Origin of the sequence: Pseudoalteromonas arctica, from assembly GCF_012927645.1 — a bacterium.
Lineage (GTDB): Bacteria > Pseudomonadota > Gammaproteobacteria > Enterobacterales > Alteromonadaceae > Pseudoalteromonas > Pseudoalteromonas arctica_A.
This window is the reverse complement of sequence record NZ_JABBMT010000032.1, coordinates 1-41,755: the sequence shown is the minus strand read 5'-3', so window position 1 is coordinate 41,755 and position 41,755 is coordinate 1. Positions and strand designations below refer to the sequence as shown.

32 protein-coding genes are annotated in these 41,755 nt (G+C 38.7%); 15 read left to right on the top strand and 17 right to left on the bottom strand.

The window, feature by feature from the left end:
- The 8 genes from tnpA to HHO47_RS15835 all read right to left on the bottom strand — a co-directional run.
- The coding region (gene tnpA, locus HHO47_RS19815) for an IS66 family insertion sequence element accessory protein TnpA (protein ID WP_432651941.1) at positions 1-163 on the bottom strand (163 nt) is incomplete at its 3' end.
- 76 nt (positions 164-239) lie between these two features.
- Positions 240-1,496, bottom strand: a complete 1,257-nt coding sequence (locus HHO47_RS15865; protein WP_169021183.1) for an ATP-binding protein — start codon at positions 1,494-1,496, stop codon at positions 240-242.
- A gap of 62 nt (positions 1,497-1,558) precedes the next feature.
- Positions 1,559-2,878, bottom strand: a complete 1,320-nt coding sequence (locus HHO47_RS15860) for a site-specific DNA-methyltransferase (protein WP_169021182.1) — start codon at positions 2,876-2,878, stop codon at positions 1,559-1,561.
- A 161-nt stretch (positions 2,879-3,039) separates the two neighbouring features.
- Positions 3,040-4,653 (bottom strand): Tn7-like element transposition protein TnsE, encoded by a 1,614-nt coding sequence (locus HHO47_RS15855; protein ID WP_169021181.1) that lies wholly within the window; start codon positions 4,651-4,653, stop codon positions 3,040-3,042.
- Complete coding sequence (locus HHO47_RS15850; RefSeq protein WP_169021180.1) at positions 4,640-6,157, bottom strand: TnsD family Tn7-like transposition protein; 1,518 nt, start codon at positions 6,155-6,157, stop codon at positions 4,640-4,642. Before HHO47_RS15850 ends, HHO47_RS15855 begins: the two co-directional genes overlap by 14 nt.
- A gap of 1 nt (position 6,158) precedes the next feature.
- Positions 6,159-7,829, bottom strand: a complete 1,671-nt coding sequence (locus tag HHO47_RS15845) for an AAA family ATPase (RefSeq protein WP_169021179.1) — start codon at positions 7,827-7,829, stop codon at positions 6,159-6,161.
- A complete protein-coding gene (locus HHO47_RS15840) occupies positions 7,826-9,910 on the bottom strand; it encodes a Mu transposase C-terminal domain-containing protein (RefSeq protein WP_169021178.1) in 2,085 nt (694 codons plus the stop codon). Before HHO47_RS15840 ends, HHO47_RS15845 begins: the two co-directional genes overlap by 4 nt.
- Entirely contained in the window at positions 9,894-10,721 is an 828-nt protein-coding gene (locus HHO47_RS15835; RefSeq protein WP_169021177.1) for a TnsA endonuclease C-terminal domain-containing protein, read from the bottom strand. The genes HHO47_RS15840 and HHO47_RS15835 overlap by 17 nt, the downstream gene beginning before the upstream one ends.
- Positions 10,722-10,957: 236 nt before the next feature.
- Between HHO47_RS15835 and HHO47_RS15830 the strand changes: the two genes are divergently transcribed.
- Entirely contained in the window at positions 10,958-11,173 is a 216-nt protein-coding gene (locus HHO47_RS15830) for a hypothetical protein (protein WP_169021176.1), read from the top strand.
- A gap of 183 nt (positions 11,174-11,356) precedes the next feature.
- Here the strand turns inward: HHO47_RS15830 and glmS are convergent, their stop codons facing one another.
- The 4 genes from glmS to HHO47_RS15810 form a co-directional block, all read right to left on the bottom strand.
- The gene (gene glmS, locus HHO47_RS15825; RefSeq protein ID WP_169021175.1) at positions 11,357-13,177 is read right to left on the bottom strand and encodes a glutamine--fructose-6-phosphate transaminase (isomerizing); all 1,821 of its coding nucleotides are present in this window, start codon (positions 13,175-13,177) and stop codon (positions 11,357-11,359) included.
- A gap of 113 nt (positions 13,178-13,290) precedes the next feature.
- Positions 13,291-14,049: a DeoR/GlpR family DNA-binding transcription regulator gene (locus HHO47_RS15820; RefSeq protein ID WP_145240141.1), complete on the bottom strand. Its 759-nt coding sequence runs from the start codon at positions 14,047-14,049 to the stop codon at positions 13,291-13,293.
- 117 nt (positions 14,050-14,166) lie between these two features.
- Positions 14,167-14,808 carry a helix-turn-helix domain-containing protein gene (locus HHO47_RS15815; protein ID WP_248291025.1) on the bottom strand — a complete coding sequence of 214 codons (642 nt, stop codon included), beginning with the start codon at positions 14,806-14,808 and terminating at the stop codon, positions 14,167-14,169.
- 312 nt (positions 14,809-15,120) lie between these two features.
- Entirely contained in the window at positions 15,121-17,184 is a 2,064-nt protein-coding gene (locus HHO47_RS15810) for a winged helix-turn-helix domain-containing protein (RefSeq protein ID WP_169021173.1), read from the bottom strand.
- Between the two features lie 188 nt (positions 17,185-17,372).
- Here HHO47_RS15810 and HHO47_RS15805 point away from each other — a divergent pair, with 188 nt between their 5' ends.
- From HHO47_RS15805 to HHO47_RS15755, 11 genes are all read left to right on the top strand, one after another.
- Positions 17,373-17,567: a hypothetical protein gene (locus HHO47_RS15805; RefSeq protein WP_169021172.1), complete on the top strand. Its 195-nt coding sequence runs from the start codon at positions 17,373-17,375 to the stop codon at positions 17,565-17,567.
- A complete protein-coding gene (locus HHO47_RS15800; protein WP_169021171.1) occupies positions 17,567-18,427 on the top strand; it encodes a hypothetical protein in 861 nt (286 codons plus the stop codon). Before HHO47_RS15805 ends, HHO47_RS15800 begins: the two co-directional genes overlap by 1 nt.
- 342 nt (positions 18,428-18,769) lie before the next feature.
- Complete coding sequence (locus HHO47_RS15795) at positions 18,770-18,958, top strand: hypothetical protein (RefSeq protein WP_169021170.1); 189 nt, start codon at positions 18,770-18,772, stop codon at positions 18,956-18,958.
- 61 nt (positions 18,959-19,019) lie between these two features.
- Entirely contained in the window at positions 19,020-20,054 is a 1,035-nt protein-coding gene (locus tag HHO47_RS15790; RefSeq protein ID WP_169021169.1) for a radical SAM protein, read from the top strand.
- 3 nt (positions 20,055-20,057) lie between these two features.
- Positions 20,058-20,753 (top strand): hypothetical protein, encoded by a 696-nt coding sequence (locus HHO47_RS15785; protein ID WP_169021168.1) that lies wholly within the window; start codon positions 20,058-20,060, stop codon positions 20,751-20,753.
- Between the two features lie 10 nt (positions 20,754-20,763).
- On the top strand, positions 20,764-22,878 hold the full coding sequence (locus tag HHO47_RS15780; RefSeq protein ID WP_149982300.1) for a peptidase domain-containing ABC transporter: 2,115 nt from the start codon (positions 20,764-20,766) through the stop codon (positions 22,876-22,878).
- A gap of 36 nt (positions 22,879-22,914) precedes the next feature.
- On the top strand, positions 22,915-24,141 hold the full coding sequence (locus HHO47_RS15775) for an efflux RND transporter periplasmic adaptor subunit (RefSeq protein WP_169021167.1): 1,227 nt from the start codon (positions 22,915-22,917) through the stop codon (positions 24,139-24,141).
- A gap of 11 nt (positions 24,142-24,152) precedes the next feature.
- Complete coding sequence (locus HHO47_RS15770; RefSeq protein WP_169021166.1) at positions 24,153-24,887, top strand: ABC transporter ATP-binding protein; 735 nt, start codon at positions 24,153-24,155, stop codon at positions 24,885-24,887.
- On the top strand, positions 24,881-27,274 hold the full coding sequence (locus HHO47_RS15765; RefSeq protein WP_169021165.1) for an ABC transporter permease: 2,394 nt from the start codon (positions 24,881-24,883) through the stop codon (positions 27,272-27,274). Before HHO47_RS15770 ends, HHO47_RS15765 begins: the two co-directional genes overlap by 7 nt.
- Positions 27,267-29,633, top strand: coding sequence for an alpha/beta hydrolase family protein (locus tag HHO47_RS15760; protein WP_169021164.1), 2,367 nt, complete (start codon positions 27,267-27,269; stop codon positions 29,631-29,633). The genes HHO47_RS15765 and HHO47_RS15760 overlap by 8 nt, the downstream gene beginning before the upstream one ends.
- 1 nt (position 29,634) lies before the next feature.
- Complete coding sequence (locus tag HHO47_RS15755) at positions 29,635-30,165, top strand: sugar O-acetyltransferase (RefSeq protein WP_169021163.1); 531 nt, start codon at positions 29,635-29,637, stop codon at positions 30,163-30,165.
- A 51-nt stretch (positions 30,166-30,216) separates the two neighbouring features.
- Here HHO47_RS15755 and HHO47_RS15750 read toward each other — a convergent pair whose 3' ends face one another.
- From HHO47_RS15750 to HHO47_RS15730, 5 genes are all read right to left on the bottom strand, one after another.
- A complete protein-coding gene (locus HHO47_RS15750) occupies positions 30,217-30,663 on the bottom strand; it encodes an REP-associated tyrosine transposase (protein ID WP_099295089.1) in 447 nt (148 codons plus the stop codon).
- Positions 30,664-30,868: 205 nt separating this feature from the next.
- Entirely contained in the window at positions 30,869-33,220 is a 2,352-nt protein-coding gene (locus HHO47_RS15745) for an ABC transporter permease (RefSeq protein WP_169021162.1), read from the bottom strand.
- 147 nt (positions 33,221-33,367) lie between these two features.
- Positions 33,368-35,764 (bottom strand): ABC transporter permease, encoded by a 2,397-nt coding sequence (locus HHO47_RS15740; protein ID WP_099295087.1) that lies wholly within the window; start codon positions 35,762-35,764, stop codon positions 33,368-33,370.
- 1 nt (position 35,765) lies between these two features.
- Complete coding sequence (locus HHO47_RS15735; RefSeq protein WP_169021161.1) at positions 35,766-36,470, bottom strand: ABC transporter ATP-binding protein; 705 nt, start codon at positions 36,468-36,470, stop codon at positions 35,766-35,768.
- A gap of 11 nt (positions 36,471-36,481) precedes the next feature.
- A complete protein-coding gene (locus HHO47_RS15730) occupies positions 36,482-37,735 on the bottom strand; it encodes an efflux RND transporter periplasmic adaptor subunit (RefSeq protein WP_169021160.1) in 1,254 nt (417 codons plus the stop codon).
- A 224-nt stretch (positions 37,736-37,959) separates the two neighbouring features.
- On the opposite strand from HHO47_RS15730, the gene HHO47_RS15725 reads away from it, so the two are divergent.
- The 3 genes from HHO47_RS15725 to HHO47_RS15715 all read left to right on the top strand — a co-directional run bounded on the left by HHO47_RS15725 (position 37,960) and on the right by HHO47_RS15715 (position 41,549).
- A complete protein-coding gene (locus tag HHO47_RS15725) occupies positions 37,960-39,378 on the top strand; it encodes a sigma-54-dependent transcriptional regulator (protein ID WP_169021159.1) in 1,419 nt (472 codons plus the stop codon).
- Between the two features lie 2 nt (positions 39,379-39,380).
- Positions 39,381-40,697 (top strand): sensor histidine kinase, encoded by a 1,317-nt coding sequence (locus HHO47_RS15720; protein WP_169021158.1) that lies wholly within the window; start codon positions 39,381-39,383, stop codon positions 40,695-40,697.
- A gap of 81 nt (positions 40,698-40,778) precedes the next feature.
- Entirely contained in the window at positions 40,779-41,549 is a 771-nt protein-coding gene (locus tag HHO47_RS15715) for a LytR/AlgR family response regulator transcription factor (RefSeq protein WP_169021157.1), read from the top strand.
- Positions 41,550-41,755: the final 206 nt, after the last annotated feature.

Sequence of the window (41,755 nt, the reverse complement as noted above, 5' to 3'; positions counted from 1 at the left end):
CTCGAACAAAGCTGCCTGATGAGGCATTAAGCTTACTTCGTGCCGCATAAAAGCTTGTTTTTGATAAAGCATGTTGTTGGCAAAACTCAGTAATAGTTAAATCGCTGGCTTGTTGTTCTTCGATAATACTGCGCCATTGTTCAAGGCTGCGTGTTTTTCTCATGGCTATCTCCTCATTGAAATTCAGAAATAGCTTAATCGGTTTGACGAGTTACTGGCAGGTGCACTTTGCTAGACGCTTACATTTGTTCAGAAGGAACATAGAATTGGTTTGGCTTACTTCTATCAAAGAAGATTGAAGCAACTCCACTTTTTTCCGCTCTCTGTTCACTTTCAGGAACGGCTTTCCCTGTTGGTGTTTTTTGGCCCTTTTTCAGACCTTTTTTTAACTCTGCGCCTTCTGTTTGAATTAATCTATTTAACTGTTCTAGATCTTTTAGTAACCCCCTAGTTACGTTGTTTTCAACAAAGTTCGTTCTATCTGAATTAAATTCCATTTCGCTACTTTTGCTTACAACACCAACTCTACCAATCATCTGAGGCAAAGTCTCTCCAGACTTTTTCTTCCTCAATAACTCAGGATTAAAAATAATTGTATTGTTAAAAAGGTTATTATTCATATATATCAATGGATAAAGAGCATCATCATGTACTCTTCTGTTTAAAGCTGAAACTGATTTTGAATTTTTCCCTTTCTGGAAATGAAAAATTATTAGCTCAATATTGATCGAGTAATCGGTTCTCATGAGAGCGTGTGAAATAGACTTTAAATGTTCGCCCTTGTGATAAAATTCAATCTCATTCTTTGATGAGTCATAATTCACATAGAATAATTGGCTGTCTTCATTTTCTTTTGTGAACGGCTTCAGGCTTCTCGTCGAAACAACTTCCTGCTTATGCTCAATTTCAATTTTGATATCAAAGGAATCATCAATTATAGTTGCAGCTAGCTTTTCTATGACTCTATTATCACCACCATTCAAGTCATTTAATAACTCATCTATCTGAGCCTTGTCTGAATGGACAGTAATTGTAGTTCCACATTTTGAATCCGGTTCAGTTGTTATCGTAATTGCTGTCCCAGCTACATCTTCTTTAGCTACCAGTTCAGATTTACATACAGTGAAGTTGCTTCGGGTACCACCTTTACTTGTTGCCCACTCAACTTTATCGCCAAACTTAAATGCAGAAAGAAATCCAAGCCCCTTTGAACCTTGAGTTAACCTTTTAATACCATTGTGCTCAACTTCATGGCCATAACGCTTGGTACTTTTCGAAATATGGAAAAGAGATTTGATTTCTTCTTCCCCCATTCCATAACCTTGATCTATGATAGATATAGTTTGATTTGATGGCGTGATTCTAATAACAACATCAGGGGAAAAAGCATCGTAAGCATTTTTAATGAGTTCATTCAAAGCAAAGAGTGATGACGGTATCTTTTGAGAAAGTTCCTCAATTAAGTTTCCACTAAATTTGATTGATGCCGATGACATGAAAAATTTCCTTATATATTAAAATAAATGCATAAAAGTAACTATGTTTTATAAATTTTGTCTTATTTTCGCATAATCAAAATAGACTCTTTTCCCATAGTCGAAGCTATTTTGTTTCTCTTCGCCATCCTCTTGGATGGAATTTCCCGCTCTAATTCATGGACAAAATGACACCCATGAAACTCTAAGAGTTCTCTCATTATTTTGTCTAATGGTACCTCAATATTAGAAATTCTGCGATTTCCTAATGTCCATATCATATAAGCATTTTCTCTCAGAAACCTTAATGAATTAGTCAATGATTTATCTAAATCATGGATAAATGAAATCAATTTTTTAATATTTTCAGGGTTGACCACACGTATTTTTTCAACGCACTCAACAAATGATTCCGATCGACCTTTAACTTCCTCATATTTTATTTTTGAATCTTTTATAGAACCACCCAAGCTCATAGAATCAATAGCACTTTTATGAGCAAGTAACCCTTTATGAGTTAAGTTATCAATATCTTTGAGGTCTATCCACATTAAAGGAAGGTATGAAAATTGCCCATATGTAACAGTCGTTTGATTGTCACCATAAGGAGGGGAACTAACGAGTAAATCACACAACATTGTGTTTTTAATAGTTCCTGCTGTATCTACATTTTTTATTACTACATCACTTAAAGAGGTAGATGTTTTTAGAACATTGTTTTCTGCAAGCACGCTTTTTTGAGCAGCTATGCTTTGAACATTTTTTCTAAGTTTTTTCTCAAATGCCTGAAAGGCAGAAGGAGTACTTTCCATCTGCTCGTCAGACTTAATATGAAGTTTATAAGTTGAACTTCGAGAGTTACAAACAGAACGAACAGTACTTGCCATCGATAACCAAAATATTTTTCTGGCCCACTTAGATGGCTCAGCCTTGATCGCACGATAAATTACGCTTAACTCAATTTGAACTTCATTTAGGAACCATTTATTGATCCCATCAAATTGAGTAGCTATTTCATTAGAAGTATCAGACTTTATAACTTCTAAAAGGTGTTCAAACTTTTCATTTAGCTTTTTAGTGTATAAAGGGCCACTTTTAACCTCACAAGCAAGAATTGCTAACGGGTTAATATCTACCCCCAGGAAATCTAGACCTCTACATAAAGCTTCCCCCAAGGTTGTTCCAGACCCCACAAAAGGATCAAAAACTCTATGAATATTCTTATCTTCAGCTAATACAGCATCAATTAACTCCCCTTGCATTTCAGGAACCATCATTGCGGGATACTGTAATAAACTATGACAATGATGCCTCTTTGAGCGCCCTCTAAAAGACCAGTAAGTATCATCTTCTAGCGAGTATGCTTCAATCCTTTTGAGTAGCTCTCTATCATTGTCTAACATTTTCTCTATTCCAATTTATAAAACATTATAATTAAACTAATCATATCAGTTTTTTTAACTGTACTCCAGGTTCTTAAAAAAATCCCGAAGAAAATAACTACCTGTTTTGTTTTGCTTTTTTAATATTTAGTTTTTTCCTCTGATTCAATAATTTAAGTTTACTATAATACTAATTTGAATCTAATTGCCCAACGACTCACTTCAGAATTATTTAATTGACCATCTTTCATTGACTGTTGATGCGACACGCTTTTATGATTACCTTCACCAACTAATTCATCAAAATACTTTTTAGGCCAACTAAATTGATTGCTTAGTAATCGCCTTTCTATTTCTGGTATAAAATCTCTTAGTAAACCTATTGGTTGTAATGCTCTAGCTGAAATTACTTTTGTAGCGATTGATGCTCGACCATCAGAGGTATCTACCTCCAACAAAAGATAGCCCTCACCTTGATGTTCAATTCGCACAATAGCCATACATCTTGGTGACCAGTCAGTCATTAGATGGCTTTTACTGCGGCCTATTTCTGGCAACTTGCGAACAACTGGCTTGCTTTGCTTTACACAGTGCTCTTTTTCTAATATTTCCAGCATTTTAAAGAAACTATCAAACTTATTAAGGTATAAATTGGCGTTATCAGCTTGATCATCTAAGCCATCAACGGTGGCTCTAGGTATGTCGCCACGAGAGTTTGAATCATCTGTGCTTACCTCTGGTGATAATGTACTAGGTTTTTCTTCGTCTTCTTTACCACCTGATTTAGCTTTGGCTTTAGCATAAACTTTTCGGGTGCGGGGAGAGTTATTGAAATTAATTAGTGTAGCATCACAAAATATCAATGCTGATTCGTTATCTGAGCTGCCATCGCTTTCTTCGTCTATTTCTCGCTGTGTAGGTAATTGAGGATAAGTGCCACCTGTGCCTTTGCTAGAACTAGGCTTGTTCTCAGTAAAGTTTGGATGAAAGTAACCAATATCTGCAATGTCTGGAAACGACAAGTTTTCTAGCGCTTCAATACGATTAATAAACCAAATATTTTCATCCGGTGATTTCCAGCCTCGTGCGGCGATTTTTACGCCCTTCAATTGAGGTGGATCAAACCTAAATGTCCAGCGCTCAAACCTGTCTGTTTTTATAAGCTCTTGTGAGAAATTCCTATAAATACTTTCAAACGAATCCTTTACATCACTGTCTAGCAATATCCAAGCAAGCAGATATCTAAACCCTTCATTATCAAATAATACTTTTGGGCAATTTGTTGTAGGCAAAGCGTTGATTAATACATCAAGTGGAAACTCTTCATCATCACTTGATGGATTGTGTTCAACGTCAAATTCAAAATCGAGAGCATTGTTAACCAGCGCTGCGTTAGCAAAATAGTTATTAGTAAAAAATAGTGCACGGGCGAGCTCCAATTGTGGGAGATAAATAGTTTTATCTTCACTTTCAAACATAAAGCAATTTTGAGATTGCTCATCACCAGCTTTGAATTTAACTAAACCACAATCTTTAACAGTAGCCATTTGCCAAAGTGCATTATCAGGTAAGGTAAATTCAAGTGGGAAGCCAGGAGGAATGGCTGCAGTAGTCTGATTTAATACGACTTGCCTGCTTAAATATGGGAGTTGGCTAAATTTAAGAGCTTGACGGGTGGAATTCTCAATACGAACACCAATATCCCATGTTAGACGGTCGCTGTATTTAAACAGGTTACCCATAGCCTGTATTCTGGCATTGTCTGGTAGTTTTTTAAATCGATCAACTTGCTTCATACTTTACTGCATATCCTAACAGTTGCGACACAATTGGTCGGGTTCTTTCCTTGCTTAATCCTGCTATACGCTCAATTCGCCATGCTTTCAATTGCTCGTATTTTTTTAAACTATCAATGCAAGCTAATGCAATTCTACGACATTGATACTCTTCTATACTTTCACAATATTTTTCAAAAAACAATTTACATAACGGTAACTTTTCTAAATGTTTGATCTGAGACAAAGGGATACTTGCATGGGTAACCAACCAGGTTACTGTATGGCGGTCTGAATCAAGCTGAGTTTCTACTTCATTTATCAATGAAATAAGTTGTTTTACATACTTTTTGTCTCTGCAGGGCCAATCAACTTTGTTTATTTTAACAATACTTGGGCGCACTGAGTCTTGATTAAATTGCATTAGCCATTGCTTATCATGCCGATATAACCATATGTATAATCCTGCAAACCCTTGGTTTCTCGCACCTTTAACGCCAAATTTAGCGACAACGTGTTGCCATTCTGTGCGACGTACTTGATCTACTATTACCGGCTCAATATGCGCAGGTACATCATCGTAATGTGATTGTGGTAATTGTGAGACTTCAAAGAGTATTTCCGCTAGATCCAGTTGTTGCTCATAGCACGCTTGCCATACAATCAAGTGCTGAAGATAGCTAAACGATTTTCTGTGTTTTCTAAACAAACACCTTAACCAATTGTTCTCATCTACTTTACTAATACTGAGCGAAAAACTAGCTAAGGTATGAGCTCCCCAGTAACCTAAAACCAAGTTTGCAATTAGATTATGCTCAACACGCTTTCTCCTAACAAAGCCTAACTGCTTAGCTAATTGATAATAAAAACAACTCCATTGCAACGAGTGAATACGCTGCTCAGGCAAGTTCAGTAATTGCTGAGCATACGCTGCAAGCATTGCAACTTTTTTGGTTGTAAGCCGTGGGCTTGAGTGTAAAAGCACATGAGGACTAAGTGCGATAAATTGATGCCTGTGTACTTCGCTAATCAACACAGGGCTTCCTATAAGATACATTCCGTGCTCTGCACAAACTGATAAGCCAGGAAGCTGCCATCGCCTTGCCCAAAATGCCTCTCCATATTGTTTTACTTGTGCCCCTACGCATAACGGGCAATATCGCAAGTAGTAAGGACTTTTAACTTTGGATGCCGCCTTGCCTAGCTGTACTTCTGCAGAATGTCTGCAATCAGAGAGTAACTCATGCTTAGCGTGTTCGGTAATGTCTGGATGAACAAAAGATGAATATAATGGAAATAGTGTGTGAGCTTGTAATAGCTTGCATGGCGTTAAATCAGCATTACCTTGATAATGTATAGAGATCTGCGATAAATGTCCTTGAAACGCAACTGAGGCGATTATTTTACGGTTTTGAAATACATCATCAAGTAATTGTTTGGGAGAGGTTATACCTGAATGTACACCGTATCTTGCAATAACGCTATAAAGCAGCTCATCTGGATAAGGCACAGGTAAGCACGCCATGCTACACGCTTTGCTTAAGCCAAGCGGTTATATCAAAAATATTTCCTTGTTGCTTGTAGCGCTGATAAAGCTCAGTTGACTGCTTTTTGTGTTGAGAGTAACCAAACCGTAAATCGTTGCTTGATAGTGTATGCCAATCTTTAAGTTTGATTAGCTTTGGTTTTTCTTTGGACTGTTCAATTTCGTCTGGCGTTTGCTCATACCACTCAAGTACGAGTGGAATAAGCCCTCTTATCTGTAAGTTTGGGTGGTCTTTAACTGCTTTTTTAACTAATGGTACCAATAACTCCGAGTCGCACCCCATCCCGAGCAGGAGATTGTAAAGCCTCATAGCCTCTGAATCACTGGCGAAAGGTAGTGAGTCTAACTTAGTAGCTTCAACTTCAGAGATCTGCTTACTGAGCTCTAACAATCGTTTATCTATTTCTCTAAATTGTAAGTCTGAGTATTTTGCAATACTACCTGCTTTACCAGATTTAAGCGCCTCAATCATCGGATGAATAGGCTGTAATTCTGATTCATACACTTTCACAAATAGTTTTGAAGATAACCGTTCAACGCCTGTAATAATGGCGCGTAATTGTGCGAGTACAAATAACTTAACTACAATGTCCAACACACCTTGGGATAATTCAAACCACGTATTTCGGATCTCTTCGGTGAGCGGTTCATCGCGGTGAATAAGCCACTGGTACTGCCAAAGCTTATCAGTCAATAATCTCCACTCTGTAGGCTTTGGCTTCCCCGTTTCCTTATCAATTCTATTTTTGTACTGTGGTAAAGGCTCCCAAACCATAGATCCAATTCCAGTACTGCGCCTTGCCGATTGCAACTCTAGCTCGAATATCGGCCTAGCTTTAGGGGTACCAACTAAAATCACCGGCACACCAATAATATTCACTAGTGCTACAAAGAACTCTAGCATCCGCTCTTGCCCTTCTTGTTGCTTACGTCCTAAGCGTTGAATTTCATCAATCACTAAAACGCCAATAGCATATTGGTTGGCTACCTGCCCCATAAATGATAACAGTACCTCTGTACTATGACGTTTGCGACCGTACCTTTCAGTAAGGTCAGTATGAAGGTACTTATCTACCTCTTGGAAGAAGTTTAAGCATAAGCTCTTTAGAGACCCATCAACTGGGCACTCAATACGCAAATAGGTTAGCTGGTAAGTATTATATTGCTCGTGATAAATCGTTTGTGGGTAGGTGGCTAATATCCGTAATACACTGGAACTTTTACCGCACCCAGAGCAACCGATTAGCGATAAACAACGCGCAGTTGACGGAGCTTCAGCGAAACGAAAACTATTGATATCTCCTGTCATCATTCGTTCGTAGCCATTTTGCAAATGTTGTTGCAGCTGACCAGTCGCGATGTTTCTGGCAACATAGCCACCACGGATCATTAGAGCTATTTTTTCCTCGAGTGCCACATGTATAGATAGCGGCTGAAAAAAGTCATCAAGTAAGCCACATAGCTCATGTGCTCGTTGCCTTGCATCTAGATAACCTGCTGCTGGGTCGTATTTAACCTTACCTTCTAGCTTAATTTTAAGCTCATTGATTTTGCTAACTTTTGGTAGTGCCTCAATAAACGGGTTACTTTTGTAACGCTCAATGTCAGATTCCTGATAAACGGCTCTGAAGATGTTATGTGGTAAACTCATGCGTCGTCATCCTCCTTAAACAACTGATCCGAAAAGTCAGGAAAATCCAAATCCTCATCCGGCTCTGAGAGGTAATACACTTGAGCTGATTTACTGGTATCAATCTCAACTGGCTTATAAGCTCGTGTTTTGCGTTCTTTGGCCTTTTCATCAGCTCGATTATCACGGATATTGCGTATTCGTTCAGCATTTGAAAAACCAATTTGTTTTGGTGCTATTTTTTCTGCTTGTTTAACAACACCTATTACTTGCCGCTCCAAAACGCGCTTGCGTTCATCGGCAATTAGCTTTGCATCTGCCTGAGTTTGCTTTAGTTCATCATTTTGTTGCCATACATCCCAGAAACTAGCTCCAGAAAACTGCCTTGAGCGTGTTGATAATTGGCAGGCAAAGTAGCTGTTGCTTTTAGAGTCAGGGTATATGTATATGTAATCTGCTGTTGCTAAATCATATGCTACATCAACTTTTTCAGGTCGCTTAACTTCCTTACTTCGGTGCATCCAGCCAAGCTTTAAGAGCTCAGAACTGGTGTAATACAGGCCAAAAATGCAAGCTCCCGATTCTGATATCGTTGCGCGTGTTCGCGGCATGAGCGCCACACGTAGATATTCTGCTTCAGGCTTTTTTAATCGACCGGTGCGATGTTGTAAGCCCCAATTCCATAATGCTAGAGGGTTATTTGGTAAATCGGTTGGCATATCAGCTGCTTTATCATAGCCGTTAATTACGTGATATTGGTTGTGGTACAGTACTGACGCTAAAATAATTTTAGTGAACTCTTGAATCGTAAGCTTAGCGTCTAAGCGATAATCTCTGTCGCCTTGCTTTTTGATCTTGGTCCCTGTGACAACACCCGGTGAAAAAGGCTTAAACACTGCTTGAAAAGTGTTAAAAGAACGCTCAACAACACCTTTCGCCTCACTTCTAAATGGCGATGTATTTTCAATACGCACCCCAAATCCTTTGTCTAGGCATTCAATCTGATGCCCCATTAATTCACCTCTATCCGCTAAAAGTGCGGAAGGTAAGCCAATACATGGCCATTCTTCTGGGGTTATATCAAAGCCAAACTTACGACAATATTCAGTTTTATCAGTAGAAGCCATATATAGGGCTTGGATTGCTGCTGCATATGATGGGTTTTCAAAGCCGATATAAAAGCCTGCCACCATACGGCTAAATACATCAATGACCATATAAATGATTGGACGACCAACAATATTGCTTCTTTCAGTATCTGATACCAAATAAATATCAGCTATTGTCGCGTCAATTTCGTAACGCATACCTGGCCCCAAAACATCTGCTGCAGCAGTACCAGTAAGCGGTCGAATATCTTTTTTTCGTTTTATCTCACCAGCCTGCGCTTCAATTTTGGCTACTTGATGATATTCACGTTTGTAGAAATGCTCCATTTGCCTGAGTGTTGGCAATTCCTCTTCCGGTAAATCAGGAAAGTACTGCTCATAAATATCTTTGAGTCTGTTGTGCGCGTATCTAAATGGTTTGCCTTTGTCGGTTAATATGTGTCGTTCAATAGCTGTACGAAATAACTTCTCTGTAAAATCATCAATTAAAGCGCCAGTACCAGGCATATATTTGCGCGGTCGCCCTAACTTTGTTGTAGCTCGGCGCTTCTGGCCCTTGGCACCTGAGTTTTTATAGTCAGGTAACAATGCGTTCGGGATCTGACCGCGCTGCCAATACCTGCGGGCAAAGCGGTAAATAGATTGCTTAGTTTTACCTGTATCAGCTACTATTTGATTAACTACTCTGCCACGAGCTTTTGATTCATAGCAGTCTTCAAGCTCTATTAAGGGTTTAATTGCTGCATAGTTTTCATCACGCTTTATCTGAGCGGTAGAACCTGGTTCAGGAATAACTGTGAAAATATCACGATATGGGTCATTCGTACGTTTGATTACTTCATCTTGAAACCCTTGCTCTAGTTCAGCTATTTCGACAAACTCAGGAAAGGCCTTATCATCATTTACTTGTATCCAAAGTACGTAGTAATCAAACACCATTAAAATACGGTACAAAGTTTGCTCGTATTGTAATACTTCATTGATTTGAAACACGCAACACCTCCTTAATCTGATCAACATCACCTAAATTAAGTTGCCCAACTTGAAGTTTTTGAACTGGCGTAAAAATATCAAAGGTAAAATACCTATTTGCCATTAAGCAGCGTATTTCATAGAGTGACTCTCCTAAATCTAGTTCGTAGGCCGAATCAATCTCCTTACACGTGTTTATAAGAGTTTTGGTTGGATGTTTAGCGAAATAGTCCGCATAAAATCGAGCTTGCTCAATAGCTGATTCGGGTGTTTCTTTATGCGCCCCCTGCATTGAGTAAATCCATTCTATATTAATTTTCACTACGCGCGGGATTTCGGCCTCAGTTACTATTTGCCAAGGGATCTTTTTTTCATGCCAATAACGGCGTTCTAGTTCAAGAATCTCTATTTTTCGCAGCTCTTCAAACGAATTCATATACTTAGCTTGTAACGCAAAATAGGGGAGATCACGGGAGCTGGTTTCAACAAGAAAGTCACTTGATAAATATTGCTCTAAACCGCGCAAATTCGGGTGCTTAATACCTGCCGCTTCAGCAAGCTCTTTAGTAACATCACGATCAAGCGGAAATTGTTCCTTTACTTGCAGCACATCTGACCGCCATTCAAGCAAGTAAAACATAGAAAGTTCGAGGTCAGATAATAAATGGTGTGTTCGCTTGGACTTATAACCAAAAACACGGTGCACACGACCGTCGGATGGTACATCGTAAACGGTTAACCAAGGTTTATAATCTTGATGCTCGCCTGAGCCGCGCCCTTCTTTAATCCATTTACTATATTGGGCTTCAGTATGACCAATCTTCCTAGACATAATATACCGCTATAACTGATTTAAATTTGAGCATAGCTAGAGTGAAAGTGTGATGCAACTAAATTACTTTTCTTATTTAGAATATGAATTCACTTTTCCTCCATGCTTCTTCATTTATAATTTTATTAAAACCACTCCTTTTCTAAACAGAAATTAATTGCTTGAAATAACGACTTAGCGTCCCCAGTATATATTTTGTGCAATGTTGCATTTAAAAAGTAAGCAAGGAAAAAACAATGAATGATTGGGAACATGTAAATTTTAGTGAAGATCACGAGATGGATTACCATTTAGGATTAGTAAATAAATCCAAGTCTCAGGCTAATCGAACATTTTTAAGAGAGAATACTCAGCGGACTGCAAAAGATGATTTAGATAAAAAAATTATTACGCATACTGAATTTAAGCCATATGTGATAGACGACAAGATTAATCTAGAAGACCCGAGATAAGCATAGGTTTATCGCAGAAGCTCTCGCGAAATAAAAAGTAAAAAGTTAATAATTTAAGGCCGACATAATTGTCGGCTTTAAATCACTTATCAGAATTAAACTTTATTGTTTGGGATGACACTTTATTGTATGGGGTGAAACTTTATTGTTCACCCACAACAGATAATTATCAACTTATTGATTTTACTCAACAGTAACCGATTTTGCTAGGTTACGTGGTTGGTCAACGTCTGTGCCTTTAATTACTGCTACGTAGTACGACAGCAACTGTAGTGGAATTGTATATACAACAGGAGCAATTACGTCATCTACGTGGTTTACGTTGATTACACGCATGGTGTCGTCTGACTCAAAGTGTGAGTCTTTATCAGCGAATACATAGATGATGCCGCCACGTGCACGTACTTCTTCTACGTTTGATTTTAGCTTTTCAAGCAGCTCGTTGTTTGGTGCTACAACAATAATTGGCATGTCGGCGTCAATAAGCGCTAGTGGGCCGTGTTTAAGCTCACCCGCTGCGTAAGCTTCAGCGTGAATATATGAAATCTCTTTAAGCTTTAGCGCGCCTTCCATTGCGATTGGGTATTGTGAACCACGACCTAAAAACAGTGAATGGTGCTTGTCGGCAAACTCTTCTGCTAAATCTGCAATACCATCAGCAAGTAATAATGCTTCTTCTAACTTGTTTGGTAAGGTTTTAATCGCGTTCACAATTACACTTTGATCTAAGCCTTTTTCTTGCGATACAGACGCAGTAAGCATTAACAAACCAACTAATTGCGTGGTAAATGCTTTAGTAGACGCAACACCAATTTCAGCACCTGCTTTAGTCATAAAGGCTAAATCAGATTCACGAACGAGTGATGAGCCAGGTACGTTACAAATGGTCATTGAAGCCATGTAGCCTTGCAGTTTGGCTAAACGCAGAGCAGCTAGGGTATCGGCAGTTTCACCTGATTGTGAGATAGTTACAAGCAGGCTGTTTTCATGCACGAAAGACTCGCGATAGCGGAACTCAGAGGCAATTTCAACATTACAGCTTACGCCAGCAAATTGCTCAAGCCAATAGCGAGCAACCATACCTGAGTGGTAAGAGGTACCACAGGCAATAATTTGTACGTGTTTTACATCTTTAAAAATTTGCTGTGCGCTGTCGCCAAAGGCATCAATGGCTACGCGGTCGTCGTTTAAACGTCCTTCAAGGGTGTTACGTACAGCAAGAGGCTGCTCGTAAATCTCTTTAAGCATGTAGTGACGGTATTCACCTTTACCTGATGCATCTTGTGTGATGTTTGATTCAACAACCTCACGTTCAACCGCATTGCCGTCTACATCAAAGATTTCTACGCTTTCACGAGTAATACGCGCTACATCGCCTTCTTCAAGGTATATAAAGCTGCGAGTTACTGGTAATAAAGCGAGTTGATCAGAGGCAATAAAGTTTTCGCCAAGGCCTAAGCCAATAACAAGTGGGCTACCTGAACGCGCTACGATAATTTCGTTATCATTCGCTTTATCGAATACAACTGTACCAAACGCACCTTCAAACTGTTTAACGGCTGCTTGAACTGACGCTAATAAAGTCGTGTGCTGCTGACGTAACTGATGAATTAAATGCACCATTACTTCGGTATCAGTGTCTGATAAAAATTCGTAACCATCGCCTTTCAGCGCTTCACGCAAGCTTGCGTGGTTTTCAATAATACCATTGTGTACTAGGGCAATTTCGCTGTTTGAAATATGCGGGTGTGCATTTGCTTGCGTCACGCCGCCATGGGTTGCCCAGCGAGTATGCGCAATACCTGTTGTGCCTTTTACACCAGCAGTCTCAAGAGCACTTTTAAGGTTTGCAACTTTACCAACTGCTTTAACGGTATTGAGCGTGTTGCCTTCTAAAAGCGCTATCCCCGCTGAGTCGTAACCACGGTATTCAAGACGCTTTAAGCCTTCTACTAAAATTTTATTTACTGGGCGTTCTGCAACTGCCCCAACTATTCCACACATAATTTCTCCTTTTGCACATGCCAAAGCGTCAACTTTGGGTTTGTATGTGTTGTTTAATATTTAAATGAACATTACAGGTGTTGTCGGCCTGTAATAAACACGAATTTGTAAATTTATAGCTCGGCGCAGATCAACTGCACACCACACGCTTGTATTGCTTGGCGAGTATCGAGTGCTAAGTTGCTGTCGGTGATAAGCGTAGTCACTTGCTGCCAAGGTAATTCCAAATTAGGGATTTTTCGGCCGATTTTTTCAGACTCCACCAGCACTATAACTTCACGAGCAGCGCCTGCCATAACTTGGCTTAGACCTACAAGTTCATTAAAGGTAGTAGTACCGCGCTCAACATCAATGCCATCAGCACCAATAAATAGCTGATCAAAATCATAAGAACGTAAAACACTCTCTGCAACCTGCCCCTGAAACGATTCAGAATGCGGGTCCCACGTACCACCGGTCATCAAAAGTGTTGGCTCGTTTTCCAGCGCTAATAAGCGATTAGCCACTTTAATTGCATTAGTCATCACCACTAAACCGCGCTTATTACCCAGCTCGGGGATCATTGCTGCTGTAGTACGACCACTGTCAATTATTATGCGGTTATGATCTTTGATTAGTGCTGCTGCGGCTTTTGCAATCGCCACTTTACGTTTTGAATCAATATCATCGCTTACAATTTCTTGCGGCAATGCTATCGCGCCACCATAACGGCGCAGTAATAGTCCGCTTTTTTCAAGCGCTGTTAAGTCTTTACGAATGGTTACTTCAGAGGTTTGAAACTGCTCAGCTAAAATATCTACGGCTACTTCACCTAACTCATTAACTTGAGTAAGAATAAGGTGACGACGTTGCTGGGTGTTTCGTTTAGTCATTAAGTAAATCATTTAAGTTTCGTTTCGAAAGTTAAGGGATTTTAAACGAAACTATGAAAATGGCAAGGTGTAGTTCAAAAAAAGCGCAAAATGCGCTTTTAATTGGTCAGGGAAATTCTATTGAGGACTTAGCAATTCTCCACTCAAAATACATTTAACAATGGCATGCTGTCGGTTTGTACTGTTTGTCTTTCTAATACAATTTGTTAAATGGAAATCAACGGTTCTTTGGCTAATGCTGAGTATTTGGCTGATCTCCCAAGAAGTCTTTCCAATAGAAGCCCAACGAATACATTCTTTTTCACGTCGCGTAATTTTTACAGCCTCAAGATTTGTTGAACGTCGATAAGCTTCAAATATTTCAACTAAAAAAATTCGCCAATAATCCCCTAGCATTTTCACTTTACGAGGTTCAGCGCCTAAATTTGACAATTCCAACACTAGACAAGCAAATTTATTTTTATGTAAACCCGTAGGAATTATTAATACCGACTCAAAGCTGCCAATTAACTCACTTAGCTGAATTGCTCTTGTTTCATTTAAGCAATAATGAAGCAACCCCTTACAGGAATTAATATCATTTAAAAAAGAATCATCAAATTCACCGAAATAATGAGTATCAAACTTAAATAAATCGGAGAGATCAAAAATAATAAACCCTGCTTGAACATAGCTATAATTATTTTTTATACCTTTAAAAAAATCATTAAAGCCATGTATTGAGTTTATAAGCTCAATTCTGGAATGTAGTTCATTCATATTTATCATATGCAAAACTCGATTTAGAATTTTTTTTGCATCCATCTGGAGCCAGTATGCAGATCGCTCTTGGTGAATCATTACCAACAATTTGAGTGTTAATACCTATATACGAGTCAGCAGGATATATAACTGTTAAAAAAGTAAATATAGCGGTATAGATAAGTGATGTTTTATAAATGTTATTCATCGTGATGTAGCCCCTAATTTATGTTGTAATTATTTTATTCACATTAAATTTGAGCTAAAGAGTGGATATTATCAATAACAATGAGATAACTTTTCTATAACTTTACAAAAACAAATTTTAACCTACTGAATATCAATGGAAATAATTTCACTAGTTCTACTACCTAAACTTTCAACGACAATTAAACCATTCACTTTGTCCACATAAAACCCTGGTCTAATCACACTAAAATCAAACGTTTTTGACTTTAGGCTAGAAGCATCAACATCATGTAAGTCTATTTCATAGAAGATCGTATTTATCAAATTGTGATTACTCCATAATACCTTACCGTTTATTACAGCCCAATTCGTGTTTGTCTCAGTGGACATACTTACCGACATTGGAGTCATCGTTTCTTTATACTCATCAAAGCGTGATAACCTCCCCGTATTATCCCCTAATACATATCCCCCTTCAAATTGGCGAATAAAGCGGTAACCTTTAAAGATAAGGTTTTTAGTTTTCTCTTCAATCACATACTCAAATACTTGCCATTCACCATTACTTTTTCGCGTATATAGAATGGATTTTTCATCTAATGAAAAAATAACATCGCCAATCAACTCATCAGCTTTAGAGAGGTAAGTCAGGCTATTATCAAACGTATTAAAAATTGTTATGCGGTCTTGAAGCTTTAATAATACATATTGTCCAAACAGAGAGGGGCTAAGCAACTCTAGTGGTTTTTCAGTACTAATCAGTGTTGCTTTTTTCGTCACATTGCTTTTTTCATAAACAATTAAGGAGCTAACACCTCCCTCATTTATTACCATCCAGACTTTGTTACCTAAAGGCTGATAGGTAATAATGCTACTATCTTGCTCAAGTTGTTTCTCCTGAATCATTTCAACATTTTTAAAATTACTTAGCGGTAGCTTTTTCTCTATTAGAGTATTGATAATATCATTATCTCTGATAGCTAATAGTGTATTTGGAGTTACTCGTTCTAATGCGATCAGGCCTTTGTTTTTATCGATAATGATATTTGAGTGACCTGTTTTAACATTTATTTTAGCTAGCTTTTTATCATCTAATAAAATGATATGCTCATCACCAAGCCAATGAAAATCATAAATAACCTCGTTTTGATCATACTGAAAAAGAACACTTCCCGTCTTTAAATCTAATACTCGAATAGAATTACGCTTACTATCCATATAAACTCGCAGTACAACCAACTTACCTGAATCAGGAGAAATGTCCGCACGACTATCATGCGCGCCTTTTTGGGAGACTGAGGTGATTTCTTCTACCAAACCATTGTCAGTATTGAATTTATAGATAAGCATCGCACTTTTTTTACTTTTTTGCCCAGAAAAATAAATTACGTTATTTTCATTTTCATCGATAAACACATCAGAGATAAAATAAAAGTTTGACACTAAAGTATCTATATTGTGTACACCAGGTGTTAGATCTATCTGCTTTAGTAAGGCAACTCTATCTAAATTATCGGAGAAATATAGCCATTTCCCATCACTTGAAAAAGCCAAGCCCCTAGGTAACCTTGTATCATCAACCAGCACTTTTACTGTTTGATTATTTTGATCTTTTAAATAAATTTGATAGGTATTTCCACGCCTTAATTTACTTGTAAATGCGATGTACCTACCATCATTCGAAACTGCCAACACTCTTTTTTCAGAGATAATTGAATCAATCACTTGCGTGGTAATAGAAGCTTTATACTCCCCATTTTTGTTCCATAAATAGACTAATGAAAATATCATGGTGGTTATAAAAATGAGGTATAAAAGAACCTTCTTTTTACTAACATTATTGTTTTCGGAGTTTTCTTTGCTTCCTATCTCAACAAGAGGAGAAAGCTTAGATACAGGACAAATTAATTTATATCCACGTTTAGAGAGCGATTGAAGATACTTAGGATCTTTATAATCATCATTCAAAATTATGCGAAGTTTACTTATAATTCGCCTTACTGCGGCATCAGAAACACAGCGGTCTTTCCATAAGTTATCATGCAATTCATCCATTGAAATATAACGCTCATGATGCTCAATAAAATACATCAATACGGCAAATACTTTTGGTTCAAGTACAACTAACTGCTCATTAATTTGAAGAGACATCTCTTCAGTGTCCAAACAGTACTCACCAAATTTAATCAACATAGCATTTGCCACTTACAAACCTTAACAGTCCCTTAACGTTCATTATAATAACGTACTGCAATAGTAATTACCATAAAGTTTAATGCATTGATTTAAATGAAAGTTACATTTTGGTTACGTAGATATCATCGCTTAATTATTGCAAAAAAAAAACGACCTTATACGCTCAATTTTAACCCCAACATTATAAGGTACAAGCAATGCAGAACAGCATAAAAAATGAAAAACATGCCATAGCAGCCCACAGAACAAATGATGGATTAATAGAAATCACCAATCTTGAGTTACTTGATGCGTTTGTTGGAGGATTTATAAGCCCTGAAGAAGTTTATTGTCACGTGAGTGATAATGATGAGAAATCTACAACCACGACAAGCCAAGAAGGCATCAGTTAATGAATACTGAAACTTGCAAGCCGTATAAACCAAAACTGAAGCGTTTGGGTGAAAAAAGAGCTCTAATCTCTTTATCGAACCTCGAAGACTGGTGTGAAGAAATGTGCCTTGCGTTTGATAGGGATGTTCTTAATCAAAACTCAAGCTCCAACAAAACCCTACATTGGTTGTTTAATGCCTATCCTCTTATTTTAGCCTACCAAGGAAAAACACAAGAAAGTGAATTGTTTTTACACAGAGTAATAACTTATTGGTCAGATAAATTTTTACAGGATAAAAACAATCAAAATCTTATCAACTTAATAGATCCCACAATCAACTTATTACGTCTTTATAAACTGACAAATAAACACTCAGCATTCCTAAAGCTGATGGGTGAAGCCGCTATTCTAGATAATACAGGCAAAGCAAAACTAGAGCCTATAAGTGTAAACAAAGAAATACTAGGTGAGCAATGGAATACATTGTATGTAGCTACACTCGATGAAACTTTAAAACATTACCTCTTAAAATCAAAATATAATGAAGTTCTTAAACTTAAAGAAACGATACCGCAATATTACAGGGAAAAAAATTTATATATAGAAGCTGAAATTGTAGCCCTAATCAGCTTAGAAAGATTTGAAAACGCAATGCAACTTTGCTGGCGTCAAATAAATAAAAGTACGTGTATAAAAAGTGGCGTATATAGCTATCGTTTATATGAAGCTTTCAAATCTATGGGGCTAGCAGTTAAAGCTGAAACAGTAATGAAACACTTAATTTCAAATATGGAAAAGACCCCCTTAGATTCTTTGTCTAAACTAAATTTCTCTTCATGTATTATCGAGGAAAAAAGCTATCTATTGAATCTCTATTAGTAAAAAAAACACTGAATCAATATGAAAATATAAAAGATGAATTTAATTACGGGATGACTCTTTGTAATTTGCAATCTAATCACCCAACTAATCAAAATAAAGAAAAAATACTTAAACTATATGAGAAAACGGATTATAAAATATTAAAAAATAGAATTGAAATTTTATTTAACATCAAAAACAAAAAAAACCGACTTCGAACGTTTGGCTACCTAAAATATCAAACCATTTAAATGAGATTATTGTATAAACCTCGTAGTTATTACAGTTATCTATTTCTTTTTTTAAGCTCATACTAACTTCACCCCATTAAGGGGAAACAACAATTTAAAGGAGCATAAAATGAGCAATAAATTTGAAAATATAGAAAGTGAAGAAATCAAGCTAAATGAGTTAGGTGAAGTAGAGCTAAGTGAAGAACTTACAGATGCTGTTGCAGGCGGTTTCTCTCCAGAAGAAGAAGACGAAGAAGGTGATACAGGCTGTGGTATCACTATAAATTTCAGCTGTGCTGCTCAACAAGAGCTGTAACTATCACGCAGACTACTTCTTCATAAAGGTAGTCTGCGCAAGCAAAACAATAGGGGGAAAAATGACAACTTCAATAGATCAGATTAAAGGTTTTTCTAAACAACAATTAGTAAACAGCCTCAGTAATGAAAAGTTTCAACTCATTATTTTTCCAACAGAGCAATGCAACTTTCGCTGTGTATATTGTTATGAGGATTTTAAAATAGGAAAAATGCCTCGTTGGTTAGTTGATGCAACTAAAGTTTTAATCAAAAACAAAATGCCTAAGTTAGAGTTTTTATCTTTAAGTTGGTTCGGCGGTGAGCCTTTATTAGCAAAAGAGATACTTTTTGAAATTGCTGAATATAGTCAGTCATTAGCTAAGGAAAACGGCTGTAAAGTCTATGGTGATTTAACAACTAACGGCTTTCTCCTTGATATAAAAACATTAACAAGACTTGTTGAGCTAAAGCAAAATAGCTTTCAAATATCCATAGACGGTGACAAGGAATCACACGACACAACTCGCTTAACTCGTAACGGGAAAGGTAGCTTTGACAAAATATGGGGACGCTTATTAGCTGCATCTGCAACAGATCTTGATTTTCATATAACCCTAAGGATTCATATTACCGACTTAAACCATGAAAGTGTTTTAAGCTTTTGTGAGCGTTATGATAAAGAACTTAAGGAAGATAGTCGATTCAGATTATTTTTTAAAGAAATTTCTAACTTAGGTGGTGACAATCAAGAAAAAATAAATGGCCTAATATCAAGAAAATCTGCAAAAGTATTAGCAAAAGAGCTCACAGAACGTTATTCAGGTAATAGCAAAAAAATAAATGAACTAGGTCATTACATCTGCTACGCAGGAAAGCCTAATTCATTAGGAATTAGAGCCAATGGTAATATCAATAAGTGTACCGTTGCTTTAGATGATGACAGAAACAATATTGGTAAAATTAATCCTGATGGCACACTAACATTGAACAATGAAAAATTTAGTACCTGGATAAAAGGCTTTACGACTCTTGATAGCTGGCAAATGGGTTGCCCGCTAAGCTATATGAATAACAATAGTGTTGTTGGTGACATTGCTATTAAAAAAGTTAGCTAGCTTATGTCTATTGTTAATATGTTCAGAAAAGAAGCCCTTAGAAATCAGTACAAGTCTAGTGATATAGGGAAGTCGCTTATAAAACAGCCTAAAATTATAAATAATTCTATTTCAGCTTTAATCGCAATTTTCGTATTTAGCTTTTTAGTTATTAATGTTCTAACTTTATCAACAAAAAGAAGTCTTGACGCCAAGGTCTCATCTGAACACTATACCCCGCTTATTTATAATGAAGTAGTGGTTATAAATAAGCACTTTGCGATAGATGGTGAGAGCGTTAAAAAAAATCAACAGCTACTTACTATCTCTAAGTTTGATAGTAATAGTAAGTTAGAAAAAGAGGTTATTCGATCTCCTTCCGATGGTTTGTTTTTTCATTCTTTAATCGAAAAAAATATAATACAACCATTTGAACCTCTTGGTTACCTTTTAAGTACCACTTCAGAAAATGAGTTATCTTTTTGGATTTCTAGTAATAAAAATATGAGTATTAATGTAAATGACCATGTTACTTTAATTGTCAGCAATGATGAATTAAAAGGTATAGTCACTATGGTTATTGGTAGTAATAAAAATAATAAAGAACAAAAAATACATTTAAAATTAGAAACTAACAATTATTCAAAACTGTCACCTAACGCAGATATAAAAATACTACTCACTCAGCAATCAGAAAAAGCCCTTAACTTAATTAAATAGTGAAATTTAAATGCGTCTCACAGACTACATTGACTTTAAACCATCAAAACTACCTCTTTTCTTACAAAGTGAAGTAGCTGAATGTGGTATCACATGTATAGCTATGATTGCTTTTTATCATGGTTATAAAGTAAACATGCTTGCTATGCGACAACGTTACCCCGTTGGTACTCAAGGAATAACAGTTAAGCACATTTTAAAAATTGCAGATGATATTGGCCTATCTGGGCGAGTATTAAAATTAGAGCTTGGACAGCTATCTAAGCTAAGGGGACCTGCAATATTGCATTGGAACTTTAATCACTTTGTTACGCTTGCTTCAGTAAATAGAACTGGCATTGTTATCCATGATCCCGCAAAAGGAAAAGTTAAACTAGATTGGCAACAAGTCTCTGAAGCATTTACTGGTATTGCAATCGAGTTAACTCCAACACCTGCATTTACTGTAGCCGATGAACGAGTGAAGATGCCGCTCAGAGCATTCATTGGCAATATTGAAGGACTCGCATCCTCATTATTTAAGATATTCGTTGTCGCCTTGATTCTGCAATGCTTCCTCTTAATATCCCCCTACTATATTAGAATTGTGATAGATCATGGAATTCCACTCTCCGATAGTGGAATGTTAATATGGTTGCTAATCGCATTTATTGCCGTCACCTTACTAACAACTTTTAGCAATATTATTCGCTCTGCTGCAATTTTATACTTAGACAAAAATTTGGGCTTTCAAGTAAAAGCGAACATCCAGCGACACCTATTACATTTACCCCTTTCGTTTTTTGAATCTCGCCATGTTGGCGATATTAAATCTAGGTTTGAAGCATTTAATGAAGTCCAAAGAATGATAAGTCGTGGTTTTATTTCTGCCATTGTCGAAGGCTTGCTAGGCATAACAACTTTAATCATTATGTATACTTACTCACCAGCTCTTGCTTTAGTATCTTTATCATTCCTCTTATTCACATTATTGCTTAGGTTATATTTAACCAACAAAGAAAATAAGCATTTAGAGCAAGTTTTATCTAAACAAGCAAAAGAAAACAGTCATTTTTTAGAAACTATCAGAGCAATTATGCCCATAAAATGCTATGTAAAAGAAAGTACCCGACTTTCTTCATGGCTCAATTTATTTGCAGATACTACAAATGAAAATATTAAACGTGAAAAGGTCACGATTACTGCAGAAATTAGCCAAGATTTAGTAAGTAAAATAGAGTATCTAATTGTTATATTTATTGGCGCGACATTAATAATCAATAAAGAATTTACTATAGGGATGTTTATTGCTTTCCTAGCTTATAGACAACAATTTTCGAGCAGCACACAAACTCTGGTAGATCATATATTTAAGTTCAAGTTAGCCTCAACTTATTTACGGAGAATGTCTGATATAGTGATGCAAAACCAAGAGCAAGAAAATACCTCACTGACAATAACCAAAGAACAAGCAAAAGGCCACATTGAAGTACGCGACCTGCATTTTCGATATTCAACATCCTCTCCTTGGTTATTTAAAGGAATAAACTTTAAAATTGATGCCGGAGAATCGGTGGCTATCATAGGTCGCTCTGGGTTGGGTAAATCATCGCTCCTAAAATTAATGACTGGATTAATCAAAGCAGAGCGAGGTGATTACTTGTTAGATGGACACTCGATAAAAATGCTTGGCATGAGAAACTTTCGCTCAATGTGTGCAACGGTAATGCAGAATGATCAATTACTAAATGGTTCCTTAATTGAAAATATCTGCTTCTTTGAGCCAAAACCTGATCTAGATAAAATCACAGAAGCCATTAAAGGTGCTGCTATATGGCATGAGATTCAAAGCATGCCTATGGGTTTACACACTCAAGTTGGTGATTTAGGTAGCTCATTGTCAGGTGGTCAAAAACAAAGATTGCTTTTGGCAAGAGCGCTTTACAGTCAACCAATCATTTTATTTTTAGACGAAGCAACAAGCCACCTTGATGCTGCTACTGAATTGCAAGTAAATAAATATTTAAAATCAAAAAAAATAACTAGGGTCAGTGTTGCTCATAGGCAAGAGACAATACAAGCAGCAGATAGAATAATTGATCTCGAAGAATTAATTAAGAACCAAACGTTAGCCCAAGCTGTGTGATTAAATACCATGGTAAGAATAACAAAAGGAATAACTATGAAATTTACATCCAAACTAATCTATCAAGGGTTGATAGGTTTATCTGTCGTTATGCTTATCTCTGGCTGGCAATTAGGCTTTGCAGATAATGCCGAAGTTATATCAAAAGACTCTGTCACCATTGCGAAGGTTGAGCGCGGTGATTTTTCAATTAAGGTTGATGGCTATGGTTCATTGCAATCAATCAATAAACGACTTCTCACAGCCACAAGTAATGCGGTGGTTGACGAAATAAAACTAAAAGCGGGTGCTGTGGTTAACCATGACACAGTGATCCTCACTTTAAATAACCCCGAGCTAGAAAGTAAGCTCCGCTTGGCGTTAGCAAAGCTTAAAAATGCCAAAACCCAAAAACGGCAAACCGTATTACTGCAACAGCGTGAGTTGTTAAATAACGAGTCAACCGTGTCAGAGCTAAAAGCACAATCTGAAATAGCCATGCTGCAAGTTGAAGCAGAACGTACACTGGCTAAATCAGGTATTGTATCGGGGATCAGCGCGAAGAAAAATGAGCTCGAAGCCAAACAGCTATCAAAGCGTATTAACCTTGAAGAATCTAAGCTTGATAAATTAGCACAGATGCAAAAAGAGTCGCTTTCAATTCAAGATGACTTAATAGCCCAAGCGCAAGACGAGTTTGATGTCGCCAAATTAATGGTAGAGCAACTTTCAGTTAAAGCGGGAATGAATGGTGTTATTCAACGCTTGCCTTTAAGTTTAGGGCAAAGCGTCACTGCGGGTTCTGAACTGGCGCTAATCGGTAGCCTTTCTCCTTTAGTTGGTGAAATAAAAGTACCGCAAATTCAAGCTCATTTAATTCAAATAGGTATGACAGCCCAAATTAGCACGTTGAATGACCAGGTGCGCGGCCAAGTAGTGCGTGTAGATCCTGTGATCAGCGACGGTGCTGTACAAATTGATATTGAGCTCGAGGTTTCTGAATCAGACACCATGAAACCCATGCAACAAGTAGATGCGACTATTTTTGCCGATGTACAAAAAGAGGTGAATTATATAAAACAACCAACAGGTGCAAGCGAAGGCAGTTATGGCTCATTATTTAAACTCACAATGGATAACAAAGCCGTTAAAGTTGAAGTGCAATACGGCAAAGCATCTGGCCAGCTCATCCAAGTGTTGTCAGGGCTTGAGCCTGGTGAACAAGTCATTATTTCTACATTAGATATCCCCGCTGAAACAACAACAATAAAAATTGCTGGTTAAGGAAGAATAATATGAATACTGAAATTTTAAGAGTTAATAACCTAAGCAAGTCTTTTTCTAATGGCGAACAAGTCAGTCAAATTTTAAAAGGGATTAGCTTTACGGTATACGACGGTGAGTTTATCTCTATTTCTGGGCCTTCTGGTTGCGGCAAGTCAACACTTCTTAACATTATGGGGCTGCTCGACACCCCTCAAAGTGGTGAATATTACATTGACGGTTTACTCGTCTCTGATATGGACTCAAACCAACGTGCGAAAGTACGCGGTAATCGCATTGGCTTTGTTTTTCAATCGTTTAACTTAATTGATGAAATGACCGTACTTGAAAACGTTGCGCTACCGCTAAAATACCGCGGTGACTCTTTATCATCACGTCACGCAAGAGCGTTAGATTGCCTAGAAAAAGTAGGTTTGGCTGATAAAGCTGATTTACATCCGAATCAAATTTCTGGTGGTCAACAACAACGCGTATCGATTGCACGCGCACTAGCTGGTGATTCTGGCATCATGCTGGTCGATGAGCCCACAGGTAACTTAGACTCAAAAAATGGCGATGCAATCATGGCGTTAATAAAAGACCTAAATCAGCAAGGAACCACGATTGTATTAGTTACCCATGATCCGCGTTATGCCGACATGGCTTCACGCAATATCCAGTTAAAAGACGGTACTGTAGTTGCTCAAAGCGATGAGCTAGTGTCAAGCACACCTGCAAATGTAGATCAGGTTGCTCAGCCATGTTAAAAACTGCCTACAATACCTTTAAGCGTGCCAAACAATACTATTTCACCACCGTTTTTACACTGGCACTTACACTGTCCATGGTGCTTAGTTCATTTAGCTTGGTTGATCTAGTGTTTTTCGCCCCGCTACCTTATCAACAAAGCGATAACTTATATTTACTTGAAGGCACCATTAACTCTAAAGGTTACTCAGGGCCTGCGAGTAACTCAAAAGTAATGAGCTACATACAGAGTGAGAACACCGTTTTTACAGATGTCGCTACTTATCATAAATGGACTGACTATAAGCTGCTAGATAAACCCAGTAGACCCCCAATAGATGTCATACTCGCTTCACATAATTTATTTGATTTACTCGGCGTACAACCCAAGCTTGGTCGGTTATTTAACAAATCAGAAGCGCTCGGTACTCAGCAAATGTCTGTCGTTTTAGGCTACCGTGCTTGGCAAACCCACTATAATGGTGACCCGAATATTGTTGGTAAAAAAATACAACTCAACCAACGTCGTTTTACCGTTGTAGGTGTTGTACCTGACGGTCTCGTATTACCCTCATATAGCAATATAAATGATGCAATATGGCTTCCTATTGATGCTGACGAAGCTTTTAACCCTAAAACATCAAACGGTTTTATGGGCGCATATAAGAGTGTTGTTAGATTTAAATCTGCAACATCAGAGCAGGAAATTAATAAGCAATTAAGTGATTTATCACTCAAAGGTGCGCAGTTGCACGCGCCTAATATTTTAAAAGATTTTACTGTCAATGCGCGTGTTATTGCATTTAATGCTGCACTTAGGGGTGACAGCGGTAAAATTGTATTAATGCTATTATTGGGTGTGTGCTTATTAATGCTCATTGCACTTATCAACCTTTCTAGTATGCAGCTCGCTAAAGCCATTACGCGCATCAAACCCCTTGCAATCAGCTTTGCATTTGGGGCAAGTAAAAAACAGCTCATTATTGAAACACTCAAACATAATGTTTTACTCATTAGCATTGCAGTGTTACTTGCTTTAACACTTACTCAAATCGGCTTTATCGTTATTCAAAACCTAGCAGCTGACGCCATTCAACGTTTAGACACGCTTTCTCTTAGCTTTAATACTTTGTTATTTTCAGCTTTTCTGGTTATTAGTATTGCCTCACTTTATTCATTTATAGAACTTAGTGTTGTGAAAGAGCAAAACTTAATGAGCAGCCTACAAAGCAGCGGTAAAGGAACGGGTAAGCAAATGAGTTCAGCCACCAGCCATTTACTTGTTGGTTTGCAAATTTTGTTTTCGTTTTTAGTATTAACCACTGCTAGCCACGTAGTTTTAGTAACACTTTCTGAAGCACTCAGAGATAACGGACTGGATACACAAGGTAAATATTCATTAACAATAAACTATAGTAATGTCGATAAATCCGGCGAACGTATTAATTTACACAAAGCAATTAACCAGAGGTTACTGGCGCTTAATAATGTAAGCAGCTTAGCTGTGTCATCCGAAATGAGGCTGCCAAAAACGGTTAATGTCAATCAAATATATAACGAAGCTGGACAGTATATTGCCCAAGCACGTAATAGCTTAGTAACTGCCAATTACTTTACTGAACTTAACTTAACGATAACGGGTAAAGGCTTTGCCAAAGGGGATGAACAACTCGAAAACCCACCGATCATTATCAATCAGCGCCTTGCAGATTTACTTAATAAAAACAGTAATGAAGTACTAAACAGTAAAGTGAGTTTTGATAATAAAAGATATTACTCAATCATAGGTATTGTCAGCAACACCTATGTACCGGGCAGCCCTGAAAGTGAAGACTTTGAAGTTTTTACCCCTAAAGATTACCCTGGTTGGCAACAATTTACGTATTTGATTACTGTAGCAGATGAAAATAATGCAATTGCCGATATTCAACAAGCAGTATTAAAAATAGACCAACGATTAGACATTAATAACATAGCCTCTTTAACAAGTATGTTTGATGATAAAAGGCAACGCCACTTAAATGCAGCGTGGCTGGCTATTGTATTAGCATCAACATCGCTGCTGATGGTGTGTATCGGCATAAACGGTATTGTTAGCTATTTAGTTAAAGTGCGCAGATATAGCTTAGGCGTAAAGCTTTCTATGGGGGCTGACAATTATAGGTTGCTCAAAGAAAGTTTATTAGAACTCATGCAACCCATAACAATGAGCTTAGTGTTAGCTTTTTCGTTGGCATTTTTAATTATAGGCTATTGTATGTCATTACCTGGGGTTGACCTGCCTATAAATTGGTGGTTAACAACGGTCATTTGGCTGGGTTTATTAGCGATATCAGTACTTGCCAGTTTTTTTCCGATCAACCAAACGTTACGACAAGATCCAATAAAGGCATTACGAAATGAGTAAACTTTATCTTATTATAGCGTTATGGTTCATTGCCTCATCATCCGTTGAAGCTATTGAAATAAATAATAAGTGGGCTAATCTCATAGAGTCTACAGGGCAAGAAACCATTTCATTATCACAAAATGGGGAGCTGGTTTTATTTTTACACCAAATTAAATACCCATCTATTGAATATTTATCTCAACAGCGCGTCGCATTAGCTGGTCTGGATTTTTATACTGATTTATCGAGCAGAGTTGATACTGAACAATATAGCCGCGCAACTTTATTTAATCTTGCAACAAACGCTAGAGAAGAAATTAAGACTGTAGAGGGAGTGATTATCGATTTTAATTGGTCTCCTGATGCTAAAAAAGTCGCATTTTTAATTCAGCAGGGTGCCAATACAAACCTATGGTTATACGATATAAGTAACAATGTATCTAACAAACTAACAGATCTCAATTTATCCACAAGTCTTGGCGGAAGGCATCTGCGATGGCTACCTGATGGCCAAAGTATTGTCGTCAAGCAGCGAAATTTGCCAATAAAGACATCTGAATATATACGTAAAAAACCCAATTTGTTGTCATCTGAGCTGCAAAAAGAGCAAGGGCGGACCCATCAAAGCTTATTAATTAATGACGAGATGAAGAATCAGTTTACATCTATCAATCAAACCAAATTAGTGAAGATAGACCTCAATGGTAAAGTTTCTACATTAACTAAAAGTGGCTTATTTAATGATTTTTCCGTCTCTCCCGATGGTAAGTATTTACTGTATTCCATGCCACCGAGTGAGCTGTCATCTTATTTACCTTATAAAAAATGGGGGAGCGCTTATAATATCGTTAATATAGAAGAGCCAACTACCACATACAGCTTACCCAATTTAAACGATAAAATTAATCTACCTAAATCTAAAGATAGCGTACCTATTGGCGCTAGGTTAGTTAAATGGCTACCATCAGAAGACTCAACTGTGACTTGGGTCGAAGCGAGTGATAGAGGTGACATGTCTTTAGCTCAAACTTACCATGATCACATCTACAAACTGGTAAGTCCATTTGACGAGAATAAAAAACTGGTGCATCAAGTAAAATGGAGAGTTCACGATGTATTATGGGGCGTTTCAGGAATAGGTGTACTTCAGGAATGGCGCTATGATAGCAAACAGGCAAGAACTACTTTAATCAACGCCGAAACTTCTGTGAATTATTTAATCCATGAAAGAGATTATCGTGATAAGTTCAACGACTTTGGTGATCCACAGACTCTCCGTACGCCTGAAGGATATGAAGTTTTAGTTGAACAAGATAATTATTTATTTTTCTTTTCCTCAGGACAAAGTAAAGAAGGTATAAAGCCAATAGCTCAATCTTTTAATACATCGAATCACGTTGTTGAAACTATATTTTTAAGCAATGCTGACAATATAGAAATGCCCCTAAGAATCGCTAATGACACCTTAATAATAGAAAAGCAAAATAATACAAGCGCACCTCAATACTACGCATTAACGAGTAAAGGTTTCAAAAAACAGATTTCACTTTTATCAAGCGAAAATAAAAATAGTTTTGTTAACCAGCCACTTACTATCAATTACAATAGAAGCGATGGATTAAATCTGGTTGGAACGCTGCATTTACCTAACAATTATAAAAGGAATAAATCAGATAAAATCCCTGCTATTTTATGGATTTACCCCGATGAATTTAAAAACAAAAAACTGAGCCAGCAAAATACAGTACGCACGAATTTATTTAGAGAGTTTGATCCGCTAAGTCCCTTGGTATTTCTTCATGACGGTTTTGCCGTTTTCGAATCTCCCTCAATGCCAATCACTTCATTTAATGGGGGAGAGCCTAACGATGACTTCATTAATCAGATTCGTTTAAATGCCGAAGCTGCAGTCAATGCTTTAGAAGATACTGGCTCTATTGATATTCAAAGATTAGTTGTTATGGGGCATTCTTATGGAGCCTTTACTGTGGCTAACTTACTCGCGCATACAGATCTATTCAAAGCTGGTATTGCTCGAAGTGGTGCTTACAACAGGACTCTTACCCCTTTTGGATTTCAGGGTGAAAAACGTAATCTATGGCAAGCAAAGGAAACATATATTAATATATCCCCTCTAATTTATGCGGACAAAATAAATGAGCCTTTATTGTTAGTTCATGGTGAAAGCGATCAAAACTCGGGCACTTACCCAATGCAATCAATGAGAATGTATCAGGCACTAATTGCTAATAAAAAGACGACTCAGCTAATTATGCTTCCGTATGAAGGACATACATATCAAGCTAAAGAAAACCTATCTTACTTGCTCGTTCACCAGTCTGAATGGGTAAAGAAATGGCTAAACACTTCTGAATAATATGCTAAAACTATTTAATCCACGCCAAAAAGAGTTACTTGAGCAGCGCAAAGCCGCCCATGAGACTTGCCGCTTGTTTGCAAAAAGCCCCAGCAAAGGTAATTTAAAGCGTATTAAAGGACTATTTTCGCAGTGCGGGGAGGGCGTAATAATTGAAGCGGGGTTTCATTGTGATTACGGCTCGCAAATGCAAATTGGTGATCGTACTTTTATAAACATTAACTGCACTGCGTTAGATGCGCCAATTAATGAGGGGGCGATAAGCATTGGCGACGATTGTTTGATCGGCCCTAACGTTCAGATTTTAGCTGTATCTCATGCAATTGAGCCTAAACAAAGGCTACAAAAAGAAAACTTTGCAGCGCCAATAACTATTGGTAATAACGTGTGGATTGGCGCGGGGGTTATAGTCTTAGCGGGCATCACCATTGGTGATAACGCTGTAGTAGGCGCAGGCTCTATCGTCACCAAAAATGTTGCCGAAAATACAGTAGTTGCTGGTAACCCTGCAGTAAAAATTAAAGATATTTAATTATATATTGTAGGTCGTCGTTTACGGCGACAACTCCCTGCGATATTAAATTTACAAATATACTGAATTCCAATACGGATAATCACCAATTCTAGCGACCAACTTACGCCTCAAAGGGTTTGCAGCAATATATCTTGCTATTTCAACCCTATTTTCTTCTTCTCGCAGCGCATGATCATAATACGCTCTTTGCCATACAGGCTGATTTAAATCTCGTCGTTTATTAACTTCCCGAGCTGATGCGCCTTTCAAGTGGCCCACTACAACCCCTAATTCACTATTTTTAAGCTGCAACAAGCCATGGAAATGATCAGGCATTAAAACCCAAGTTAACCAACAGCATTGATACTTGAGCTCATTATTAGCAATACATCTACAAAAAGTATTGGCAAGATCGGAATTACTAAAAACTCTTTCTCTGCGGTTGCATGTAAATGTAATGAAGTACTCACCTGATTGAATTGATACGCGCCCTTTCTTTAAGTTACTCCAGCTCATTTGATAAATCCCTTTTCCTAAAGCAGAAATAAAATATAGCCTATTTACGCGCTAAAGCACGTCCTACAACTTTCTACAACCTTGTAGGTCGTCATTTATGGCGACGATAACATAAACACTTAAGTTACACTTTACGCGCTAAAGCACGACCTACATCTTTCTACAACCTTGTAGGTCGTCACTTATAGCGACATTGTTTACTTATCTACTCGTCGCGTAAAACAAGCGCTGGCCGTGTACTGGCAGCTTTAAATGCAAGACTTGCAACGGTCAGCCAAGTAAACGCACCCACAATGAGCCCCGCCAAGCCATATACCCAAATAGTTTGCTCAATACGGTCGTTAAAACCTTGCAACCAGTTATCCATTAGCCAATAAGCTAGAGGTAAAGCAATTGCCGCCGCTGCGAACACTATGATTAAAAACTCACGGGCAAGTAGATTAACTAAATTTAAACGGGTTGCGCCCAACACTTTTCGCATGGCTAATTGCTTTTGCTGACGTTTTGCTGCAAATGCCGCTAGTCCAAATAAACCTAAGCAACTCAAAAGCATCGCCAGCGCAGAGAAATTTCGAATAAGCACAAACAAGTCTTGCTCGACACGATAAACTTTGGCTAAATCTTGTTGCATTAGGCTAAATTGGGGTTCGACGGTTAAATTAAATTGTTTTAAAAGCTCTCGTAGCTGATTCAATAATTGAGGAAAGTTTGCTTGCTCGGTGCTTATCACTAATCTAATTGTTGATTGTGAGCTATACCCTGCTGAAAATGACACAGGCAGCCAGTCGTCTTTTGCCGAGCCCACTTTAATGTCTTTTACTACGCCAACAATGGTTGCATTGATATTGCGGTAGAGCCCTTGAACTTGCAGTCCCACTACCTCACTCACATTCTCATAGCCAGCACGTTTTGCCATTTGTTCGGTCACCAAAATGGCCATTACCTGAGATGCATCCTCACCCTGCCGCGTATTTGACTCTTCATTGGCATAATGCAACCAATCGCTTTGAAATTGCGGTGAAAAATCTCGCCCAGCAAGTAATGTCAGACCCAAGGTTTCGACGGCATGGAAGCCTGTACCTATGGTCGGTGGCAGTTCGCTCTCTTCATAGCCGTTTGGCCAGCGAAAATAATAGCTTTCAAGAATGCTGTCGGTTAAATCTGTGTCCGTGGTGGTCACTTGCACGACACCGGGCAGCGCACGGATCTCATTGAGTATCGCGTGCTCTTTTATCATCAATTGCTTGCTGCTTAAATCGTGTATCACAATGCGATCTGTCGCATCATAACCAACCGACAAGCTTTGCAAGAACTTTAACTGTTGCAAGCTCACTAACGTACAAACAATTAAAGCCATTGCCATGGCTGCTTGAAAGACTAATAAACCTTTACGCACCATCTGACCTGTTTGCAATTGCCCTGCAAGTAATATTTTTAGCGGTGCGCGTGCCACACAAAAAGCCGGATAAGCACCAGATATAAAAGCCAATAAAGACACCACACCCAATATAGCTAGCAATTGTGACCAGCCCCAAACTAGCTGCAATGGGCGGTTTGCAAAGCTACTAAAACTTGGTAATAACATCTCAACCCAACACAACGCTAACACCGTAGCAAGGGAAACCATTAGCAAAGCTTCTAACAAAAATTGGAGTATTAATTGTCGCTTACTGGCCCCCAAGGTTTTGCGCATGGCAATTTCTTTGCTGCGGTAAAGCAATTGCGACACCGCAATATTAATGTAATTGGCTGCGGCAATGGCGAGTAGTAACACGCTCAATACCAGGCTCAAGTTCACTAAAAAAGCCGACCCGCCATGTTTAAATTCAAAGGGAGAATGGGCTTTAAAATACACGTCTCGCATCGACACTAAACGATATTCAAGTTGGCTATTCTTTAATTGATATTTTTCAATAAGACTTCTAGCTAACTGCTTTTCTATGCCTTTTAAATCAGCTCCTTGCTGAGTTTTTAGATAAACATAACTCGATATATCGTTATGTTCGGTGAAATCAACAGACACTAAAGCATGAAACAAAAAGTGGCTGTTATCGGGTAAGTCATTAAAAACAGCACGCACAGTGACACTTTTCTCGCCCATCAATAAGGTTTGTTCGAACGCATTGCTAACACTCCCGAATAACCTTACAGCCTCACTTGCACTCAAGGCGATTTGATTGGGCTCTGAGAGCGCTTGTTCAAGATTGCCAGCCATCACATTAAGGTGAATAAAATCACGTAAATTGGCCGAAGTGCCATACACATTTCGCAGCTTAAACGCTTGCCCAGCCACTTTAATATGATCAGTAAATAAATCACTATCGACCACATCTGCCAGCACCAATAAGCCACTTACATCACTACGTGAAGACACTGCTTGCGCAATGCTTACAATCGTTAAGGGAATCTCTTCTAAACCCGGTACCTTTACATCAACATGCAGACGATAAACTTGCTGGTGCTCGGGCTGCATTTCATCAAACGACAATTCATACTCTGCGAATAACGCCACTAACAGAGCTGCAGCAAGACCAATACTTAACCCTAAGACACTCAATAACGAATAAAGCTTATATTGCTTGAATACTCTAAATGCTGTTGTTACATGTTATATCAACATATCTAACCTATAAGACCTTGTTCTCACCCAAAAATGGCCTACCTGTTACTCCGATAGACCATGGTTTTGGCTAATAAATTTTACTTACTCATAACGTAACGTCAGCGATGGCCTCGTACTGGCGGCTTTAAAGGCGATGCTTGCAACCGTCAGCCAAGTGATCGCAGCAACACTCAAAGCTGCAACCAAATAAACCCATAGCGCTTGATCAACCCGCTCGTTAAAGTTTGCGAGCCAGTCACCCACCAGCCAATAAGTTAGCGGGTATGCTATGGCCACACTGCCAAGCACTAAAATTAAAAACTCTTTTGCCAGTAGATTCATAATACTGATGCGTGATGCGCCAAGCACTTTGCGTACAGCGACTTCTTTTTGGCGACGAATCGTGGCAAATGAAGCTAAACCAAAAGTACCTAAGCAAGTTAAGAACACTGCAAGGCCAGTAAATATAAGTACGACAAGAGAAACACGCTCATCACCTTTTAATACCGCTTTATAGTTTTCAGCTAGCAGGTTTATTTTTGGCTCATAAATATTAGACACTTCAGCTAAAGCTGTGATCACTGCTTGTTTTATAGCAGGGAGGTTTTGCACGTTCACGGTTAAAATTACTTCAGATACTGGTGTTAAATAGTTATAACCACATAAAAACATAATGTTAGAATTCGCATCTTGTGCATTACCAACCTTTACATCTTTTACAACACCAACAACTTGCATATCCACATTACGCCCTGTGTCTTTAATTTTTTGTCCAACAATATCAGCCACATTGCTATAACCAGCCTGCTTGGCAACGGTTTCTGTAATAATTGTACCTACTGTTGTAACCCCGTTTGCTCGCGTCGCCCAGTCTGAGGAAAACTCACGGCTAAAGTCTCTACCAGCAATAAGCGTAAGGCCTAGCCCTTTTACAACATCAAAACCAGAACCTATCACAGGGGTTATTCCACCTGAAAATTCACCATTGGGCCAAGTAGGCTGTAATGTATTATTAATTGAAACGGTTAAACGAGTATCAATAATCGTTGCTTGCTCTACACCATCTATAGCCGTCAAGCGATTAATTAGTGCGCTAGGCTGCTGCGTAAATACCGATTGCACCGGCAACTCTGAAACCACTAAGCGTTGCTGCGTTTGATAGCCTAAAGGAAGACTTTGTAAGTGAGATAATTGTTTTAACAACGTAACCGATGCAATGATCAAACCGATTGCTAATGAAGCTTGCAAGGTCAATAAACATTTACGTACCCAAATGGCCGTATTACCGCGTTGTAAATCGCCACTTAACACTCGTTTTGCGCTAAATGATGAGATAAACAATGCCGGGTACAAACCTGCAAGTATGCCTACAGCAATAACAACAGCCATAATGCCCAAACCAAAGGCTGAAAAATAACTCACTATCAGTTCACGATCGACCAGCTGGTTAAAGCTTGGCAATAACAGTTCCACTAACACACAGGCAATAATCATCGACAATAGAGCAACCAAAGTAGATTCAGCTAAAAACTGTGTTACTAACTGCAGCTTACTTGCGCCAAGTGCTTTGCGCACCCCTACTTCTTTGGCGCGCTTTGCAGACTGTGCCACCGTCATATTGATAAAGTTAAAGCCAGCAATCAAAATAAGTAACACGCTCAACCCTGCACAAATCGTTACAACTTGCTTTGCGCCGCCTGCTTTCATTTCAAATGGCGATTTTGCTGTTAAATGTAAGTCTAGTAATGGGTGTAACTCAATGGCAACTTGACCCGCCATTTGCCCATTGAAGTACTGTTTAGACAGTGTATCAGCGAGTGCTTTTGGATCTGCTTGCGGCGCCAAACGCATATAAACATAACTGCTATTAACCATCAGGTTATTTGGATCATGTTTTACATATACGAGGTTTTTAAATGCAAAGTGAGTATTGCTTGGTAAATCTGCAAACACCGCCCGTACAGTATATTGCCCTTGTTCGTGCTGTAGCGTGTTACCAATAACATTTATTGTACCGAAAATTCGCAGTGCTTCAGATTCACTTAGAGCCAAGCTCTCAGGTGTACTCATTGCATTTTTTAAATCCCCTGCCAATGTGTTTATATTGATAAAGTTCTCAATATTTGGCGTTGCCCCATACAAGTCATTAAGTTTAAAACCCTGATCCCGGTACTGCACGTCAACCATAGCTTCTCGAGTCAGCGATACCATCGTCAAACCAAACACTTCTTCTACTTGGCTATATTCAGTGGCTTTTGCCGCTTGAGAATAATTGAAAATAGGAATAACTGATAACCCTAACTTTGAGTAATCTTGGCCTACACGGTAAACACGTTCAGCGTGAGGTTGCTGACTATCGTATGACAACTCGTTTTGTGCAAACAGTGCCACTAAAATTGCCGCAGCTAAGCCGATACTTAGCCCTAAAAGGTTTAGGATAAAATGCTGTTTTTGTTGCTTAAATGATCTTAAAGCAGTGACTAAATAATTAATAAACATATTAAGCAACCTCAACAACGGCTTGCTGCGCAATATTTGCTTTATCAAGCATCACTTGGCCATCCAATAGGCGCACTAAGCGATCAGCATAGGCACCCTCTTTTTCTGAGTGAGTCACCATAATAACCGTGGTGCCCTCGCGGTTTAATTCGCGTAGCATCGCCATTACTTCGTCACCGTTTTTTGAGTCGAGGTTACCGGTTGGCTCATCGGCTAAAATTAGCTTGGGATTAATCACTAATGCACGCGCAACGGCTACCCGCTGCTGCTGACCACCCGACAGTTGCTGTGGTAGATGCTCGCCGCGGTGATCAATACCCACGCGCTTTAAAATAACTTCTACGCGTTGTTTACGCTCATTTTTTGATATTTTTTGATACTGCAATGGCAACTCTACGTTTTCATAAACTGTTAGCTCATCAATCAAGTTAAAGCTTTGAAATACAAAGCCAATTGATTCTTTACGTAGCTCTGCTAGTTGCTTTTCGCTATAGCCTGCAATGTCAGTTCCCGCAAAATCAAAGTTGCCTGAGGTCGGTGAATCAAGCATACCCAAAATAGACAGCAGCGTTGACTTACCACAGCCAGATGGCCCCATTATCGCTAAAAAATCGCCTTCGTTTACAGTTAAGTTGATATTGCTTAGCGCTGTTGTTTCAACATCTTGAGTACGAAATACGCGGCTTAAATTAGTTAGTTTGATCATTGTTATTATCCTTAAAATTGTAATTGCTGTGCTTTGTCAAAGTTGCTGTAGCTTGAGGTAATCACTTGATCCCCAGCATTGAGCCCTTCAAGCACTTCAAAATAGTGTTGATTCTTTTTGCCTAGGCGGATATCACGGCGCACTGCTTTATCACCGCCTTGCTCGATTACATAAACCCAGTTACCGCCCGAGTTAGTAAAAAAAGCCCCGCGTTTAAGCAGTAAGGCATTGTTTTTGTTATCCCCTAGCATTAACTCAATATCAATGCTTTGGCCGCGCTTAATACTTTTAGTGTTACTGGGTAAGTCCACTTCTACTTGAAATTGTGACTGCTGTACGCGGCTATCAATTTTGCTCACTTTGGCATTCACCGTGCCGCTTTCAAGCTCAATCATCACGGTCATGTCACGCTGAATTTGGTTTAAGTAAAACTCATCAAGACGCACCACTAATTTATATTCATTAGGAATATCTATTTGGCCTAACCGAGCACCACTTTGTTTAGATTCACCAATTTCCACATCAAGCTCGCTTAAATAGCCAGAAACAGGCGCTTTAATTAATAAGTTATCGAGATTTCGACGCGCAAATTGTAAATTTTTCTCAAGCATTTTAGCGCTGTCAGAGAGCTGTGCGACTTGCACCTCACGGATTGAGTTTTCTTGCTGTTGGCGCTCAAGCGTTAGTTCTTTACGGGCTTGGTAATAGCTTAAATCTTCTTCCAGCTCTGCAAGTTGCTCTTGCGCTAATACGCCACTTTTAACCAAAGGTTTAGTTTGTTTTAATCGACGTGTTAAATGAGTTATTTTTAATTCGATTTCTAATAAATCACGGCGTAAATTTAACCGGCTGGTTTCCATCGTCATTTGTGTATTACGTAAAAAATTAAGCTGTTCAGTCACTTGTGCTTCACGGCTCATTACATCAAGTTGCAAATTAGTATTGCTTAAGCGCACTAACGGTTGGCCTTTTTCTATATACTCGCCTTGCTCTACTAAACGTTCTTCCACTTGACCGCCAGCGATAGTATCAAGATAAATACTGGTTTTTGGCACCACTTGACCGCGTAAGCTCAAAGCATCTTTAAAGGCACCTTGCGTCACAGTACTAACGGTTAAACTGCTGCGTTCGATATTTTGGCTACGACCTGTATCACTGCTTTGCGTAAAACCATATGCAGCCGCTGCAACACCTAGAGCCAGCGCTGCAAAGGTGAATTTTTTAAAATACTTTTTCGTAAATGAGCGTTCTATTTTTTTATCCATGTCGGCTACCTTGATAAAGGTTTAATAACTAATTACCGATAGTTATTACAATCACTGTGCCAACTTTATTTAACCAATAAATTCAATTGGTTAAAGTTATATTTAATTATTCACATGTTTGTAGTGTCCGCTAATAGAACACTTTGTAATTTTATAAACGTCCATTTATGGACACTATTCCTTTTTTGTTTTAGGCTAAATAAAACCCTATAAAAATAATAATCATGAAACACTCAGGCTCACTTTTAATTGTTGATGACAACCCGGATATCCTCATTGCTGCACGGTTATTACTAAAGCAGCATTATCAAAGTGTTAAAACCACTGACAACCCATTTGATATTGCGGGCATCATTAACGAGCAACGCAAGCTCGAGCAACCCATTGACGTAATATTGCTTGATATGAACTTTACCCAAGACTCAATAAGCGGCAAAGAAGGCTTTTATTGGTTAAAAAAAATCATCGAGCAAGACGCTAATATCGTTGTTTTGTTGATGACTGCCTACGGCGACATTCAACTAGCAGTAGACGCAATTAAAGCGGGCGCCTCTGACTTTATAGCTAAGCCTTGGCAAAACGAGCAACTACTTGGCGCAGTCACCGCCGCATTTTCACACGCCAAAGACAAGCAGCAAGTCGGTAAATTAACGCGGCAAAAGCAAGGATTAAACCAAGCCTTAAATACACCCAACTTTGAGTTTTTAGGCCAAAGCAATGCGATGCAACAGGTGTTTAGTACCATAGAAAAAGCAGCACAAACTGACGCCAACATACTGATCACCGGTGAAAGTGGCACAGGTAAAGAGCTCACCGCGCATGCCATTCATCAAGCAAGTATGCGCCACAGCCAAACCTTTATGAGCTTAGATATGGGCGCAGTGGCGCAGAATTTATTTGAAAGCGAGCTATTCGGCCATAAAAAAGGCGCGTTTACCGATGCAAAAGCCGATCACATTGGTAAATTTGAACTTGCCCAAGGTGGCAGCTTATTTTTAGATGAGCTGGGTAATTTACCCCTAGAGCATCAAGCTAAATTACTGGCTGCACTGCAAAATAGGCAAATAACCCCAGTTGGCAGCAGTAAAGCAGTTGATATTGATATCCGCCTAATTTGCGCCACTAACGACAACCTTGATCAAGCCGTAAGTGAAGGACGTTTTCGCCAAGATTTATTGTATCGGATCAACACCGTTGAAATTCGCCTTCCGGCATTACGGGAGCGCAGCGATGGCATTCCATTATTAGCCAATTACTACCTAAAACACTTTGCGCAAAAATATAAACGCAGCTTAACCATTAGCGATGATGATATGAGTGCGCTTTGCCAATACGCGTGGCCAGGTAATGTGCGAGAGCTTGCCCACGCTATAGAGCGTGCGGTTATTTTAACTGAAGGGGATAAACTCGATATAAGCTCAGTGGTTGGTAATTCAGCATCAGTTAGTACTGACGAGAAAACCCAAAGCACGGAGGTTTTAAACAATGTAGCGCAGTACGACACTTTTGATTTAGACATACTTGAACAACGCACAGTTCGCGCAGCACTTAAGCACCATCAAGGTAATGTTAGCCATGCAGCCAAAGCACTGGGTTTAACTCGCGGTGCCATGTACCGCCGCCTTGAAAAGTACGGGCTATAATTATGCGGGCTAATTTATTGCTTTCGTTTAGTATCACCACACTTATAAGTGTAAGTGCGTTGCTTAGTTATGTATTACAAACGCATGGTTTTTCAGCGACGACATTGTTAATAATGCTAGTCGCAGCGGCATTAATAGCGCATATTTTTACGCTGTTTAAGCGCCAACAAAAACAAGCCGAAATGGTGATCCGAGCCTTAGCCAATGGCGACAGCACCTTGGGGCTTGGTCAACAACATCCAATGCTTAAGCAATTTGAACAAGTAAAAACGCAAATGCAAACCGCGCGCTTTAATGCCGAGCAACAAGCACAGTTTCTACAAGCTTTGCTCATCCATGTTGATTTAGCTGTTATGGTATGTGATGACAACGGCGAGGTGATCGAATCAAACCCAGCCGTTAGTAAATTACTGGGGAAGAGTTTTCGACATTTACATGAGTTAGGGGCTGTAGGTGAGTTAATTTTAAACGCCGAACACAATATCCGCAGCACCACCTACTGGCAAAATGGCGAGCAGCACGACACTCTCTCAATTCAACTTAGTATCGCCGAAATTCAAGGTAAAGTTCGTCGTGTAGTGAGCCTACAATCAATTCACGACCAGTTACAACTCAAAGAACAGCAAGCATATAAACGCTTAACTAAAGTGCTCACTCACGAAATTGCTAACTCCATTACGCCACTTTCATCGCTAGCTGATACTTGTAGCAATTTACTGCCACAAAAGCTATGTTTTGATGAGCTTGAAGATAAACAAGACTTACAACTTGCGCTAAACACGTTAGCATCAAGAACCGCTCATTTAGGGGGTTTTATTGCTCGTTTTCGCCAAGTTAGCAGCTTACCTAAACCCAATTTAACACCGGCAAATTTAGCCGATATACTAACGCGTATTGTCGCTTTACATCAACAACAAGCACGCGTTCAACACACCCATATCGAACTGTCGATTAAAAATCAGCAGTTAGTAATGCTTGATAGCAGCCAAATAGAACAGGTATTAGTAAACTTAATAAAAAATGCACTTGAAGTACTAAAGAGTAACCAAAAGTACAGCGCCGAGAATACAGCTCAAGCAAAGGTCGAAATCAGCTTGGCGCAAAACACTAGCCAACAACTTTATATAGAAATCAGCGACAACGGTCTAGGCATCAGCGAACATGTGGTGGATATGATCTTCGTGCCATTTTTTACCACCAAGCAACAAGGATCTGGCATTGGCCTTAGCCTCTCACGGCAAATTATGCTCAACCACGGCGGTGATTTAATTTACGTGCAAAAACCACAAGGCGCATGCTTTAGGTGTGTGTTTGGATGATCGAGCTAAAAAATTCTCGTAATAAATTGCCAATTTTTGCTCAGTAAGTAAACTAAACGAAGTTTCTGAATTGGGGCAGTAATGGACAAGCAAATACGTAAAGAGTGGAAAATATCCAGTATCGGCTGGTGTATTGTCATACTCTTTCTCACCACAATAGATGCATTGTATGATTTATCGGTTGCACCTAAAGATCAGCTCAATAATGTCTGGTATTGGGCAGTTCAAGAGTGGGGGTTGTGGTTTATTATTACGCCTTTGCTGTTTAGAGCCCTCAGCCTTATTGAACAGAAGAAAAAACATATCACAACGCTCCCTCTACTAGCTTGTGCTGGTGTGTTTACTTTAGCCATGAGCGCACAAGTAATTATTGACCTTTATGCGCTTAACGACCCAATCCCCTATACGTTTTTATATTTTGCACCCTTATACCCTCTGGTGATTTTCGTAAATATTTACTTTTGGCAGCGCTTGATAAAATCAAAGTCCGTTCAATCAAAAGCATCGCAAAACGAATACCAAGCCTGTATTACCGTCGAACATAACGATCAATTTGTTGATATTCCTTATGACGAAATTATTCAGTTCAATTCTGCCAGTAACTATGTAGAGATCTGTACGGCACAACAAGCTTGGTTAAAGCGTGCCACGTTGAAAGAGGTTGAAGCCAACTTGCCTGATAATACCTTTATCAGAACTCATCGCTCACATTTAGTGAATATTACATTGCTCAAAAAGGTGACAATTAAGCCTTCAGGTAGTGGTTTTGTAGTGCTGTCGAACGATAAAACTGTCGCCCTGAGTAAAGCCTATAAAAAAGCCGTTATGGCTTATCTTCAACAAGTCGCATGAGCCGCGCTTAAATAAGTCAGTCCAGTTATCCCTGCTCAATGGGATAACTGGAAAGAAACCCATCCATTCGTCCCTAGATCCGATCTTCCGCACCCACTTTAAGAATAAATTTTCTGATACTGTTTACCCAAACAATCAATGATGGTTTGATTGCGCGCTTCCAAATTGGCAACGATAGGAATTTTGTCTGGTAAATATATAATGCT

Excerpts from the sequence above, each read along its gene's own strand:
- HHO47_RS15865 (WP_169021183.1), bottom strand. The coding sequence starts at position 1,496 with ATGTCATCGGCATCAATCAAATTTAGTGGAAACTTAATTGAGGAACTT.
- HHO47_RS15860 (WP_169021182.1), bottom strand. The coding sequence starts at position 2,878 with ATGTTAGACAATGATAGAGAGCTACTCAAAAGGATTGAAGCATACTCG.
- HHO47_RS15855 (WP_169021181.1), bottom strand. The coding sequence starts at position 4,653 with ATGAAGCAAGTTGATCGATTTAAAAAACTACCAGACAATGCCAGAATA.
- HHO47_RS15850 (WP_169021180.1), bottom strand. The coding sequence starts at position 6,157 with ATGGCGTGCTTACCTGTGCCTTATCCAGATGAGCTGCTTTATAGCGTT.
- HHO47_RS15845 (WP_169021179.1), bottom strand. The coding sequence starts at position 7,829 with ATGAGTTTACCACATAACATCTTCAGAGCCGTTTATCAGGAATCTGAC.
- HHO47_RS15835 (WP_169021177.1), bottom strand. The coding sequence starts at position 10,721 with ATGTCTAGGAAGATTGGTCATACTGAAGCCCAATATAGTAAATGGATT.
- HHO47_RS15830 (WP_169021176.1), top strand. The coding sequence starts at position 10,958 with ATGAATGATTGGGAACATGTAAATTTTAGTGAAGATCACGAGATGGAT.
- glmS (WP_169021175.1), bottom strand. The coding sequence starts at position 13,177 with ATGTGTGGAATAGTTGGGGCAGTTGCAGAACGCCCAGTAAATAAAATT.
- HHO47_RS15820 (WP_145240141.1), bottom strand. The coding sequence starts at position 14,049 with ATGACTAAACGAAACACCCAGCAACGTCGTCACCTTATTCTTACTCAA.
- HHO47_RS15815 (WP_248291025.1), bottom strand. The coding sequence starts at position 14,808 with ATGAATGAACTACATTCCAGAATTGAGCTTATAAACTCAATACATGGC.
- HHO47_RS15805 (WP_169021172.1), top strand. The coding sequence starts at position 17,373 with ATGCAGAACAGCATAAAAAATGAAAAACATGCCATAGCAGCCCACAGA.
- HHO47_RS15800 (WP_169021171.1), top strand. The coding sequence starts at position 17,567 with ATGAATACTGAAACTTGCAAGCCGTATAAACCAAAACTGAAGCGTTTG.
- HHO47_RS15795 (WP_169021170.1), top strand. The coding sequence starts at position 18,770 with ATGAGCAATAAATTTGAAAATATAGAAAGTGAAGAAATCAAGCTAAAT.
- HHO47_RS15790 (WP_169021169.1), top strand. The coding sequence starts at position 19,020 with ATGACAACTTCAATAGATCAGATTAAAGGTTTTTCTAAACAACAATTA.
- HHO47_RS15785 (WP_169021168.1), top strand. The coding sequence starts at position 20,058 with ATGTCTATTGTTAATATGTTCAGAAAAGAAGCCCTTAGAAATCAGTAC.
- HHO47_RS15780 (WP_149982300.1), top strand. The coding sequence starts at position 20,764 with ATGCGTCTCACAGACTACATTGACTTTAAACCATCAAAACTACCTCTT.
- HHO47_RS15775 (WP_169021167.1), top strand. The coding sequence starts at position 22,915 with ATGAAATTTACATCCAAACTAATCTATCAAGGGTTGATAGGTTTATCT.
- HHO47_RS15770 (WP_169021166.1), top strand. The coding sequence starts at position 24,153 with ATGAATACTGAAATTTTAAGAGTTAATAACCTAAGCAAGTCTTTTTCT.
- HHO47_RS15765 (WP_169021165.1), top strand. The coding sequence starts at position 24,881 with ATGTTAAAAACTGCCTACAATACCTTTAAGCGTGCCAAACAATACTAT.
- HHO47_RS15760 (WP_169021164.1), top strand. The coding sequence starts at position 27,267 with ATGAGTAAACTTTATCTTATTATAGCGTTATGGTTCATTGCCTCATCA.
- HHO47_RS15755 (WP_169021163.1), top strand. The coding sequence starts at position 29,635 with ATGCTAAAACTATTTAATCCACGCCAAAAAGAGTTACTTGAGCAGCGC.
- HHO47_RS15750 (WP_099295089.1), bottom strand. The coding sequence starts at position 30,663 with ATGAGCTGGAGTAACTTAAAGAAAGGGCGCGTATCAATTCAATCAGGT.
- HHO47_RS15740 (WP_099295087.1), bottom strand. The coding sequence starts at position 35,764 with ATGTTTATTAATTATTTAGTCACTGCTTTAAGATCATTTAAGCAACAA.
- HHO47_RS15735 (WP_169021161.1), bottom strand. The coding sequence starts at position 36,470 with ATGATCAAACTAACTAATTTAAGCCGCGTATTTCGTACTCAAGATGTT.
- HHO47_RS15730 (WP_169021160.1), bottom strand. The coding sequence starts at position 37,735 with ATGGATAAAAAAATAGAACGCTCATTTACGAAAAAGTATTTTAAAAAA.
- HHO47_RS15725 (WP_169021159.1), top strand. The coding sequence starts at position 37,960 with ATGAAACACTCAGGCTCACTTTTAATTGTTGATGACAACCCGGATATC.
- HHO47_RS15720 (WP_169021158.1), top strand. The coding sequence starts at position 39,381 with ATGCGGGCTAATTTATTGCTTTCGTTTAGTATCACCACACTTATAAGT.
- HHO47_RS15715 (WP_169021157.1), top strand. The coding sequence starts at position 40,779 with ATGGACAAGCAAATACGTAAAGAGTGGAAAATATCCAGTATCGGCTGG.